Genomic DNA, 57,671 nt, shown 5'->3' on the forward strand with positions numbered 1-57,671 from the left:
ATAGTTTTTTTCAAAAAAATTATCGTTTGCTGCATTACACAGCAAAATGCCTACTTATACCCTTTTATGCACAAATTTATTCACATTTAGATATTTTAGTAAAATTTGTCGAGCATCACGCAAACGTTTTCGTTACAATCTGCGTAGGAAAAATCACCTCATGATTTTTTCAGATTGTTTTGAAATGTTATTGCATAAGCCATTTTTTTCTCTCAATCAGTGGTTTTTCCTCAATAGCACATTCTTGTTTTATGAAATCCAAGGGATCACACCAATGCAACAGCTTCGTCCAATCCGTCATGCCCTGCTGAGTGTTTCTGACAAAGCGGGGGTTGTTGAATTTGCCAAGGCCTTATCCAGTCGTGGTGTCGAACTGCTTTCGACAGGAGGCACCGCTCGCCTGCTGTCCGAAGCTGGGCTAAATGTCACCGAAGTTTCGGACCATACAGGATTCCCTGAAATGATGGATGGACGAGTCAAAACGCTGCATCCCAAAATTCATGGCGGTATTTTGGGTCGTCGTGGACTGGATGATGAAGTGATGGCGCAACATCAAATTACGCCAATAGATATGGTTGTCGTTAATCTTTATCCTTTTGCACAAACCGTCGCAAAACCAGACTGCTCTCTGGAAGATGCCGTCGAGAATATTGATATCGGTGGTCCGACGATGGTTCGCTCAGCCGCCAAAAACCATAAAGATGTCACGATTGTTGTCAACAGTCAGGATTACGACAAGATTATTGAGGAGATGGATAGCCACCAAAACTCGCTGACACACTCCACTCGCTTTGATTTAGCCATCAAGGCATTTGAACATACCGCCGCTTACGACAGCATGATTGCCAATTACTTTGGCAAACTGGTTGCCCCCTATTATGGTGAGACTGACCAACCATCAGGACGCTTTCCTCGCACACTGAATTTGAACTTTATTAAAAAACAGAACATGCGTTATGGTGAGAACAGCCATCAAGATGCTGCTTTCTATATAGAAGAACATATAGAAGAACAAATAGAAGAACAAATTGCTGAGGCTTCGATTGCTACAGCAACGCAGTTACAAGGCAAGGCGCTGTCTTATAACAATATCGCAGATACTGATGCTGCACTGGAATGTGTAAAAGCCTTTTCCGAGCCGGCCTGCGTGATTGTCAAACACGCCAACCCTTGCGGTGTTGCAGTCAGCGCTGATATTCATACCGCTTATGATCAGGCGTTCAAAACCGATCCTACTTCCGCATTCGGTGGCATTATTGCGTTTAACCGTGCTCTGGATGCAGATACCGCCAAGGCCATCATTGAGCGCCAGTTTGTTGAAGTGATAATTGCTCCTTCTATTAATGAAACCGCCCTGCCAATTCTGGCAACCAAGCAAAATGTCCGTGTTCTGGCATGTGGCGAATGGCATTCACCAGTCGCAGGGTTAGATTTCAAACGTGTCAACGGTGGTTTGCTGGTACAGGAACGCGATTTAGGTATGGTGGGCGAAGATGATCTGTGTGTTGTATCCAAACGTCAGCCAACGAAACAAGAGATGCAGGATGCGCTGTTCTGCTGGAAAGTCGCGAAATTTGTCAAATCCAACGCTATTGTTTATGCCAAGGATAATATGACAGTTGGCATTGGTGCAGGGCAAATGAGCCGAGTTTACTCAGCCAAGATAGCAGGCATTAAGGCAGAAGATGAAGGATTAGAGGTTCAGGGTTGTGCCATGGCTTCCGATGCCTTTTTCCCATTCCGTGATGGTATTGATGCCGCTGCCGCAGTGGGTGTGAGCTGCGTAATCCAACCGGGTGGCTCTATTCGTGATGATGAAGTCATTGCTGCTGCCGATGAACATGGCATTGCCATGATTTTCACAGGCATGCGACATTTCCGCCATTAACAACTTCTACCATAAATTTCTGCCTTAATAATAGGAGAGCCAGATGAACATATTGATTATTGGTAGTGGCGGAAGAGAACATGCATTGGCATGGAAAGCGGCACAATCGCCTCTGGTAAGTAAAGTTTATGTCGCACCAGGCAATGCAGGTACTGCATTGGAAACGAATCTGGAAAATGTGGATATTGCCGCGACAGATATTGAAGGGCTGCTTGCGTTTGCCCAACGTCATGATATCGGACTAACCATCGTGGGGCCTGAGGTTCCGCTGGTTATCGGTGTAGTTGATGCTTTTCAGCAGGCAGGATTGACCATTTTTGGTCCGACAAAAGCGGCGGCTCAATTGGAAGGTTCCAAAGCCTTCACCAAAGATTTCCTTGCTCGCCACTATATTCCTACAGCAGACTATCAAAATTTCACCGAGATTGATCCCGCATTAGCCTATTTGGAAAAAATGGGCGTACCAATTGTCATTAAAGCTGATGGTCTGGCTGCGGGTAAAGGTGTCGTCGTCGCGATGACTATAGAAGAAGCACAAAGCGCCATCAAAGATATGCTGGCTGGCAATGCATTTGGTGACGCCGGGCATCGCATTGTCATAGAAGAATTTCTGGATGGAGAAGAAGCCAGCTTTATTGTCATGGTGGATGGTAAAAACGTGATCCCTATGGCGACCAGTCAGGATCATAAACGTGTAGGTGACGGTGATACCGGACCAAATACCGGGGGCATGGGTGCTTATTCACCTGCTCCCGTGGTAACGGATGCAATCCACCAACGCGTCATGGAAAAAATCATTTATCCCACGGTCGAAGGAATGGCTGCCGAAGGTCATACTTACGTTGGTTTTCTCTATGCAGGTTTAATGATCGATAAGCAAGGCGAGCCGAAAGTAATTGAATTTAACTGCCGCTTTGGTGATCCAGAAACTCAACCTATTATGATGCGCCTGCGCTCTGATTTAGTTGAACTCTGTCTTGCTGGGGCAAAAGGTCAGTTAAACGGAAAAACTTCCTTATGGGATCCCCGCCCTGCATTAGGTCTTGTACTGGCAGCAGGAGGCTATCCGGCTAATTATGCTAAAGGGGATGTTATCAGGGGATTAACTCGGGAAACCAATGCCGATGAAAAAGTCTTTCATGCCGGAACAGCTTTTAAAGACAAAGAAGTTGTTACTTCGGGTGGACGTGTTTTATGTGTGACTGCTTTAGGCAACGATATTGCTGACGCACAGAAAAAGGCTTATCTGGGAGCTGAACAAATTAACTGGGAAGGATGTTTTTATCGTAACGACATTGGCTACCGAGCCATTGCCCGTTTGAAATAAATAAATCAATCTATTCCTGTCGTCTTTCAAGTCGCAGCTTGAAATTCATTGGGTATACCGGCGGAAGTAACAAGATTACAGCTTATCTTTCGTCGGTTCCCAACGACAAAAATCATCGTTAGCGACTAACAATAACTGTTTTCCTTCAGGCGAATCCAGCCACGCAATAGTCAATGGCGCAAGGCTGTTATTTTGCCTTTCTTTAAGCCATGTCTGGGCATGAACATCAAAATCGATAATTAATGTTTTCCCTGAACAAGTGGTAACCTGACCATTCCACCAATGCCCCTGAAATAACTTAACCTTTTCTGCAATTAAGGTGTCACTGGTTTCTTCTATAGACTTAGCATCAGACCGCAGACGATCCACCTCATCGTCGGAAAGCAATTCATTATGTTCTTTTAATTTCCGCAGCTTAAAGATGACCGCATTATCTTGATCAATCCGCAATGTTTCCGCGATTGATTCTTTTGCGATTGACGTTTTTTCTGCTGGTAAGCTATCAAGCACATTACGGTGAATCTGCCACAAACTGCCATGACGATACTCGTAGAAAGTAACAGTGGTATTTTTATTAAGATAGGGACTGTAAACACTCATAATAACCTGAGGTTCACCATTTGGGTCATTCAAGCGCCATAAACGGATAACGCCGCCATCGGTTACAAAACCACTGGCGCTGAAAAGTGGCGTTTTAGGCTGAATCGAGCAGGCGCTGAGCAAAGAGATAAACCCTAATGCCAGCAGCCCCTGTAGAATCAACAAAAGGGGCTTTAAACTCCCCTCTTTTGTTTTTTTTCGCAATGCGATTATTTAACTGCGTCTTTCAGTGCTTTACCAGCAGAGAACGCAGGTACATTTGCTGCTGCAATTTTGATTTCTTTACCAGTCTGTGGGTTACGACCAGTGCGCTCTGCACGGTGGTTAACTTTGAAAGTACCAAAGCCTACCAGCTGCACTGCATCACCATTTTTCAGGGATTCAGTGATTGCATTTAAAGTTGACTCCAGAGCAGCTTTAGCCTGGGTTTTGGTCAGGTCTGCGCCTGCTGCAATTGCATCAACTAATTCGGTCTTATTCATAGATTATCCTTACAGTGTGTTTATCGTTTGCAAAGCATCGAGTGCGACGGATATGCCGATTTGACAGCACCCCTGCATACACGCACCGATAGCCACTTCTTTTCGCCCTCCAATGTAGAACAGAGTGAGGGCAAATGTGAAGCCTTTAAATGCGGCAAATCAAGCACTAAGTCACGTTTTATGAGTTATTGCTCCAAATTTATGCCGATATTGCTGACCCTCGCCTCTCGGAGATCAGCCTTTAATCCTTTAATTAACTCGATATCCCGTTCTTCGCAATTTGCCAACAAACGGAAAATCTCCCATTGAATATCCCACTCTTCTTCAATGGCAGGTAATACTTTTAACTCATCCTCGGACATTTCTTTACCAGCTTGTGTCATTTCAAGCATAGCAACAGTACGGATGGATATTTCGCTAACAGCTATTGCATGTTCTAACGTCGAGCCACTCAGACGAGAATGAATGACTTCACCCAATGCAATGCACGCATCAATCGCTGGATACACACCATAGATATCATAATCCTCTGAGGATGGGATAATGTCTTCCAGTTTTTCCAGCTGACTATCAAAATTCACTTTTGCATCTTTGACGACCAATATTTCCCACACAAGATCCAGCATACTGCGATACTGTGCAGGGTCTGCAAACTCGCTCTGGTGACAAAACACCTGATAATTTGGATACATTCGCTCACATAGACTAGCCATAAAAGTTAAATGTTGCCAACTTTCGAGTTTCTCCAACCTCAGGTGAATCGGGTTTCTTAACATTGGTCGTTACTCATGATGCCTAATTTGCGTCGAAGTTTACCTGAAAATCAAGAATATCCACACATTTCCACCTCAATTAAAGATTTTTCTGCATTGTTTGCTTAAAAAACGCTCTATTTGAGGCTATACCATCCGCCCAACGGGTCGGTTCAGGCAGTCTATACCCTTTCATACACTGTTCAACCCAGAATACCGCGCTACTAATATTGACCTTATGACCAATGGAAATATAGAGCGGATTACATCTTTTTTTGCTTCTCAATACGACGCCGATTTGTTCACCGTGATCTATCAATGGCTGACGGCTTCCGGGGATCTCTCCCAGAGAAGCATGTTCACCACACAAACGGCTTTTTGCCACACCAATTGTCGGAACATCTACCAACAGCCCAAAATGGCTGGCAACCCCAAAACGCCGGGGATGGGCAATGCCCTGACCATCCACCATAACCAAATCAGGCCGCAGGCTTAATTTTTGCCAAGCCGCTATCAGTGCAGGGTATTCACGAAATGAGAGTAAACCAGGGATATAAGGAAGTACCGTATCAATTCTGGCGATTTGATATTCCACCAATTCAAGGGTGGGATAACGCAAAATAGCAATAGCGGCACGAGTCACCGTCCCGCTGTTTTCAAATCCAACATCAGCACCCGCAATAAACTCTGGCGTAAAAGACGTAGAAAAAGCATCATGGCGGATAACCTGCCCTGCTTTCTCTATCTGTTCCTGACGTAGTGCTTTTGTATCAATCATAAAATCATTGATGGTATTTCGCTGAAAGTCTATGGACTGCTTCGACAAATGCGCCGGCATGTTCTGGCGGAACATCTTGATGGATACCATGCCCAAGATTGAAGACATGCCCACTACCCGCCCCAAAATCCTGCAAAATCGTCGAAACTTCTTGTTCAATTCGCGCAGGCTGTGCATATAACATGGAAGGGTCCATATTGCCCTGCAAAGCAACCCTATCGCCAACACGGCGACGAGCATCAGCAATATTGGTTGTCCAATCCAAACCCAGCGCATCACATCCTGTTGCCGCCATCGCTTCAAGCCATTGCCCGCCGCCTTTGGTAAACAAGGTGACAGGAACGCGACGGCCTTCGTGTTCACGGATCAATCCATCCACAATTTTATGCATATATTGCAAAGAGAATTCCAGATAATCACGATGGGACAACACACCACCCCAAGTATCGAAAATCATGACAGATTGAGCGCCCGCTTTTATTTGCGCGTTCAAATACAGAATAACGCTGTTTGCCAATTTATCCAGCAATAGATGCAATGTGGCAGGCTCTGCATACATCATGGCCTTAATTTTGGTGAAAGCTTTGCTGCTTCCCCCTTCAACCATATACGTTGCCAGTGTCCACGGACTGCCAGAAAAACCTATCAAAGGAACCTGACCTGCCAGCGCCTTGCGGATGGCACGCACTGCATCCATGACATATCCCAGCTCCTGTTCTGGATCAGGCACAGGCAATTTTTCCACATCGGCATGATTCATAATCGGCGAGTGGAAACGTGGCCCCTCACCCGCTTCAAAATAAAGCCCCAATCCCATTGCATCGGGAACAGTCAGAATATCGGAAAACAGGATGGCGGCATCCAAGGGGAAACGGCGCAAAGGCTGGAGCGTGACTTCACAGGCCAGCTCAGTGTTTTTGCACAACGAGATGAAATCTCCCGCCTCCTGACGTGTAGCTTTATATTCAGGTAAATATCGACCGGCCTGGCGCATCATCCATACAGGAGTGATATCAACAGGCTGGCGTAATAAGGCACGCAGATAGCGATCGTTTTTCAACTCATTCATGGCAAGCTCCCTTGATTATCGACAAAAAACGCGCGCATGATAACACGTCGAAAGCCGAACTTCCGTCTTGACCTCCAATAAATAAACGTTCAAGCACCAATCCCCATAACGAACAACGCCAGATGAAAAAATTTATGGGCATAGTCACAAAACCCGGAACAAGGACTATGCACATTGGCGCATCGCTTTCATTATGTTGCATAAATGTTATTCAAGTGTTGCGTTAAGGCGATGCGTTTCTCACGACGATATGAAAACGCTTATGACGTTATTTTCATTGATAAATAACCTATTAGACCCTACATGGAGGAGTTTCGACTGATGCGTTTATCCACCTTAGTACTGGCTATTGGCTTGGCATTAGGCACTCAGGCGCAGGCCGAAGAAAATAAACCGAGATCTGATCACATGAACGTATCAAGTGATCAGGTAAAGGAGCTGAATGTGACCAATGAAGTTAATCAACAGCAATATAAGAACAAAAACCCTTTCTTCTATCCGAATGAACTGCCGTTTCAGGCTCCTCCGTTCGATAAGATAAAAGAAGCAGACTATGCGCCCGCAATTGCTGCCGGTATTAAACAAAAACTGGAGGAGGTAGAGAAGATCGCCAACAATCCCGCCACTCCTGATTTTGAAAATACATTTATTGCGCTGGAGAAATCGGGCGCAATGTTAACACGGGTGATGAACGTATTTGGGGCGATGACATCGGCTAACACCACTGACAAGCTGCAAAAACTGGATGAGGAAATTTCACCGAAGCTGGCGGCGATGAAGGATGAGATTATGTTGAATAGTCAACTGTTCAACCGCATCAAAACCATTTATCAGCAGCGCGAGACGTTGAAGCTGGACCCGGAATCACGTCGATTGGTGGAAGTGACTTATCAACGCTTCGAGTTAGCGGGAGCCAACTTGCCTGATCCGGATAAAGCAAAGTTAAAGGCTTTGAATCAGGAAGCAGCAACACTTAATACTCAGTTTACCAACAAACTACTGGCAGCAACCAAAAATGGCGCACTGGCGATTCAAGATAAGGTCAGACTGGACGGATTGTCCGATGGTGAAATAGCTGCGGCAGCACAGGCTGCTAGTGAGCGCAAACTAGACACACAATGGCTGCTGGTATTACAAAACACCACCCAGCAGCCGAGCCTGCAAGACCTGAAAGATCGCGATACGCGTAAGGCGTTATTTGAAGCATCGTGGACCCGGGCCGAAAAAGGTGATGATAATGACACGCGTCAAACCTTGGCCCGATTAGCGAAAATCCGTGCTGAGCAAGCTAAGCTAATGGGTTTCCCGGATTATGCATCGTGGAAACTGCAAAATCAGATGGCAAAAACGCCTGAAGCCGCGTTGAAATTTTTGCGTAATATTGTACCCGCAGCAACGGCACGCGCTGAGCGCGAGGCCAAAGACATTCAGGCGGTGATTGATCAACAAAAAGGGGGTTTTAAGCTGGAGGCCTGGGATTGGCCGTTTTATGCCGAGCAGGTACGCAAAGCAAAATATGATTTGGATGAATCACAGATTAAGCCATATTTCGAGCTGGATAACGTCCTGAACAATGGCGTGTTCTATGCCGCCAATCTGCTGTATGGCATTACCTTTAAAGAGCGCAAAGACATCCCGGTTTATCAACCCGACGTCCGCGTGTATGAAGTTTTCGATAAAGACGGGAAGCCGTTGGCGTTGTTTTATACCGATTACTTTACGCGCGACAACAAAAGTGGTGGTGCCTGGATGAGTAATTTTGTCGGACAATCAAAACTCTTCGGAACCAGACCGGTAATTTACAACGTCACCAACTTCACCAAGCCTGCATCGGGCCAACCGGCACTCTTGTCATATGATGACGTGATCACGCTGTTCCATGAATTTGGGCATGCCTTGCACGGCATGTTTGCCGAACAAGAATATCCGAGCCTGTCCGGTACCAATACTGCCCGTGATTTTGTGGAATTTCCTTCACAATTTAATGAGTATTTGGCGCGAGATCCAAAGGTGTTTGCCCATTACGCCAAACATTATCAAAGTGGTGAAGCAATGCCACAAGCGTTGGTGGATAAGATCAATAAAGCTGACAAATTCAACAAAGGCTATCTCATGACCGAGCTGCTGTCAGCCGCATTATTGGATATGCACTGGCATATGCTGACCGCGGATCAACCACAGCAGGACGTAGATAAGTTTGAGGCCAACTCTCTGAAACAAGACAACATCGACCTCAGTTACGTGCCGCCACGCTATCGTTCCAGCTACTTCAAACACATTTGGGGCGGCGGTTATGCTTCCGGTTATTATGCTTATCTGTGGACGGAAATGCTGGCAGACGATGCTTTTGCCTGGTTTACCGAACACGGAGGCCTGACGGCAGAGAATGGCCAACGTTTCCGCGATAAGGTGTTATCACGTGGTAATAGTGAAGAATTGGAAAAGCTGTACATTAACTGGCGCGGTAAACCGCCGAGTATTGAATCTATGCTGAAAAACCGGGGCCTGAAGGAACAAAAACAATAAGGTCATAAGCCCTCGCCCAATCCGGGCGGGGGAACATGTTTTTAAAAGCATTCAACAACTCATTGATCAATTAACATGATTGCTGACGACATAACGCAACCGTATCTTCAATTAAACGGCGAGCAATTGTATCAGAGGAAGGGATCAGAGGAAGGTTGTTATAGTGATACCAATCTGCACTGACAAGTTCAACCGGATCAACGATGATTTCACCACTGTCATAATCGGCCAGAAAACCCACCATCATTGAATTCGGGAAAGGCCACGGTTGAGAAGCGACATAACGCAGGTTACGGATCTTAATTCCGCTCTCTTCCATCACTTCACGATGTACCGCTTCCTCGAGTGTTTCACCCACTTCAACAAATCCGGCAAGGACTGTATGGATACGACTACGGTGGCGTTGGTGCTGTGCCAGCAAAATATGGTCATCTCGGCGGATGCCAACAATAATGCTGGGCGCGATTTGTGGATAGTAACGTTCCTTACAGTGGTTGCACAGACAAGCCCATTCGTGCTGACTATGCTGCATCTCATGACCGCAATAGCCACAATAGTGGTGCGAACGATAAAATTCAGCCAACTGGACACCGCGTCCTACTAATTGAAACAATTTGGTATCCCGATCAGCAATTAAGCGGGGAGAAGACATATCTGACGTCATTTTCTGGCGAACCAACCAAACTGTTTCACCCTGCCATTCACCGATAGGCTGCGCCATATGGCCTTGCAATGACCACTGATGAGCAGTACCTGACGGTAACTCTTCCTGTGGCAGCCAAACCCGACTTTCAAGACTGACAATCCACCAGCCTCGTTCTATACCGGTCAGTTGTTTTTGCATCATCATCTGTTCCATCATGAGTTATACCATCGTCTTAATGACGCCTTGTTCAAATTCAGCATACTCTTTTCATTATCTCCCGTCAGCGATCTGTTACATTAGCCAATCTCATGCATATTCATTGAAAGAACAGCCACTATTCCACAACAAATTGCCGTATTTGATTTAGATGCTACTTAGCGCTTAATGGAGGAACTCAAAAAAAAGGGATATCTGGGATAACGCCTGAGGATGAGAACTGCTTTAGGTCTGTCTTTCAAACCGAAGTATTTATTAACGCATGGGTTAGAATATTAAGCAAGTTATAAGGCGTCTGTTGTTGCTGCAAGACCTGATAAAGCAGAGTTCCTGATATTATCCACTTATTTTTTTGGTGAATACCAAAAGGATTTTCAGTGATTCACTCCTATGTGTAAATAAGCATTCAGAATGTTAGATCACTGCCTTACTCCTAGCGCTGCGAGGAGTAAGGCGTCTTCATGAACTGAGTGTACTATTATTATGAAATTTTACTTAGGGCGAAATTTCGCATGAAAAATCATTTCTAATGGCTGACATAAGATCTGCATGTATTTTATTTATCCAAGTCTTACCTTGAGCATTCATGGTAAAAAGTACCGGAGAACTGTTTTCAACAAGCATTTGCATTTTGTTATAAATTGGGTATTCACTTCCTAATTTAGCGAAAATTGATTTTCGAACGGGCATGAGATATTGGGGATTTGATTCGGGGCCTTGCAACGAATCTGAAACAGGCCGTGAGGCTGAAACCATATAATCTTTTGATGCCATCACATTCGCGAGTTCTTTAATCCTTGAGAGTTCTTTATCAGTTCTATTTTGTTTCGGGTAAACCCCAATAATATCAGCGTAAAAGAGAGTGTTTCTTTCGGTATTATCTGAGAATGGCATGACTTTGAAAGCAATATTATCCAGAGTTGCATGACTCAATACGGCCAGTGATTCGGTGAAACCGACAAATGCCCGACCATGACCTTTTTCAAACCATTTGCCATGCTGGTAACTAGCCGTTTTCTTAGTCGAATTCTCATAGCTAGACATTTCCATAATGGATCTTAAATTTGTAATTGCTTCAGAATGTAACTCAACAGGGCTGAATGGCAAGTTCATCGGCATCTGATTATAGAGACTATAAACTGCCTGTAAGTACAAACCCGCATTTGTCGTTGAACTCCTCATACTTATCATTAACCCTGTTCTATCGGATGGAATTTGGCCTGTATATTGGCAGGACTTTAAAGCTGTTTTTAGTTGGGTTAATGTTTGAGCCATATGAACTTCAGTATCATTAGCGTTATAGAATAATATATGAGCACATCCTAATTGAGGAATTCCCCAATAAGATTCCGCATCTGCTACTTTGATTCCATTTACGGCATAGTCAAAAAAATCATCAAAATCATCAATATCCGATTTTCCGAGAGGCAACAGCCAACCATTGCTGGCGAAATAATTGGTGTAAATTGCATCAAAGATATAAATGTCTAATTGATTTGATGGGGTTGTGCTGTAACCTCCATCCCAAACTTTATCAGAGACAAAAATGAGATTGTCATCTGGGTATTTTTGTTTCCAAATTTTAGTCAGTTCAGTCTGAAACTGCTCTACACGTGGCACCCAAGGGTATAAGCCAACATGAATATCTTGAGCAAATACTGATCCAATCATCAAAAGAGAAGCAAACCAAGATACAATGAGATACTTAATTTTTCTGGATTTTAAAATATTCATATTTGTTTCCTTACAATTGAAGGTCATTAATCTTTTATGTAATTCAATTTTGTTTTTATAAGATTCACTAAAAATGGCCAGCTTGCTGATAGAACGACTAAAACCATTCCCCAAAAATGATAGTTACTGAATGGCTCTGACAGAATGATAACTGCCATTACAGCAGTTGCTACCGGACCAAATGCACCCATTACGGCAACCTGATTAGTTCCAATATAGTCAATGGCTTTACCCAGGATAAAAGAAGGGGCGACAGTACAAGCTAAGGCGAGCGTCAAGGAAAGCAATAATACCTGTGGAGTTAATTTTATGTTTTTCCATTCTCCTTCTGCTAAAAAATGGATAAATACACAAATACTTGCAGCTCCCATTGCAATGCTAGTGAACATAGTACTTGGCATATGGGACATAAGCTGTTTACTGAAGATCATATAACAAGCAAAAGCCAATGCACTTCCTATGGCGTAAACTGATCCGAATAAGACACTGGAAGTCTCTCCTAAATTGAGTTCATACGATAAAAGTAAAATTATCCCGCTATAGCTTAAAGAAAGTGTTAACCACATGTCTTTTTTGAACGTTTCCTTAAACAAAAGCCAGTTTATAAAACAAATAAATATCGGATAAGTGAACGAAACTAAACCGGAAAGTTGTGCACTGATATAATTCAGACTTTTCAGATCGAAAAAGCTCGATAAATAGTAACCAATGACACCAATCAAACAGCATAAATACCAGTTAGATTTAATAGAATGTGTCTGTTCGGAAGTGAGTTTTGTATAAATCCTTATTCCAATAAAGGCGTAAATTGGCAATATAAAGAATATCCTGAGAGCCATAACACTGATACTATCAATACCATTCTGGTACATGATTTTTACAATAATGCCTTTAAGAGCATATAGGCACGTTGCCATCACTGCTAGCAATAGCCCGAAGACATATCGGTTGGCTTTCAATTTACTTAAACTCACTAATGCCATTTTAAAATTACCTTCGAAACTAGTTATGTGGAATTCCTTATCCGTATTTTAATCACAAGCCAGGAATTCCATTAGTCAGATATTAGTATCTAGCCTTTAGTTGCTTTGAACATTACGAAAGGCGGGTAATTTTGTGGATCATCAGTCTCCTTAGAAATATCAGTATGGTAGTATTCAAAAAGCTCAATACTTTTGAATCCTGCTTCATTCAATATCGTGTAATAGGTATCTTTATGCCAATACGTATCTGAAATCTCAAAAATACTTCCATCTGGCATGTCTAAATAAACAGACTTGGTTTCTCCATCACTATATTTCTTATTTGAATCCCCGCTCATAAAAGAACTAAATTTAACGCCTGATGAATCTGGATTGGTATCTAATATATAAAAAACACCATTATTTTTTAGTGTCCTATAAATTTCTTTGGCAATTTTTAAAAGTTCAGATTTTTCACTGTTATTGATGAACACATAACAGCATATAGCTGCATCGAAAATACTATCATTGAAATTAAGAGTCCCACTTCTAATTTGATGATAAGAACTATTACCACGATTGACGTTACTGGAAGCCTTATCCACCATGGTTTGTGATATATCAACGCCCGTGACTGTTTTTATACCGTTAGCAACTAATCGGCGTGATACTTTCCCACCACCACAACCATAATCAAGAACTGATATATCTTGTCCTAAGCTCTCTTTAATGTTTTCAATTAATGGTGTGTATCCAAGTTGTTCCTCTAAGTAATCATCATATTGATCAAATAAATTTGAAACTTCGTCTTTCATCCAGTCAGTATTCATTTATCATTTCTCATTCATATTTATGTGTAGTAATAACTAAAAAGGATCAAGCGTACCTATTTTAGTTTGTTCAATAAAAAGGATCTGTGAAATGGGTGAATGCGTTGAATTAGCATATCAGGCACGCTTTCTCCATTTTGGAAATAAGCATTCACTTTAAAGAGACGGAGAATTTCTATCCAGTACTCATCTAATGGAAGCTGATTTATATCATCCAAAGACAATTCAGAGTGACAAATTTTATTCTCATACTCTAATACTTTGGATATCACTGAAAAATTTGATTTAGGCATAACAGGGGGAGAATGTGTTGTCTCAAATGTTTCAAATGGGTTATCCAATATGGATTGGACTTTCTCTTGATTGTGCTGATATATGTGAATTGAGCCTACATTATGGGTATATTGACCTACTTCACAATCTAGCATTGATGCAATGAACTCTTGAATGAACGTGAATGAAAAGATATCTCCTAACATTCCTACATATGCATCGTTGGCCCTCATATAGGCAACCATGTGTAATTTTCCTGCACGGAAGAGCAATTGCAGTCCTAAGGTGCATGAGACATCTATATTGGTTTTATAAATATCTTCGTCCGCGCTGAATATTTGGAGGAAGACTCTTTTGCTATCAGCATCATCATTTTTGATAATATCAACAGCTCTGGAAATTTGATTCAGGTCACTGGATCCAAAATGCAATAATTTATTACCATAGCCGGTACCGGGCAGAGTTTTCCCATCAGCAGAATATTTAGCCATAGAGGGGGCATAACGGGATATAAAATCAAGATCATTCTTTCCTGAGAGATACCATAACGCTTCTGCATAGTTGAAAATAATGTTTTGCTTTCTCATAGGGTGAAAGCAATATCTTGATAATGGATTAGTCAATTTACAACTGAAACCAATAACTTCACGTTCAGAATACCCACGTGGGCTATTTTCAAATTCATAGTTATTACTGACCAGATCCAGTGTCGCGATATACAATTCATCAAAGGTATCAAATAGGTTCATAAATACCCTCGAATTCATCAATTAACGCTTCTATTTGAGGGATATCGACACCAGCTTCCTTATTGTAGCGTAATGTTTTAACTGAAGTAATCTCACCCAATCCTTGAACTAAAAAGGCGTATTCTTCGTTTTCTTCAAGCAAAAGTACCACGGGTTTTTTCATGGCTGATGCCCAACCCATTTCAATATGTGTGCCTGGTGAAGCAGGGATGCCAGGAAAGGCCACGAAATAGTCACACTGACTGATTTCTTCATAATCAATCAGTGTACATTGGACAGGTGTCATAAACTCACGCCCCCATTTTTCGCGTTTATGGGCACAGTGCACAGACCATCCTCTTTCTTCAAAATATTCAATAATGCTTTGTAATTGCTTGATATTTTTGTGTGACATTATATGAGTGTCAGGATCTACTAATGATTTAAATGGCCCTGCCAGAAACATCTTTTTCATTATATAAAACCCCTTATTCAAAAGTTAATTGCTCTGTGTTTTTATTAAGGCTTCAGCTTGCCGAGCTACAGTTGCAACATGATCAATCAGAGTTTCTGATTGGTTATAAATATCTGTGAAGCTCATCCATCGGCATTCCAGCGCATCGTCTCCGGCAACAGGTATTCCCGACAAATAACGGCAGAGAAGTGGTACTAAGATGAAATGATGGTGGACACCGTCACTGTCAAATTCATTGACTTCGACGACAGGAAGAGTTGTTTCTATCGTAGCGGCTAATTGTGTTTCTTCTTTGAGCTCCCGTAAAACACCATCGTTTAGGCTTTCACCGGGTAGTACAGAGCCACCGGGAAAACCCCAGCCAAACCTCTGAGGCTGTTTTTTCCTTTTAACTAATAAAAGCCGATCGTCATGATACACAATGGCTAACGTAGCAACTTTGGGCTCAGATAGCATTTTTTGGCCTTCATTTGCTTTCATAATTAAACCCACCTTTATCACTGATATGATTAAACTTAAGCTTTTATCCTTAATTTGCTATCGACACTTGCCATCGCGATGAGTGCGATATCTCCATCCCAATAATTGCGAAGATTTTTTGCTGCATTCCATGCACGTAAACCGGATCTACATGCAAAAACAGTTCTTTTCCCTGAGGTTGGAATGAAGCTCCCATCACAGAACATATCAACTGACATCCTTAGCGCATCAGGGTGAACAGGGTTGAGCGCTTCATCTTTACCCCGAAGATCTATTACCAAATCTTTGGAATTGATTGATGATGTGGATATAAAACGAAATGGGATAGATTTTGGTTCTTCCGCATTATCAAAGCGAAAACTTGAAAATGAGTACTTATCTAAATCGATGGATACCATTTGCCCTAAAGGTGACGGAAATAAATTCAGCAAAACCCCGATGGTCATTTGAGCCTGCAAAACGCCTATCATTGCGACTACAGGGCCCAAGATACCTGCAGTCGCACAAGTCGCCATATTATTGGGAATATCAGGAAAAACAGCTCTGAGAGAAGGCGCAGAAGCACAAAACCCGCCCACATAACCGTTAAGGCCAAGTGCAGATGCAGAGATAAGCGGTTTTCCTAGCTGTAAGCAGGCATCTGACAGCATGTAACTCGCTGCATAGCTATCAGCACAATCTAAAACAATATCGGCATGACTCACTAACAGATGAGCATTGTCTGGATTCAATGTCGTAGCATGTGGAATGACCTGAATATCAGCATTAAGTTCTGCTAGTCCTTTTTTTGCAGCGTCAACTTTTGCCAGGCCTACCAAACTCTCGTTGTACAGAGGTTGTCGATGTAAGTTGGTCAGTTCCACAATATCGGGATCAACGATAACTAAGGTACCAACGCCAGCACCGCACAAATATTGAAGTACCGGCGAGCCAAGACCACCGGCACCAACAACTAAGACCTTAGCGTTAGAAAGCTTTGCTTGCCCGCTTTTTCCCACTTGTGGCAGTACTTGTTGCCTCTCATAACGATTCAATACATTGCCCTCTTGTTATCGTGAGCCACTCTTTCACCCGGTTGACTGGATCAGTATTCAATGTGATATCAGTCTGATGCCCGCACTATCAACAATAGGGTAAAATGGATCTATCTTCATGCTAAATAGGCCTTACCGAATACCGGTGTAGAAGGTTCCGCCATATATCTCTTTTCAATAGGCTTAGCCAAATAACAAAGTCGGCCAGCATCAACTGCATTAGCAAAAGCCTGAGCCATCATGACAGGGTTACCAGCACGCGCTACAGCTGTATTCAGCAACACCATGTCATAACCCAGCTCTATGGCCGCCGCCGCATGAGAAGGCAAGCCTATTCCCGCATCAATCACTAGAGGAATATCAGGGAAATGCGCGCGGAGAGTTCTCAGGCCGTAGATATTATTTAACCCTCGGCCAGAACCGATAGGTGCACCCCAAGGCATCAGGATTTTACAGCCCACTTGTAACAATTTTTCTGCAACAGAGAGATCTTCTGTGCAATAGGGAAAGACTTTAAAACCATCAGCACACAAGATCTTTGCTGCTTCAGCAAGAGCGTAGACATCAGGTTGCAACGTATCGTCGTTAGCAATAACTTCTAATTTGATCCAATCTGTACCAAAAATTTCTCTTGCCATGTGTGCAGTCGTTACTGCTTCCTTTACAGTATGGCAGCCGGCTGTGTTGGGAAGCACCAGGACATTTAATTCTTTAATTAATGACCAAAAGCTTTGCCCAGCCTTATTTTTGCCAGACTCTCTACGAAGGGATGCAGTGACAATTTCTACTTTAGAGGCTTTAACCGATTCTGATAAAATTTCCAATGATGGATATTGAGATGTTCCGAGCATCAGACGGCTATGAAGTTTTGTATCGTATATTTTTAGCACATTAGCCTCCTTGCATTGGCGCTAAAACTTCAATCTTATCTGAATTTTTTATTTTAAATTCATCGCGCTTTTCCGTACTTACAAAATTGCCGTTTACAGCGGTTACCAAAACCATATTGTCATACCCAAGTTCTGTAAGAATTTGCCCTAACCTGGAACCCGAAACAGAGAATTCTAAGCCATTAACCAGAATATTCATCAATTGACTCCGGAATATTAGATCCTTCAAAAACAACTTTTGCAGCCATTTGCGCCATTGAAGGAGACAATAAAAATCCATGACGATAGAGACCATTCACGCAAAGAATTTGATCTTTCCAAGAAACACGGGGGAGACTATCTGGGAATGTGGGTCTCGCATCGACGCCTATTTCTACAATTTCGGCTTCACTAAAACCGGGATGAAGGGCAAATGTTGATCCAAGTAGTTCGAACATAGAACGCGCTGAAATTCGTTCACGTTCCTCATTTTCAATCATGGTGGCCCCAACCATGTAAAGGCCATTACCGCGCGGAACCAAGTACAATGGTATTCTTGGATGTAGTAATCGAATGGATCTATTGATTTTTATGTCATTACTGTGAATCAAGAGCATCTCACCTTTGACTCCACGTAATGTTTTTAATGTATCGCGCGCTTCCAAACCCCGACAATCAACAACTAAATCAGTGCATTTCACATTATTGATGTTGACTTCACTGTTGAATACAAATTCGACGCCGAGCGCCTCTAACTTTTTAGATAATTGTGTGATTGCTTTACGAGGGTTCAGGAATGCTTCATTTTTAAAAAAGAGTCCCTTATGAAAATGGTCAGCAAGATCTGGCTCAAGTGCTGCAATTTGTTCTGAATTAACGTGTTCGTAATTTTCAGTTTTATTGGCAAAAGTCTTCAGCTCGGCAACATCACGCCCCAAAGCAAGCACAAGAGTACCTGATAAGATAAGTGTATCAGTATGATTTGCCCACCAATCGATAGCATGTTGTCCTAATTTAACGACTGAAGGCGCAGCACTTTCACCTTCACACCATGGAGCCAACATACCGCCAGCCCACCAAGAACATGCTTTATCGCCTATCGTTGATCCGCGTTCAAGAATTCGAACATTTGCGCCTCTTGCCATGAACTCTGCCGCACAAGTCAGACCTGCAACACCAGCCCCTATGATTGTAATATGCATAGTTTCCCATTCCATTTATTAAAGAAAATGATGAACTGGGCCATGACCGAAGCCTATGTTCAAGTTGTCAGATTCTAAGATGGCCTGATGTAAGTAATCTTTTACCTTAGTTACCGCTTCAACTAGGTTGCTTCTAATTGTGTTGCCACGGAAATAATAAAGCTACCGAAACTCCAATTAAGAATGTATTTTCGGGGTACATCGTAATATCCTTAAAGTTCCAATTTCGGCAAGCAACTATCCTTTCAATTTTAATTCTGAGAGACATTTTAAAAAACACAACTGAAGTAAATAAAAAATATAACTGAAATAAATAAAAACAAATAGAAACAAACATAATTAACCGGATGTTTTCAATAACTATAGAATACTTGCCAATGTGACTTTTTACTTAAATAGAATTAGACTCTATAAATAGCTTTTCATAATAGTAATGAATTCAGGTAAATAAATATTCCATACACCACGGTGCACCATGCATACAATTTTTACATGTTATTTGGCGCTGTTATTTTTAGCGCCTTAGCGTACAGTAAATAGACATGACAATGACATAAATAAAACCATATGTATATGGAAATTACCTATATATTGAGTTAAGTCACAGTATTTATTTCTCTGGTCATAACTCCAAAGAAAAGAATAGTAATGAGTTCCTCATGAATGATCTGTCTTTGAAATTATCCCCCCCAATTACATCACTATTTTATATTCCACCGGAGCCAGATAACCTGGTGTTGAATGCTTATGATGGTGGTTGTAAAACACGTCGATATAATCTAATATCACATTCACCACCTGTTTTCTGCTACCAAAAATCTGGCTCCACATTAAAAACAAGGTGGACACTACATCAAAGACAGATCAGACAAAAGTCCCAAAAAATCCTTCGATTTTTATTGAGAGATTTATGTAGGAAAAATAGTTATACTCTGAGATGTTTTTTTCTTGTCGGAGTGCCTAGCGTTCAGCGTATATCACGATGGACACAGGCTGAGACCGTTTATTCGGGATCCGCAGAACCTGATCGGGCTAATACCCGCGAAGGGAACAAGAGTAATCAACTCGCTGCCAGTATCATCATATATCCGTTATGTTAATGTGATGTACAGATACCAACCAGCATCAACCATTACTCCCTGCGAGCTCCAGACAAGCAATTTTCTCAACGTAAGCCTGATCAACAATGACACAGGCGATAACACAGTCAGGAATTTGCTATGTCTAAGTCCAACAATATCGTTAGTTCCAATACCGTTATTACCGATACATCTATTTCAAACGCCATCATCCCAACGGCTGATATTTCGCCCAAGTCTCATCCGGCAAGGCCACGTAAGGCTCAGCGGGATGCAGCACAAGAATTTATCAACGCCGTTCAAGGCGTGACTTTTCCCAACTCAAAGCGCATTTACCTTGAAGGTTCACGTCAGGATATTCAAGTGCCGATGCGTGAGATCCAACTCTCTCCGACACTGGTTGGTGGCACAAAAGAGAATCCTCAATTTGAAGAAAATGAGCCGGTTCCCGTTTATGACACCTCCGGCCCTTATGGCGATCCGGCTTCCGTACTGGATGTACAAACGGGATTACATAATATTCGCCAACCTTGGATTGATGAACGCAATGATACCGAACCTGTTTCAGCCCTGAGTTCTGATTTCACTCAACAACGTCTGGCAGATGCAGGGCTGGATCACCTGCGCTTTCACCATCGCCCGCATCCACTGAAAGCCAGACAAGGTAAGCGTGTCACCCAATTACATTACGCGCGCCAAGGTATCATCACACCTGAAATGGAGTTTATCGCGCTGCGCGAAAATATGGGACGCGAACGTATCCGCAGTGAAGTGCTCCGCCAACAACATCCGGGACAAAATTTCGGGGCCAATTTACCGGAAAACATCACACCCGAATTTGTCCGTCAGGAAGTTGCGGCCGGTCGGGCGATTATTCCCGCTAACATTAACCATCCAGAATCCGAACCGATGATTATCGGCCGCAATTTCTTGGTAAAAGTGAATGCCAACATTGGTAACTCTTCCGTGACTTCGTCCATTGAAGAAGAGGTGGAAAAACTGATTTGGTCTACCCGTTGGGGCGCGGATACCGTCATGGATCTCTCTACCGGGCGCTACATCCACGAAACCCGCGAATGGATACTGCGCAATAGCCCGGTTCCTATCGGCACCGTCCCGATTTATCAGTCACTGGAAAAAGTCAACGGCATCGCAGAAAACCTGACATGGGAAATGTTCCGCGATACGTTACTGGAACAAGCCGAACAAGGTGTAGATTATTTCACCATCCATGCCGGTGTACTGCTGCGTTATGTCCCGATGACCGCCAAGCGTCTGACAGGCATTGTTTCCCGTGGTGGCTCAATTATGGCGAAGTGGTGCCTCTCCCATCATCAGGAAAATTTCCTCTACACTCACTTCCGCGAAATCTGTGAAATCTGTGCCGCCTATGACGTTTCCCTCTCTTTGGGTGATGGGCTACGTCCGGGGTCAATCCAAGATGCCAATGACGAAGCGCAGTTTTCTGAACTGTATACCCTCGGTGAGCTGACCAAAATCGCGTGGGAATACGATGTTCAGGTCATGATCGAAGGGCCGGGGCATATCCCGATGCAATTAATCCGCCGCAATATGACGGAAGAGCTGGAGCACTGCCACGAAGCCCCATTTTATACATTAGGGCCACTGACAACGGATATTGCTCCCGGTTATGACCATTTTACCTCCGGTATCGGAGCCGCCATGATTGGCTGGTTTGGTTGTGCCATGCTGTGTTATGTCACGCCCAAAGAACATCTTGGCCTGCCCAACAAGGAAGATGTAAAACAGGGTCTGATTACTTACAAAATCGCGGCACATGCGGCAGACCTTGCCAAAGGCCATCCCGGAGCTCAAATCCGCGACAATGCCATGTCGAAAGCGCGTTTTGAATTCCGTTGGGAAGACCAATTCAATCTGGCGCTCGATCCTGAAACTGCCCGCTCTTATCACGATGAAAGCCTGCCGCAGGAATCAGGTAAAGTTGCCCACTTCTGCTCCATGTGCGGACCAAAATTCTGTTCAATGAAGATTACGCAAGACGTGCGCGACTATGCGGCAAAACTGGAACTGGAATCCGGTATGGAACAGATGTCGGAAGAGTTTCGTTCCCGTGGCAGTGAACTTTACCACAGTGCAGAGGAGATGAATCATGCAACGCCAGCTCATGAAAAATCAGCCTGACGCCTCAACGCCCCGACTGGCTCCTTTTGCCCCGACCGCGCACCGCTTGGGGCTTTATCCCGTCGTAGATTCCCTGACGTGGATTGAACGATTATTGGAAGTTGGCGTCAGAACCCTGCAATTGCGCATCAAAGATCAGCCGGAAGAACAGGTAGAGAAAGATATTCAATCTGCCATTGCACTCGGTCGTCAATACAATGCCCGTTTGTTCATTAACGACTATTGGCGTCTGGCGATCAAACACCATGCCTATGGCGTTCATTTGGGACAGGAAGATCTGGATATCGCCGATCTCAATGCCATCCAGCAAGCAGGGCTTCGTCTGGGCATTTCCACTCATGACCAGAATGAACTGGCGCGGGCGAAATTCCTGCGCCCCTCTTATATCGCACTGGGACATATTTTCCCCACGGCCACGAAAGAGATGCCTTCATCACCACAAGGTCTTGAAGCACTAAAACATCAAGTGGAAATAACACCGGAATATCCTACCGTCGCGATTGGCGGTATTTCACTGGGGCGAGTGCCGGATGTTGTTGCAACAGGTGTCGGTGGCGTGGCACTGGTCACTGCTATTACAAAAGCGCAAGACTGGCGACAGGTAACAGCCAGATTACTTCATTTGGTTGAAGGTCAAGATCGGGGGCTTCTATGTTAAACGATCAAGAATTTATGCGTTACAGTCGCCAATTACTGCTGGAGGACATCGGCCCTGAAGGTCAGGAAAAATTGAAGGCCAGCAAAGTGCTGATTGTCGGCCTCGGCGGATTAGGTTCACCCGCAGCACTCTATCTCGCGGCGGCGGGAGTCGGGCATCTTTATCTTGCGGATGATGACCAACTGCATATCTCCAATCTGCAACGTCAAATTCTCTATCGCACAGATGATATTCCTGCCAACAAAGCAAAATTGGCAGCAAAACAACTGGCAGATCTGAATCCACTGATCACGATAACAGAACTGACGGAAAGGCAGGACAGTGAATCTTTGATGAACGCGGTCAGGCAAGCCGATTTAGTGCTGGATTGCTGCGATAACATGGCAACTCGCCATGCCATCAACGCCGCTTGTGTTACAGAAAACAAACCGCTCATCAGCGGCAGTGCAGTCGGCTTGAGTGGACAACTGATGGTTTTCACCCCTCCTTACCAATACGGTTGTTATGCCTGCCTCTATCCTGATCAGGAAGAACCTTACCGCAACTGCCGGACAGCCGGTGTCTTAGGTCCCATCGTTGGCGTGATAGGAACATTGCAATCGTTGGAAGCAATCAAGATGCTGGCTGGAATTCCTCCCTCCTTGAACGGAAAACTTCGTCTGTTTGATGGTAAACAACAGAGCTGGAATACATTGCAGCTTACGCGATCTTTACAGTGCCCGATTTGTTCCCCCACAATCAAAAAAGCGGATACCAATACTGATAAAGGACGGGCAGGGGAAGAAGTCGCATGAACATTATCGTTAACGAAGAACCTATTACCCTGAGTGCGCCAATGACAGTGCAACAGTTACTTGAGCATATACAACGCACTCAAGCGGGCACAGCTTTGGCCATCAATCAAATCATTATTCCGCGTTCAGAGTGGCACTCTCATCAGGTTAATGACGGTGACAATATCCTGCTGTTTCAGGCCATTGCCGGTGGCTAATCTTGTTGGAGCTAGTTATGTTAAAGATTGCTGATACTACTTTTCATTCCCGCTTATTTACCGGAACAGGTAAATTCGCCAATGCGGGATTAATGCTCGACGCGCTCCGGGCCTCTGGCAGTCAATTGGTGACAATGGCAATGAAACGCATCGACCTGCACGGCAATGACGATGGGATACTTGCGCCACTGCAACAATTGGGCGTCAAACTTCTGCCGAATACCTCCGGGGCAAAAACCGCAGAAGAAGCCGTATTCGCTGCCCGTCTTGCAAAGGAAGCATTGGGAACGCACTGGGTTAAACTGGAGATCCACCCCGACGTAAAATATCTGTTGCCCGATCCAATTGAAACGCTAAAAGCAGCGGAACAATTAGTGAAAGAAGGATTTATCGTCCTGCCCTATTGTGGTGCGGATCCCGTTCTGTGCCGCCGGCTGGAAGAGGTTGGCTGTGCGGCTGTCATGCCATTGGGTGCGCCTATCGGCTCAAACAAAGGATTGCTGACGCGCGATTTTCTGCAAATCATCATCGAACAGGCTAACGTACCCGTCGTTGTTGATGCCGGAATTGGCGCACCGAGCCATGCGCTGGCCGCCATTGAAATGGGTGCAGATGCCGTGCTGGTCAATACCGCCATCGCTGTTGCCCGTAATCCGGTCAAAATGGCATTGGCATTCAAAACCGCCATCGAAGCCGGCGAACTGTCACATCAAGCGGGCGTAGCGAGCCAGAAATCCCATGCAGAAGCATCCAGCCCACTGACCGATTTTCTGGGGGCGTTATGACAAGCAACACATTTCGCCAACACTGGCAACAACTGGATTGGGATGACATCACTCTACGCATCAATAGCAAAACATCGCAGGACATTGAACATGCGCTAAACAGCGATCGCTTAACGCTGGATGACTTTATGGCGTTACTCTCCCCTGCTGCACTGCCTTATCTTGAGCCGCTCGCCCAACGCGCACAGCAACTGACCCGCCAGCGTTTTGGTAATACTGTGGGATTTTTTATCCCACTTTACCTTTCCAATCTGTGTGCCAACGACTGTACCTATTGCGGTTTTTCCATGAGTAACCACATTAAGCGCAAAACCCTCAATGAACAGGAAATCGAAGCGGAGTGCCTCGCACTGAAAAAACTGGGATTTGAGCATATTTTGCTGGTCACGGGGGAACATCAAAACAAAGTTGGCATGGATTACTTTCGCCGCTACCTACCCTTAATCCATCGTCATTTCAGTTCTGTTTCAATGGAAGTCCAGCCATTGGCACAAGAAGAGTATGCTGAACTGAAAACATTGGGATTGGATGGCGTAATGGTCTATCAGGAAACCTATCACCAACCGAGTTATCAATTGCACCATTTGAAAGGAAAAAAACAAGACTTCCATTGGCGATTGGAAACACCGGAACGGCTTGGACGGGCAGGAATAGACAAAATTGGGTTGGGTGCTCTGATCGGCCTCTCCCACAATTGGCGAACCGACTGTTATATGGTGGCGGATCACCTGTTTTTCCTGCAAAAACAGTTCTGGAAAAGTCGTTACTCCATCTCTTTTCCACGACTACGCCCCTGTGCTGGTGGCATTGAGCCTGCTTCCATCATGGGTGAAGCCGAACTGGTACAACTGATCTGCGCGTTTCGCCTGCTGGCACCGGATATAGAACTTTCACTTTCTACCCGTGAGTCACCCTTCTTCCGTGATCACGTTGTGCCACTCGCGATCAATAACATCAGTGCGGGTTCCAAAACCCAACCGGGCGGTTACGCCGATGATCACCATGAGTTGGAACAATTTGCGCCTCATGATAACCGCTCCGTTTTTCAGGTCGCTAAGGCTTTGGCCAAATCAGGCTTACAGCCTGTCTGGAAAGATTGGGATAGTTACTTGGGACGGTAAATCACTACTATTATTTCCGCCCAAAAAAATGGGCGGAAATATAAAAAAAGAATATTTATCAACAAATTATCTCCGTTAAACAAGTGGAAAGAAGTTAAGTTGAAGACGACTAGGGAATAATGGCACTTAAAAAAGCTATCGTCAGTAAACTGTCATGACATAGCTTTAATTTTCTTAAAAATGGGTATTTGTCAGTACGGGCGTTAAAACGAGCAGAATCACGTGGCATGCTTAAATTGAGAGCACAATAGGTCTCAGGTACGATGATTTCACGTGGTATCTGAGATATCGGTGTATAAGGGGTGGGATTGGCTGCTGTGTCAATATCCACATAATATCGGTTAAGAGCATACTCACCTTCAACGTAATCGCCGCTATCCGGATCATAGTGAAACTCCCGGGCGCCATAAATCTGTGTAACAGGAATACCTCCGCGCGCCGAATATTCTTCCTGGGCGCTATAAGTGTCAATCAGGTTAAAATACCGCGGATCACCTGTCCGGGCATAAAGTGCCTGAAATGATGAAATCGCACTATAAAAATTGAAAGTTGGTCGTATGTCATAAATGTAGAATTCCTCTCTACCCTGAAACAGAACGCCCCATTGAATTGTCCAATCTCGATTGGCACTCGTTGAAACAAATATCGAAGCCTCAGCGTTTTCTCCTTGAAGAGTGGCATCTTGAACATGCTCGACAATATTGTCATTCGTTCCCCAGGGAGCAAATCCGCCTTGCGCCGGGAGGAAGATTGTATCCGGATGGCGGGTATCCATTCGGTAGACGTGAGTGACTGGATCTGTTTGTTGTGCATGGGATTGTGCTGTGTATAAACATAAAACAGATAATAGAGAAAGGAGTTTTAAAATTTTCATTAAATGCTTCTCCTTTAAAATGTTACAAATTTTCAGAGAACACAGAAAAATGATTCACGATTATGGATACCAGGCTATTGCCGAATTGAATCGCGGACCATCCATCTTGGAATCTTCCCATTGGTGAACCATCTCACATTGATTATCGTCTGTCGTAACATCCCGAACAGCCACCGTCTGTCCATTGGCTTGAGCGGCCAGAATAGTTGCGTAAAGGCTTTTCCCAACATTATTGTCAGTGCCTGATTTATCGTAAGCCCAATAGATTTTGACATCCTTATTACTCCAACTCCGTCCTGTTTCTGATAACCAAACTGCCCACCCATGCTGCAAAGTATCCGCACTTGTCCATACTCCAACTACATACCCGGTTCCACATCTCCTACTCACTACCTTGTTATTCGCATTGAACACCATATTGCTATGAATACTCTTATCATTATGACGATTAGCCATCATTAAAGTACGACTATGATCAGGTTTTAGAGAAGCTGTTGCCTCTGTTGCCTCTGTTGCTTCCGTATCACTTGAGCAGGCGGAAATATTCAGAGCCATAACTATTGATATGAGTAATTGATATTTTTTCATCATCTTCATTTCTCCAAAATAAAGTTACCAATTTGCAAGGCAAAACCTCACCGTTCGAATCAAGCATGAACCCTCGCTTTGTCATTAACCCTACTCACGCATCCTATCGCGTAGCTCTGCCATCCGAACGGGATTAAGTCACTTGTTGATGTTTCATTTAAAAAATACAGCTCGATAATCCGTACGAGAGAGATATCCAATGGATTTCAAGATGCAGCGCGACGGCAAGAGAATGAATTTGCCCAACCAAAGACTGGATTCCGGTGAGAGGCAGGTGCCTCTCATTTATCCCCGGAAGCGTAGATAGCGCTATGTTTATAAAAACGGTGACGGGAGTGAGTGAAGCCAATAAAACAGCAACTTAAAAGATGACAGGTATAGGCTCATGAATAATGGCTCTATCGTTCATCTGGTGCATAACGCGGGTCTTTAAATAGCTTGATGGCTAACTCAAGTCATGCAAATGTTTTTTCATCGGTGATGTCAGCCTGAAATCGGAAAATTTTACCTGCAATCCTTCACGTTCCGGTGAACAGCACATAGCCCCGATAAAAATACGCTGCTGATCGCTAACTACAAAGGGAGACAATCTCAGTAACGGCCATGTCACACCATCAATGGAATATTGCAACCGGATAGCCCCATCGCCATAAGTCAGCCGCAACCAGAACTTATCGGGATTGCCCGGAAAAAGCCCCATCGCCCAATCAGATCCCCCATTGGTCAATACACTGCCAATGGTCGCTTGCCCGTCAGAATGTTCAACGCCTGCTTTTAGCCAGTGTTGCTCATCCACCAGCACCATAATGCCCGCCTGATCGTATAACTGCTCGAACTGGCCTTCGATGCAGAACTGAACGGTAAAACCGCCTTCAAGCTGAAAATCATCAACATAGCCACCAAAGACATGACCGCTATGACGCTGAAAGCCATACCACGTATCACGCCAGAAATCGGTTTTATTGTCCGTCGTGACATGAAGCTCACCTTCTTGGCTCTGCCATGAATTAGGTTCATTCAGCCACTGACATTGCTGCAAGTTCATCAATATTTACCCTGTTATTTTTTAGTGGGATTAACCAGACCATATCCCGCTAACAATGAAAGAGAAAGTAAAGCAATACAGGCAAAAGCACCATGTAACGTTACCTGATGAGCCAAACCTCCGATAATTGCCGGACCAAGTAGAATGCCCGAATATCCCATTGTCGAAACGGCAGAGACAGCTAACGCATCAGGCATGACTTTTTGCTGTCCTGAAGCAGTAAAAAACATCGGAGCCAGATTAGATAGCCCTGCCCCAATCATCAGGAAAGAAATAGCCAACTGTACCGTACCAGATGCCAGATAGATCAGTACAAAACCCGATGTCGCCAGAATTGCGCTTCCCAAAAACACACGCTTATATCCGCATGCCGCGATGATTTTATCACCCAAAAATCGACCGCATGTCATGGTAATGGCGAAAAGCGTGTAGCCGAAACCGGCTTGATGGCTATCCATGTTATGGACACTGCTTAACAAGATCCCGCTCCAATCGAGCATCGAACCTTCCATCAGGTACACGACAAAACAGAGAGAACCAATCAGAATAACAATGCCACGGGGTAAGGCGAAAAACGGCGTATCCTCCGTTTCAGTATTATCCAATAATCCGCTCCATGCAGGCAGCAATAGCAGGATAACGAACAGCGCCACAGCAAGTGTGACCTGAAATGGCGGGATTCCCATAAACAACAACAGACTGACCGACCCCGCTCCCGCAATTCCACCTAAACTGAATAACGCATGAAATCCCGACATAATCGGCTGGTGTACCCTTTTCTCAATATTAACCGCATGGATATTGATGACGACATCTGACGCCCCAATTCCGGCACCAAATAAGAACAAAGCACAAGCCAGTGTCAGCGGGGTCGAGAGCACACTTAATCCCGGCAATATCAAAATAGCCAGCAAAGCAAAAAGGGTAAAAATCTTTCGGCAACCGAAACGCGTCGCCAACATTCCCGCTATCGGCATCATGATGAAAGAGCCAATACCAAACACCAGTATCAACAGCCCCATTGAAGCATCATTCAATCCCAATCTTTCCTTCACCAACGGAATCAGCGGGGCCCAACTCGCAATACTGAATCCGGCAATAAAAAATGCAATTCGGGTTGCCATAATGGGTTGTTTTATCGAAGAGACTGCACATTCCTGAGACAACTCAATTCCTCCAAACAATATCTTCACACAAAAATCACAGATGATGTCCTTAAAATATGCCCTCCACTACAGTCAGTGGAGGGTATTTACGTTATTCATAAAAACATCACATCAACTTCGCATTTATTCCGGAAAACTGCGGAATATCCGCCAGACTTTCGATAACACAGGAAGCTTGCTTATACTGCTCAGCTACCGATAAGGCATGAGGCCAAGCATATATCCACGGAATACCAGCCTGTTTTGCCGCCGCGATACCTAAATCAGTATCTTCAATCACCAGTGTTTGTTGAACATCCATCCCTTTCAGTCTCAACATCGCCAGATAAGGATCAGGAAAAGGTTTAGTTCTTTCAACATCATCACCAGAAATCAAGGCGGGCTTATCCTTTAAATTCAATAAGCTCAAATTTGCCAGACACACTTCACGCGGTGCCGTCGAAACAAAACCAAAAACAATACCATTTTGCTGTAATGCCGCGATCAGCGGGATAATTCCCGGACGTAGATAATGCTCAGACAGTTTTTCCTTATAGACTGAAATGATCCTATCAGTGATGCTGGTTTGTGCCTGTAGCGGAACACCTATTTCATTCAGAGTTTCCGATAGGCTCAGGCCAATCAATTGCTGTGGTTGAATATGGCAAGTTTGGTCGGGAGCCAGTTCGCGCAGCACATCAAAATGCAGCTGTTCACTATCGACAATAACGCCGTCAATATCAAAAATGACATTCAATTTATCCATCAGAAATACGCCATCACTTGAGATCAGCAAGGCGGATTAGCACCTTACAATTTGGAGTACTGAGAGGTACTTGCGTTTTTGCCGTAATATCACAGCCAACGGTCAAAAAAGCCTGCCGGTAATCTTCAAAATCAAAAATATGACTAATCAAACGATTAGCAGGGATCACACCATCGCGGATCATGGCATAAGCACGCTCAAAGCTGTTGTTCAGGGAATCAATGGAACCGATGACTGAAAGACTTTTATCCGCAATTTTCAGGATATCGAGGCTGGCATGTTTATCTTTCAGGGCAACATTAAGCAACTTTCCACCCGGAGCCAAGTGATCGAAAACATATTCAGTCAGTTGCCCCGTCGTATCTACACACAGATCAATCCGGGCTGATTTGTCACCATATTCCTGTGTCAGTGCTTCATCAAAATCAGTATATAACCGACATTCTGCGGGTAAGTTCTTGCTAGCGAATTGTACACGACTAGGATTTTTTTCGACCATAAAGGCCTTAACACCCCGCTCATGCAAAGCCCAAATATAAAGCATCCCCATTGGGCCTGCGCCTGCCACTGCTGCGCGAATATTGGTATGGGTAATTCCCAGTTTATCCACTCCCGTCAAAGTGCAACTCAATGGCTCAGTTAACGAAGCTTCTTCCATACCAACATGATCATCCAACTTGATCAGTGAGCTTTCTTTTCCCCGATATTGCTCAGCAAACGCACCATCATAGGAAACTCCGGCTTCCGTGCCCAATTTTCTTTCACAGTGATTGGGATTACCTGTCTGACACATCCGGCAATGCCCACAAGAATATGTCGGGTTGATCACCACGCGGTCGCCAATCTGAAATCGGGTCACTCCACTTCCCACTTGCGCCACAATTCCCGTCGTTTCATGACCCAATGTGGTTCCTGACACAGCAACAGGGTAAGAACCCGTAATAATGCCCACATCCGTGCCACAAACACCACACACAGCAATATCAACAACAACATCATCTGGTTCAATGCAGGACAAGGGATCGATATCCTGTATCTGAACATCCCATACTTGATGAAATTTGAGGGCTTTCATTATGCTGCAACCTCCCTGTGCTCAGGCTTGATAGCCGTTAATTCAGCAAAAGTCAGGTCCAGTTTATGCAGAATTTCGTTCAAATGTTCCCTTGTACACATTAATGGAGGACGTACTTTGAGAGATCGCCCCTTACCATAACGGGAGCCACGCAGAATCAGACGATGGCGGTTAGCAGTTGCAATTACCTGTGCAGCAAAATCTGGGGTCGGAGTATCAAAGCCATACATATATCCGACCCCCCTGACTCCTGTAATGTCTGGATATTTATACTGCAATTCCAACAATCCATCACGTAAGTAAGCTTCATTTTGTTGCACATTTGCCAAAATGTGATCATCTTCAATAATATCGATGATCTCGTTGAGGGCGACTAAGGAAAGCGGATTAGCCCCAGAAGTACTCGAATGTTCAAATGATTCCAGCACATCCAATGAATCTCGCATCAGCACACCGCCGGTCGGAATGCCGATACCTCCGGCACCTTTGGCGAAGACAATGATATCCGGCTCCAACTCCTTGGCATAACCTGTTGAAGCAAAGAAAGTTCCGGTGCGACCAAAACCTGTCTGTACTTCATCCGCAATAATAATAATGCCATGTTGATGGCAGATTTCCCTGATCTTACGGTAGAACTCCACGGGGAAAACAATATTGCCGCCATTCCCCTGAATCGGTTCAATAATCAGACATGCGATATTATCGTTGGAACCTAATTGAATGAACTGTTCTAAATCGACAAATTGTCCTGTTTCAGGCTGTGTTTGCTCTCCCGACAAAACACTGGCTGGCGCAGGAATTTTTATCGAACCGTCAATATTGATATGGAAATCTTTTATTCTGAATGCATTACCAGAAATCTGGGCAGTTGCGAGAGATTGACCGTGATGAGCAAGAAAAAAAGAGATAATACCTGAACGTCCCGTGGCTTTTTGCGCTATACGAATAGCACATTCAACGGCACCCGAGCCAGAAACATCCCGTAGCCAGATACGGTTTATTCCTGCGGGGGTATGTTTCACCAATTTACTCAAAATATACTGTGACATCTCATGTGTATAAGCTGAACTCAAATGTGTGCATCGATCAATCTGCTGTTTAAGTTTTTCAGCAATCCTTTGATTTGTGTAGCCAAGCGGTAAATTAAACGTTCCGGATGCAGCATCAATATATCTTTCTCCATCGATTTCTAAATACGGACCGTAACCGACAAAATGGGAAAGCATATCGTCAAGATGATTTTTATTTTCCATAATCACTAACCACCATTAATAATTTTTAACAAGGGAACCTACTCTCTGTACCGAAATGAGCTTAGACCCATTAAAACGTTATGGCGATCACATAAAGACCATAAAAAATGTAAAATGATTTTAAAAATTAATTTATATTTTAATTTTATATAATCCATCATTTATCTTATTAAAGAAAATATTACCTCCATTAAGCATATCCTTACTCAACCCCTAGCCCCATCATTTGCATCAAGCTCTGAGCCTGTTGAATAGCTTCTTGCCGATGCGTAATTCCCATTTTCTGGTACAGATTTCGTATATGGGTTTTGATAGTGGTCGCTGCTACATCCAACTCTGCGGCAATTTGATCATTACTGTAACCAGAATAAATCAACCCCAATACCTGCCATTCACGCTGGGTAAGCGGACTATTACGGATAAGTTCGGGCACATCTGGATGTGTGAGTAATTGCTCAACAAATGTTTCATCAAAATGAGCAAATTTATGTCGGTGCTGGCGGTTTATTTCCCGCAGGATACGCTGTGCCCGTTGCTGTTCCATCTCAGGCAAGATATTGAGTTGGATGAGCTGGCGCAATTGCAGAGCCATCAACTCCCCTTCAATAACAAAATGGCTGATGAACCCCGTGCGATTGGCCAGACTTAAGGCTTCCATCAAAACATCCTGCGCTTCTGCCTTACGTTCCAACTGCCAGTAAAGCAGGTTGCACAATAGAAGATTACGATTCAAATCACTGACTAGCGCCAATTTTCTCGCATATTCATTTAACATCTTCAGGATAGATTCGGCTTCATCATATTGACCCAGCAGGATTTGGGCACGGGCAATATTACGCCATTGGTTTTGATTGAAGTGGTTACAAAAACTTTCTGGCCGTTCGGCCTGTATCAACCATTGGGTCACAGAACTACTGTCCTCCAGACTCTGCCAGATGATGACACGTAGTTTGTCAGTATTCGTCCGCCAATCACGATGATAATGCCCATTATTCAGCAGGTTTTCACAGCGGGACAAATAACGGCGGGCATTATCAAGATCTCCACGGATCAAAGAGCATTTCGCCAGTTGAGTCAGACATTGCAATTGCTGCTGTGGCTGGAAATTGGACAGCACCTCCAATCCCCGACGAGCTACCTCTTCAGACTCATCAATACGCGCCCAGCACCACAGAAGCTGCGAACGGATCCTCAGCAAAAATTCATGCATCGGTAGCTGTTCCAAATGCTGTTCACGAATTAAATCAAATGCCTGACTCTGTGTATCATAAGCCGCCTGCAAATAACCTTGTGCCAGTAGAATCTCACTTTGTTGCAACAACGCCCATAAAGCATAGTGATAGACATGGCAAAGACGGGCAAGCTGCTCCGTTTGCTTCATCAGGGCCAACGCACTGACCAGTTGCCCATTACAGTGCAATACTTCCCCTTTCACCGACATCGCCACAATGCGGCCATATTGATTATCCGGCAACAGACTTTCCAGCGCCTTTTCAGCCAAAGCATCAGCATCAACAGGCCGTCCGTCATTAATTGCGACCTGTGCTCGCAGGGCATCAAACTCCGCCAATAACTCCGGCTCAATGGCTATCTGTTTCTGCTTTATTGATTGTTCTGCCTGATTCAATAATGCATTCACCTCATAATGGCGATGCTGGCTCTGGGCCAACCATGCTTGCAACAGAACCAAACGCGGACTTTCCAACAATTGTTCAAACGGCAGTGCATTCATGCACTCTTCCAGTAAAGACAATTTACTGTGATTAAACAGTTCCCAGGCATGTTGCAGTAAAATATCCCGCAACAATACGGTATCCCCAGCCGCAAGAGCATGATGAATTGCTTCCCCCGGATACCCTTGCATTAGCCATCCTTTCACTGCCGCCCGATGTAATTCTGGCAATTTTGTTGCCATTTCCCATTGGCAACGTTGGCGCAGAAATGAAGCAAACAAAGGATGAAAACAAAACCACTCACCGGAATCATCCATCCGCTGGATAAACAACCCTTGACGCTCAATATCCTCAAGTCGTTGCTGGCCGTTTTCTTCTCCTGTCAGGCAAACAATCAGGCCATCATTCATGGAACGCAGAATAGAACTATGCAGCAAAAAATCCCGGGTCGCTTGATCCACCCGGTTTAACACCTCGTCCACGAGGTAGTCCGCAAGATGAGCGGCGTTCATTCCAGAAAAGCGCTTTGCTGATATTTCAGCCTTATTACCCGATTGTCGGGCAGAAAGAGCAATAAGCTGCAATGCCGTTGCCCATCCTGCAACGTCTTCACACAACTGTCTGCAATTATCAGCATCTAATGGAACCGCCAATCGTCTGGCAAAAAATTGCTGAGTTTCCTGATGATCAAAAGCCAGCTGCTGACTATCAATTTCCAATAACTGTTCACGTACACGTAGATTAGCCACACCCAATGATGGCAAGTGGCGCGATAGGATCATCAGCGTCAAATTCTCTGGCTGATGACGGAGAAAAAAACGCATCGCTTCATGAATAAGGCCATTCACGATCAGATGATAATCATCAATCACCAGAAAAATCGGCTGTTGCCATTCATTGAGTTCAATAAAAAGCTGGGCAAATAATGCAGATAAACTGGCGTACTGATGCTTCTGAGCGAGTATTTCACTTTTCACACAATGCCCTTGTGTTGCCTGTTGTATAGCCGTAATCAAATAACTGGCAAAACGCTCTGGTTGATTGTCGCTGTCATCAAGGGAATACCAACCCAGATTATCCCGCCCAGCAGCCCATTGTGACATGAGGGTGGTTTTACCATACCCCGCAGGACTGGTTACCAACACCAGCCGATAATCCTGTGTCTCATTGAACTTTTCTAGCAAACGATCCCGCATGACCATATTATTCAGGCGAACGGGACGACTGAGTTTCGATGGGATAAGCATTAATTTCCTTCCCTCATAAGCAATGAATAAAACTGATACCAAAATTTTGTCCGATGCTATTGGCTCACTTACACCATTATCATTCATCAACGCTAACCAAATTTAGAGAAACGTCTATCTTTTGCAAACAACTTGATTAATTTCATTGTGTTAAATTGCACCCTGTCACATTCTTTGCTTGCAACCCTTCCATTTCTCTATGAAATTGCGAAAAGGTTCGAAAGAAATAGCTACGCCCTTGTACTCCTCCCTGCGAATATTTTCATAGGATGATGTTCCTCACCTTTCTAGCCGTCAGCATATCCCCTAAATACCTCCCAAATTTCCTTATTTAGTGACAGGGTAATAACGCCATGCAACTATCAATATTAGATAAAAAATCCACATCAGATAAAAAGTCCGAATTAGATAGGTCTCTCTTTAAAGCCGCTATTACACGCCAATGGCAACATTTCGGTCTTGGCTCCGCTCAAGAAATGACACCACATCAGTGGTGGCAAGCCGTTAGTACCGCTATTTCTGAATTACTTCCTCTTTCTATTGAGCAAAACCGTACTGCCCCGGCATCTGACAGCCTGCGCCATGTGAACTATATCTCAATGGAATTTCTGATAGGGCGTCTGACAGCCAACAATTTGTTGAATCTTGGCTGGTATGACGATGTGCAGGCTTATCTGGCAGAAGATGGCATTATTTTGAGTGACCTATTGGAGGAAGAAACCGACCCGGCATTGGGAAATGGAGGACTTGGACGGCTGGCAGCCTGTTTTCTCGATTCAATGGCGACGATCAATCAACCTGCCACAGGATATGGCCTGAATTATCAATACGGCCTGTTCCGCCAATCTTTTGAAAAAAATCAGCAAATTGAAACGCCCGATGATTGGGAGCGTGAGTCCTATCCATGGTTTCGCCATAATGCACAGTTAAAAGTTAACGTTAATCTTGGTGGTGAAATAGTTATAAATGCTGATGGCCATGAAACCTGGGTTCCCGCATTTACTCTGATTGGCGAGGCGTGGGATTTGCCAGTCATTGGATATAGGAATGGAGTCACTCAACCACTGCGACTTTGGCAAGCGACATACGATAATCCCTTTGATTTATCGCTTTTCAATGATGGGCAGTTCCTGCATGCCGAGCAGCAAGGTATTGACGCTGCCAGTCTGACTAAGGTGCTCTATCCGAATGATAACCATCAGGCCGGTAAACGGCTGCGCCTGATGCAACAATATTTTCAGTGTGCCTGTGCTGTGGCAGATATTTTGCGCCGCCACCAGCAAACAGGACGTAAAATAGAAGAACTGCCACGATACGAAGTTATCCAACTTAACGATACCCACCCGACTATCGCTATTCCTGAAATGATGCGCCTTTTGCTTGATGAATATCAGTTGGATTGGGAAACTGCATGGGAAATTACGGGGAAAACGTTCGCTTATACCAATCATACGCTGCTGCCAGAAGGCTTGGAACGTTGGGATGAGCATCTGATCAATGAACTTCTGCCACGTCATCACCGCATCATTAAGGAAATCAACCGCCGCTTTAAACAAACAGTAGAGCAAACCTGGCCCGGTAACCAACAAGTCTGGGAAAAATTGGCAGTTATCCATGATAATCAAGTCAGAATGGCTAACCTCTGTGTCGTAGCTTGTTTTGCTGTCAACGGTGTCGCGGCTCTGCATTCATCCTTGATCGTGACAGATCTATTCCCTGAATATCATCAATTGTGGCCGACAAAATTCCAGAACGTGACCAATGGGGTAACCCCTCGTCGATGGTTAAAACAGTGCAATCCGGCGCTTTCCTCATTGATTGACCAGACATTAAATCGCGAATGGATTAACGATCTGGATGCCCTCAAACAACTCGAACCTTATGCCGATGACACCTCATTTTGTGCTGCCTATCGCACCATAAAACAAGAGAACAAAATCCATCTGTCCAATTATGTGAATAGAATCATGGGGCTTCAACTTGATCCCCATGCCATTTTCGATGTACAGATAAAGCGTCTGCATGAATACAAACGTCAACATCTGAACCTGCTCCATATTTTGTCACTTTATCGACAGATTCAGGACAATCCGGAACTGGATATCCATCCCCGCGTTTTCCTATTTGGTGCCAAAGCTGCCCCCGGTTACTATCTGGCAAAAAACATCATTTCTGCCATCAGCCATGCAGCAGAAAAGATAAACCATGATCCGATCGTACGTGATCGCATAAAAATCGCGTTTATCCCCGATTATAACGTTTCCGCAGCGGAACTGATGATCCCCGCAGCAGATGTGTCGGAACAAATCTCCACAGCCGGAAAAGAAGCCTCTGGGACAGGTAACATGAAGCTAGCTTTAAACGGCGCACTCACCATCGGAACATTGGATGGAGCAAATGTTGAAATTGCTGAGCAGGTAGGAAACGACCATATCTTTATCTTTGGCAAGACGGTGGAAGAAGCAAAAGCCTTACTGAATAACGGCTATAATCCTCAAGACATACTACAGCATGATCCTCATCTAAAAGGCATACTGGATGCCCTTGCCAATGGCGAATTCAGCCACGGAGATACGCAGGCATTTGATCTCATGTTACATAGCCTGACTAACGGCGGTGATCCCTATTTAGTACTGGCCGATTTTGCCTCCTACTGCCAGGCTCATAGGCAAATTGATACTCTGTATCGTGACACTCAAAGTTGGACACGCAGTACGGTACTTAATACCGCCAGAATGGGTAAATTCAGTTCTGATCGCGCAATTCAGGATTATCAACAACGCATCTGGCTAACAAATAGGGATTGAGTATGGAAAACAAATGCCTCGATGATTTGGCAACTGAGGCTGGCATTACCAGCGAATATATTAATGCCTATGGAAAACTGCAAGCGATCCCCGCTGAAATCAGGCATCGGATATTGGAAGCCATGAATACTGATATACCGGTCAATAGACCGGTTTCTCACATACTGACATCCTCTATACCTAACGTTAAAGTCATTACTCAGGGACAGACAGTCACACTGCCTCTGAATGACGCAAACAGTTACCAATGGCAGATATATACTGAACAAGAGGAAACATTTCGTGGTCATTGCCAATATCAACTGACTCTGCCAACTAATCTCCCCTTGGGATATCACACGCTGACGCTGAGCACCAGAACAGAACAAGATTCCAACTCCCAACAACAATCTATGCAGCTCATTGTTGCGCCGGAACGTTGTTATGAGCCAGAAATTCTGATAAATGGCGAAAAACTTTGGGGCGCTTGCGTTCAGCTTTATACCCTGCGATCAGAAAATAATTGGGGAATCGGTGATTTTGGCGATCTGAGATATATGCTGCAAGAACTGGCACAACGTGGTGGCGCCTTTATCGGCTTAAATCCCCTGCATGCCATTTACCCGGCAATGCCCGAAAATGCCAGCCCTTACAGCCCATCTTCCCGCCACTGGCTCAATATTGTTTATATTGCAGTAAATCAGGTGGAAGATTTTAAGCATAGTGCTGAAGCTCAAATATGGTGGCAATTACCAGAAACACAGCTAAAACTCCAGCAAGCCCGTCAAGCAGAGTGGGTCGATTACACTACCGTAATGACACTAAAAATGTCCGCACTACGTCTGGCTTACCCGCAATTTAAGAGCCGACCTGATGATGATCCCCAATATATTGCTTTCCAGCAATTTGTGAACAAGGGAGGTAAAAATCTTTATTCTCAGGCGGCCTATGATGCGCTTCACCATAAACTACATGGAGAAAATAACACTTACTGGGGCTGGCCAGTATGGCCGGAAAAATACCGTGAATTTGATAGTGATGCAGTTAAGGAATTCTGCCACTCATATCCACAAGAAATAGATTTTTTCCTTTGGTTACAATGGCTGGCTGATTCTCAACTTGCCGAATGTTTCACAGCAAGCCAAACCAATCAGATGCCGATAGGCATTTACCGTGATCTCGCCGTAGGTGTGGCACAAGGCGGTTCAGAAACATGGTGTAACCGAAATATCTATTGCACTAAAGCATCCGTGGGAGCACCACCTGATATTCTGGGGCCTTTGGGGCAAGATTGGGGACTTCCGCCAATGAACCCCCACGTATTAAAAATTCAGGCCTATCAACCTTTCATTGAATTGCTGCGGAGTAATATGCGTCATTGTGGTGCATTGCGCATTGATCATGTGATGGCTCTACTCCGGCTTTGGTGGATACCACAGGGTGAAACTGCCGATAAAGGTGTCTATGTCCACTATCCGGTTGATGATTTACTGGCAATACTGGCACTGGAAAGCCAGCGCAATCATTGTTTGGTCATTGGCGAAGATTTAGGAATTGTACCGGAAGAAATTATCGATAAGTTACGGGACAGAGGCGTTTATTCCTATAAGGTATTTTATTTTGAACGCAATGAACGAGGAAAATATCGTTCTCCCGATGAATATCCCATACAAGCTATGGCAACCATTACTACCCATGACTTACCCACTTTACGTGGATTCTGGCAAAACAGGGATCTGACATTAGGTGAATCCATCGGCTTATATCCTGATAAAGCGCTGCTTGCTGAATTATATGCTGAGCGAAGACACTGTAAACAAGCGTTATTAGACGGTTTAATCCGCCACGGTTATCTATCTGAATCAGATAAATCACCTCAAGAGCCTAAAGAGAGTACTCTATCCGCATTGCAGCAAACCACATTACCAGAGCAAACAGAGCCGCCCATGTCGGTCGCTATCAATCAAGGTGTACATTGCTATACAGCCCATAGCAACTGCGCTTTATTAGGATTACAACCTGAAGACTGGCTGGATATGACACAACCCGTCAACATTCCGGGCACAACTGAGGAATATCCCAACTGGCGACGCAAACTCACCGTCACATTGGAAGCCATGTTTGCGGATGCACATATCAACCAATTGCTGCAAACAGTAAGCGAGCACCGAAAACAAGTCTTATAATCCATAGAACCACCAGCCATAGAACCACCAGCTATAGAACAATATCGATGGTGGTTCATCTTTAGCGCAACCAGCAAGCCGGCATTGAAAACACCATCTCCTTCTGGAAGGATTCTCAGGAGAAATAGGCTATGAAATATCGTGATCATGATGCAACAGTGAGCAAAATGATACGTAATGAACTCGCATTTGCAGATGCCTATCTCAGAACAGTATTTGATGTGTTGAATAAATGATGTGTTGAATAAAGAGGGAAGCAAAGCCGCTTTAATATGATGACCATTATTGTAAACTTTATGTCAGCTTACTATGCCAGAACCTTACTATTCCAGTAAGGTTCTGGCACTGATAGGCATTAACCAGCCATCAACCTTTCACACCTCCCGATGTCAATCCACCAACCAACCAGCGTTGTGCAAGTAAGAAAACTGCAGTAATGGGAATGGCAGAAAGCACCGCAGCGGCTGCAAAATCACCCCAGAGATAGTTTTGCGGATGAAGGTATTGCTGCATTCCGACTGCCAGCGTGTAATTATCTACGTCCCGTAACAACAGAGATGCAACCGGTACTTCGGTAATAACGCCGATAAAAGATAGGATAAACACGACAGCCAGTATTGGTACAGAAAGCGGCAACAGTATTAGACGGAAAACTTGCCACGATGTTGCTCCATCCAGCATGGCTGATTCTTCCAGTGAGCGATCTATCGTTTCAAAATAGCCTTTGATCGTCCATACATGCAGGGCTATTCCTCCCAGATAGGCAAAAATCACACCACCATGAGTATTGAGACCAAGAAAGGGAATATATTCTCCCAGTCGATCAAATAAAGCATACAGCGCCACCAACGAGAGCACAGCAGGGAACATCTGAAAAATCAGCATACTTTTAAGCAAGACACTTTTTCCACGAAAACGCATACGGGCAAAAGCATACGCACAGGTTGTTGATAGCGCGACAATCCCCGTGGCTGTTATAAACGCGATTTTTATGGAATTCCATAGCCACAACAACACAGGGAATGGTGGTGAGGTAATCCGTCCATCCGGGGATTCCACGCTGTAACCCAATGCCAATTTCCAATGTTCCCACGAAATAGTATCTGGAATCAGACTACCAGTAGCAAAGTTTCCCGGCCGTAAAGAAATGGCAACGACCATTAGCATCGGGAACAAAATCAAGGCAATAAAACTCAGAATCAAAGCATGTGTTGCCCATACTCGCCACCGCTGCGATTTGGATTGCACCATCGCCATATCCTTTTCTCCTCAATCAAATTTAATACGGGTAGTTTTCAGATTAATGATGGCTAATGCCCCCACCAGCAAGAAAATCAACGTAGCGATTGCCGCTGCCAGACCAAAATCCTGTCCGCCTCCTCCTTCAAAAGCGATACGGTAAGTATAACTGACTAGCAGATCGGTATAACCCGCAGGGGTTGTCGTACCAATATGGTCAGGTCTTCCATTGGTTAGTAACTGAATCAAAACGAAGTTATTGAAGTTAAAAGCGAAGCTGGCAATCATCAACGGAGTCAATGGCTTAATCAGCAAGGGAAAGGTAATTTTGATGAAGTTCTGCAATGGCCCTGCACCATCAATTGCCGATGCCTCATAAAGATCATCAGGAATTGCTTTTAACAACCCCATGCAAAGGATCATCATGTAAGGGTAGCCTAGCCACGTATTCACGATAATCAGCATGGTGCGTGCCAATGTCGGGTCTGTAAACCAACCCGGCTTCAGTCCAAACAATCCATTAAGCACCAAGTTAATTTCACCGAAACTCTGGTTAAACAATCCCTTAAAAATCAGAATGGAGATAAACGAAGGAACAGCGTAAGGCAAAATCAACAGCACCCGGTAAATTGCTCTTCCTTTAATGGATTCCCACTGCACAATACAAGCGAGCACCATACCCAGCGCAACAGTCAATATCACTGTCAGCAGCGAAAAGACCACAGTCCAGACAAAAATCGACAGAAAGGGCTTTTGGATACCCTCATCTTGTATCACCCGCAAGAAGTTTTTCCAGCCAATGGAAACCGTAAAGCCCGGACTTAACGTTTCCTTAGTCCATTCCCCTTCAGCATTAATGGATTGATAGAACCCTATATCCATATTCGGTCGGTAGTGTATACCCGTTTGTTTATTCGTTAGCGTAACTCCGTCTTCCCCGAGAGAATAAAGAGGGTGTATAGCGGAAAACTGTCGCAGAGAACTCATTCTCAACTTACTGCCATCGGGAAGGACTGCTACCAATTGGCCTAATGATTGTCGATGTTGGGTGATAATACGTAATGTCGCAGCATCACTTGCAATATTTTCTTCCTGAGCAGATAGAGGCAGGATAATTTCTTCTTTTTCAGTCAGTTCAGGAAAAGAAAAAGGTGCGGAGACCAATAATTGCCCACTATCAGGAGTATTAAGCGCCAAAATCCATTGTTCGGATGCAGGATAAAGCTTGAAATTAACGGGCTGTCCTGCCTGATATTGTCGGCTCATTAACACCGTCTGAGCACGTTCAAACGTTAATTGGTTGGTATTGCTATAGTTCGTAAAAGCGATGGCAATCGTACAAATCAGTGGAAACAGTATAAATAATCCTATGCCAGCAATTCCTGGGTAGGTATAGCGCCAAACGTAAGCTTTACGGTTGGCAAAAACATAAATACCGCTTCCCAGTAATACCAGCGTTAACATAGCAAACAGGTATTCTCCCTGCACATACATCAACACAACCAGATAACCGGTAAAAAGCAGGCATAAACCTACAGCAGACCATTTCAGGGCAGGATGCTGCCACCATACTGTTTTTTCTAATGTCGCTGACATCTTGCACTTCCTGTTACGATTTCTCGTGATTAAATTCCCGTGATTCAATTCCCGTACTACTGAGGCTCCTTTGGATTCAGGAGCCTGTCATTCAGTTATTTCGTCATCCTCGCTTCAGCATCATTAAGAGCTGCATCAACCGTCTGACGACCGCTGATCGTATTAAGGACTGCGCTGCGCATGGCGTACCAGAAACTACTCATTTGAGATATATTCGGCATAATTTCTCCTTTCTGGGCGTTTTCCATCGTGGCAGCAATACGTGGATCTTTCGCAAGAATCTCCTGATAGGATTTCAGAGCCACCGCTCCCAGCGGTTTATCTTGATCCATCATTGTCAGTCCATCATTAGTCAGTAAATAATTCTCCAGAAATTCTTTCGCCAATTCTTTATTGGGACTAGCCGCATTAATACCCGCAGTTAAAATGCCAACAAACGGCTTGGAAGGTTTTCCTTTGAAAGTAGGTAAGAGCGTAACGGCATAGTTAATATTGCTTTTATCAATATTCGACCACGACCACGGGCCATTGATTGTCATCGCCGCTTTACCTTTATTAAATGCGGCTTCGGCAATGGAGTAATCAACATCTGCACTAATGTGTTTATTTTTGACTAAATCTACTAAAAATTGCATTCCCGCTTTGGAACCTGCGTTATTCACCCCGCTATCTTTAACGCTATAAGTGCCGTTTTCTGCCTTGAAAGCATACCCACCATCCGCCGCAATCAACGGCCAAGTGAAATAAGGTTCTTGCAGATTGAACATGATTGCGCTTTTATTTTGCTTTTTCAGCTCATTATCCAACGCCGGAATTTCTTCCCATGTTTTTGGAGGAGATTTGATTAAATCTTTATTGTAGATAAGAGAGAGTGCTTCAACTGCGACAGGGTATCCCATTAACTTTCCGTCATAACTCACGGCATCCCATGTAAAGGGGAATAATTTATCAATGAAAGCCTTATCTGGCGTGATTTCAGCTACCAATCCTGATTGGGCATAACCACCAAAGCGATCGTGTGCCCAGAAAATAATATCCGGCCCATCCCCGGTAGCAGCAATTTGGGTATATTTTTCTTCCAGTTTATCAGGATGTTCAACAACAACAGGTATGCCCGTTTCTTTTGCGAATTTTTCACCGACCTGAGCCAACCCGTTGTAGCCTTTATCACCATTAATCCAAATCACCAGTTTACCTTCCTCCAGCTTTGCAAAAGCTGGCGCAGACAATATCCATGTCGTTAAAACGGAAAGCATCAAAGTACGGCTACCCACTTTCAAAATTTTTTTAGTCATCATTCCGCCCTTTTTATCATTTATCAGTTCAGGATGAATTTCTTCATTGCCTATTTATTCACTGTATGGCTAAAAATGGTTCCCAGTGTGCAATCAACATGAAAAAGACTCATCCTCCCCTGTTCTACGCCTCATCCCAAATGAGTGTGAGCCAGCTTACAAAAATAATTAAAATCATAACGTTAACACCAAGATGACATCGTTTTTTGTGACTTAATTCACATCTTATCTGGTAGTTTATCCTTCCCTTCCCTAACCACATTAATCTCGTCATCCTAATTCCTCCCCCATAAAAAACTCTGGGATGGAGGATTCTTATACTTGTTATTTTGTACACAATTCTGCCATCAGTTTTTCACGCAGTTTCTCACTACGGTAAATAGGTAGCGAACAGAAAACTGAGGTGGCACATCCGAGGGAGAGAATAAATGTCCAGCGTCACATTCCGCAATGTATCTAAATCGTACGGTGAAACAATCATCTCCAAAGATCTCAATCTTGATATTCAAGAAGGAGAATTCGTCGTATTTGTTGGCCCGTCCGGGTGTGGGAAATCAACGCTATTAAGGATGATCGCAGGATTGGAAGACATCACATCCGGTGATTTATTCATGGCAGGGAAACGCATGAATGATGTTCCACCAGCAAAACGCAGTGTCGGAATGGTTTTTCAATCCTATGCGTTGTATCCCCACCTTTCTGTTGCAGACAACATGTCATTCGGCATGAAACTGGCCGGAGTCAAAAAAAACGATATTAAAAAACGAGTGCAACAGGTTGCGGAAACACTCCAACTTGCCCATCTGCTGGATCGACGTCCCAAGGCGCTATCCGGTGGCCAACGCCAGCGTGTCGCTATTGGTCGAACGCTGGTTGCTGAACCTAATATTTTTCTGTTGGATGAACCTCTTTCCAATCTGGATGCAGCACTTCGGGTACAGATGCGAATCGAAATTTCACGTCTGCACAAGCGACTACAACGTACGATGATCTATGTGACTCATGATCAAACCGAAGCCATGACGCTGGCAGATAAAATTGTGGTGCTCGATGGTGGCAATATTGCCCAGGTTGGTAAGCCACTGGATATTTATCACTATCCCGCCAACCGCTTTGTTGCAGGCTTCATTGGATCACCGAAAATGAATTTCTTGCCGGTCAAAGTATCCGCCATAGCTGTCGACCAAGTACAAATTATCTTACCCAATGGTCAACTTGTTTGGTTACCTGTTGAAAGTAAGGGAGTCTCTGTTGGTAGTAATGTCTCTTTAGGGATCCGTCCTGAGCATCTTTTGCCTAATGACGTAGCGGATGTTACGTTAGAGGGGACAGTACAGATCGTGGAACAACTGGGGAATGAAACCCAGATACACATCCGCATACCTGCCATTCATCAAAACTTGGTTTACCGCCAACCTGATATTGTTCTCGTGGAAGAAGGCGCTAATTTCACTATCGGATTAGCTCCCCATCGTTGTCACCTTTTCCGCGAAGACGGAACCTCATGTCAGCGTCTACATAAAGAGCCCGGAGTCTAAATCTGCGGCTATCGAAAATAACAGGAGAATCATTATGCGTATATTGTCTCTCTCATTGGCCATGATAACTGGTCTGCTATCTATGCAGGCTGCCGCTGTCGACTTTCACGGCTATGCCCGTTCAGGCATTGGCTGGACTGGAAGTGGTGGCGAACAAAAATGTGCCCAAGCTACAGGAGCTCAGAGTAAGTATCGCCTGGGTAACGAATGTGAAACCTATGCGGAACTTAAACTAGGGCAAGAATTATGGAAAGATGGCGACAAACGTTTCTACTTTGATACAAACTTAGCCTACTCCGTTTCCCAGCAAAAAGACTGGGAAGATACTAAGCCCGGTTTCCGTGAAGTAAACGTCAAAGCAGACAATATTATTGATTGGCTGCCCGGTTCAACACTGTGGGCTGGTAAACGTTTCTATCAGCGACACGATGTCCATATGATCGATTTCTATTACTGGGATATTTCCGGACCTGGTGCCGGTTTGGAGAATATCGACCTTGGTTTTGGTAAATTTTCTCTCGCTGTAACCCGTAATACAGAAGAAGGAGGCTCATTCGGTTGGGAACGTAAGGCAATCCCAACCTCAAATGATGTTTTCGATATACGACTAGCTAATCTGCCTGTCAATGCTGGCGGAACACTGGAACTTGGCATTGATTATGGACGTGCTAATGCACGAAAAGGATATCAGCTTGATAAACGAGCATCCAAAGATGGTGTGATGCTGACTGCCGAACATACCCAAAGTATGTTAGGTGGCTTCAACAAGTTTGTCTTACAGTATGCAACTGACGCAATGGCTTCCAACAATAATGGGCGTTCCGAAGGTGCCAGTATTAATAATGACGGACACATGCTTCGCATTCTGAATCACGGTGCCATCAGTCTCACAAATAAATGGGATCTCATGTATGTCGCCATGTATCAGGATATAGACCATGACAATAACAACGGCAGTACATGGTATACCGTGGGTATCCGTCCAATGTATAAGTGGACACCGATAATGAGCACATTGATGGAAGTTGGCTATGACAATGTGAAATCTCAACGTACCAAAGAAAGCAATAATCAGTACAAAATTACCCTAGCCCAACAATGGCAAGCCGGAGACAGTATTTGGTCACGTCCTGCAATTCGTTTATTTGCTACCTACGCAAAATGGGATGAAAAGTGGGGCTATGACAACGGCGTGGCTTACCGTGATACATCAGCACGCCAATTCAGTCGTGGTAATAGCGATGACGTTATATTTGGTGCCCAATTTGAGGCTTGGTGGTAATGAAAACAAAATTGCTTTCACTCTGTCTCAGTGCTCTGATCTGCAATATGCTTCCTGCTGTGAGTTATGCCACATCAGAGAGTGCGGTGCTTGATACAGCCTCATCTGTAGCACCCAATATTATCGCGCCTAATTTATCTCAGTCGGCTTTGCAAGCATTACAGTGGCAACCCGTTAACACTCATGCTACTCAGACTATTGACCTTAATGGTACGTCACAAAAGCTTAATAGCGGAGATATTCGTGGAGCGATAGCTGCATTTGCCTTGCCAGCTAATCAAGGATCATTGGAAATTACGCTGAACAGTTTGATAAAAGATAAACAGGTATATGCACCGAATGTTTTGGTGCTGGATGAGCAACTCCGTCCTGCCGCCTTTTATCCGAGCCACTACTTTCGCTATCAGCAGCCGGGTATTATGTCCATAGACAGGCTCGAAGGCGTGTTAAAGCTGACACCGGCATTAGGACAGCAAAAGATTTATTTGCTGATTTATACCACTCACACCGATTTGCAAACCTCGACAGAAATGGTTGATCCAGCAAAAGCTTATGCTCAAGGGATAGGCAATGCTGTTCCGAATATTCCTGACCCAATTGCTCGCCATACTGAGGCAGGTACATTAACGCTAAAAGTGAAATCAGAACGCGATGCGGGCAATATTTTGATTGGTCAGGTATTTTCTACACCATCACAACAACCAGTCACCGTTGGTTCTACACAAGCAACATCTACATCACCGATAAAAACAGCTCCAGTGGCTATACCGCAATCTACGCTATCCACTGAGAAACCAGTATTAAACGATACCGAAAAGTATTTCAATGACGCCATTAAGAAAGCAATCAACAATGGTGATATTGATAAGGCTTTGAAACTTTTGAATGAAGCTGAACGTCTCGGTTCTCCGACAGCAAGAAAAACTTTTATCAAGATGATAAAAAACAAAGAGTAATACTCATTCACACAGAATTATTCGTAAGATTTCATATTTAATTTAAGAGCCTAAAGGAATAGGCTCTTATTAGGCGAATCCAAGTGAGAAAACTTCATCCCCGTCTCTGTAAGCTTTTATTACATTGAGTTACCGGCATCATTTTCACTTAAAATCATCCAGAGTGCTTTTTTTATTCAAATAGCTTTTGATTTTTCCGTAGGATCTGTAAACAGAATAAACAATCACTGCCAAGAACAATATACCGAATATAAACCTTGGTATTATCATTGAAAATATAATGCAGAATAAAATACTTATAGAAAGCAATGAAACAATGATATCCTTTATGGCAATCTTAAATATCCAAGCTAAAATCTTGATAGTATATTTTATGACTTTATAAAAAATTTCCAATATAAGAAATAAAAAATCCATAATTATCACCCACTATAATGTTTCACTAATCCAAAAGAGCATCCGATTGCTATTACTAATATTTATTTGAAGTAACCCATAACCTCTTTTTATTCAGATAATCTTTTATCTTCAATCTGAATCTAAATTTATAAATCAAATCAAATCAAATAAACTAACACTGCTAACAATAACATATTGAACATATATCTCGGCATTGCTTCATAGCATATGAGTGAAAAATAAAGAAGCATAGCGTTATATAATTTTACATCTTACATACGATTATCAATCGGTTGTAAGGGCATTGAATCTGGCTTATTAGCAATCATTTTTGCCATTTTTTCAATCGGATCTGTCCGCAATATATATAACCGTTTCAAAGAAAAGGGGTTATCTCCCAATTTTATTTTCCCTTGTATCGTGGTGACAGCCAAGTGAAAACCTGATTGTTCAGCCGCTTTCATTGCTTTTGGATTATATCCGCCAAAAGGATAAGAGAGATAAAGCACATGAGGATTAAATTGCGTCAGAGAACGCCTGGAGCGTTCGAAATCATACAAAATGGTATGGTATGTTCGATTGAATAATATGGGCTGTTTATTTTTTCCCAGTCGATGAAGAAAATGCGTATGAGATTGAAAATCAAATATATTCTGCATGGAAGATAATTCAGAGAGACTCAGAAATTGCAGGCTATTAGGATCCCATTTTTGCGGATGACGTTTAATTCGGGAGGAAATAACAAATAGTGTTGCTTTCTGGCCATTCTCTTTCAAAATGGGATAGGCATAACGATAAACGGATTTAAGCCCATCATCAAAAGTCAAACCAATCACTCTTGCTGGTAAATTAAGGCTGCCATTTAAATAACCTTCCAATTCATACAATGAAATTGTGGTGTAACCCATTTGTTTCAAGTAAGCCATCTGGCTGCGAAAGGCTGTCAGAGAGGTTGTTGTCGAGGTATGGAGAAAACGCTTATTCTCTTTATCCTGAAGAATATGGTGGTAGGTTAATAAAGGAATGCCACTATCCAATTCGGCATCTTGATCACTAATGTAACCTAACCGATCACCTAAATTAATTTCATACCAAGTATGGTGTGAGGGATCTTGTAGTTTGTCTAAAATCGGATAACGGAGATTTTCCATCAAAATGGCAACAGGTCTGCTATCAATGTCAGGTGTGCTATAGACTTTAGTTGCCTTAAATATCATCAAATTTTGGGAAGCTTTTTTGTGAAGAGTATTGAAGGGATCTTCGGGAAATGCGGATTGCTTCATTTCCTTTAAACTTTCTTTTGCTATATAACCCGTTCCATTACCAAAGTGAAATTCGTAATAATCACTCTTTTCATCTTCTTCTTTAGCAATCTTTAGTCCCTGTCCTTTCTTTATGATCCCGGCCTCGATGACATGCTCGCCAACCCAAGCATAGATTTCACTATCTCTGGTCGCCTCCATGTAATGATAGTTCGGAAAGTTGTGATGCTGCGCTAACGCCGGATAAGAAAAACACGTCAAAAGTGGTAATAAAACCATAGCAATAACATTAACTATTCGTCTCATTTCAATTTTCCATCCAATAAAAAATGCCCTCTACCAAGAGAGGGCATTTCACGATTAGCTATACCTGCTATACCTGTAAAGTATGCTGCGCATCACGATATTACTTGTTATCGCTGCTGCTACCGAAACCTGCATTCAACAATTCAGCAAGGTTTGCAGTGGCTTCGTCAACGCTGACTTGTGGCGCTTCAACCACTTCGTTTTCTTGACGACGGCGGATGCGATCCTGATGGTAAGCATAACCTGTACCCGCAGGGATCAAACGACCAACGATGACGTTCTCTTTCAGGCCACGCAGTTCATCACGTTTACCTGCAACAGCTGCTTCAGTCAGTACGCGGGTTGTTTCCTGGAACGACGCCGCAGAGATGAAGGATTCTGTTGCCAGTGATGCCTTGGTGATACCCAACAGGTCACGGTGGAAGGTCGCCGCTACTTTGCCATCCATCTCCAGCTTACGGTTCGCAACTTTAACACGCGCGTATTCAACCTGCTCGCCTTCGAGGAATTCAGAGCTACCCGCATTCGCAATGGTAACTTTACGCAGCATCTGACGAACGATAACTTCAATGTGTTTATCGTTAATCTTAACGCCTTGCAGACGGTAAACTTCCTGTACTTCGTTGGTGATGTAACGAGCAACCGCATGAACACCACGCAGACGCAGGATATCATGTGGAGATTCTGCGCCATCGGAGATCACGTCACCACGTTCAGCAACCTCACCTTCGAACACGTTGAGCTGACGCCATTTAGGGATCATCTCTTCGTAAGCATCGCTGCCATCCAGTGGGCTGATGACCAGACGACGTTTACCTTTGGTTTCTTTACCGAAGGAAACGATACCGCTGATTTCTGCCAGGATCGCAGGCTCTTTCGGACGACGTGCTTCGAACAGATCCGCAACGCGTGGCAGACCACCGGTAATATCTTTAGTACCGCCGGATTCCTGAGGAATACGCGCCAACGTATCACCCGCAGAAATAGAGATGCCATCTTCCAGCTGAACAATCGCTTTACCCGGCAGGAAGTACTGAGCAGGCATATCTGTACCTGAGATCAGAACATCGTTACCCTGAGCATCTACGATTTTCAGTGCCGGACGCAGGTCTTTACCGCTACCGGTACGCTCTGCACTGTCCAGAACGACCAGTGAAGACAGGCCGGTCAGTTCGTCCGTCTGACGGGTAATGGTCTGGCCATCTACCATGTCGTAGAACTGGATGATACCGGAGACTTCACTCACGACTGGCATGATATGTGGATCCCAGTTCGCAACGGTTTCACCGCCGGTTACTTTCTCCCCATCACCTTTTGCCAATACCGAGCCGTAAGGCACTTTATAGCTTTCTTTAGTACGACCGAAATCGTCGATCAGGCGCAATTCGGTATTACGGGAAGTAATAACCAGTTTGCCCGCTGAGTTTGTAACGAATTTAGCGTTGGTCAGTTTCAATTGACCTTTGTTACGTACCTGAATACTGGATTCTGCTGCCGCACGAGATGCCGCACCACCGATGTGGAATGTACGCATCGTCAGCTGTGTACCCGGCTCACCGATTGACTGTGCCGCGATAACACCAACCGCTTCACCTTTGTTGATGCGGTGACCACGAGCAAGGTCGCGACCATAACAGTTTGCACAAACACCAAAGTCAGTTTCACAGCTTACTACGGAACGTACTTTCACGCTGTCAACGGAGTTTTCTTCTAACAGATCACACCATTTTTCGTCCAGCAGAGTGTTACGTGCCACCAGAATGTCTGCGGTACCTGGTTTCAGAACATCTTCAGCCGTCACACGACCCAATACGCGCTCACGCAGTGGTTCTTTAACGTCACCACCTTCGATAACCGGAGTCATCAGGATGCCGTTGTGAGTACCACAGTCATCTTCAGTCACAACCAAGTCTTGAGCAACGTCAACCAGACGACGAGTCAGGTAACCGGAGTTCGCAGTTTTCAATGCGGTATCCGCAAGACCTTTACGAGCACCGTGGGTTGAGATGAAGTACTGAAGTACGTTCAGGCCTTCACGGAAGTTCGCGGTGATTGGGGTTTCGATGATGGAGCCATCTGGTGTTGCCATCAGGCCACGCATACCCGCCAACTGACGGATCTGAGCAGCAGAACCACGCGCACCGGAGTCGGCCATCATAAAGATGTTGTTGAAAGAAACCTGCTGTTCTTCTTCACCGTTACGGTTAATAACAGTTTCAGTAGACAGGTTTTCCATCATCGCTTTAGCAACACGTTCGTTCGCCGCAGCCCAGATATCGATAACTTTGTTATAGCGTTCGCCAGCAGTTACCAGACCTGACTGGAACTGTTCCTGAATTTCGGCCACTTCCGCTTCTGCTTCCGCGATGATGCCTTCTTTCTTTTCAGGAATAACCATGTCATCAATACCTACGGATACCCCTGAACGGGCAGCGTAAGCAAAACCGGTATACATGGTCTGGTCAGCTAAGATAACGGTTGGTTTCAGGCCCAGTATACGGTAACAGGTGTTCAGCATTCTGGAGATTGCTTTTTTACCCAGCGCCTGGTTAATCAATGAGTATGGCAGACCTCTAGGTACGATCATCCACAGGATGGCACGACCCACAGTAGTATCTACCAGACCTGTATTAACGGTGACATTACCTTCGCCATCTCTCACTTCTTCAGTGATACGAACTTTAACGCGAGCGTGCAAAGAAGCCAGACCTGCGCGATAAACACGCTCTGCTTCTTTAGGACCGCTCAGAACCATGCCTTCGCCTTTCGCGTTAACACAGTCACGGGTCATGTAGTACAGACCCAATACAACGTCCTGAGATGGAACGATGATTGGTTCACCGCTCGCTGGGGACAGGATGTTGTTGGTAGACATCATCAGCGCACGCGCTTCCAACTGGGCTTCCAGAGTCAGCGGTACGTGAACAGCCATCTGGTCACCATCGAAGTCGGCGTTATAAGCCGCACACACCAATGGGTGCAACTGAATAGCTTTACCTTCGATCAGAACGGGTTCGAATGCCTGAATACCCAAACGGTGAAGGGTCGGTGCACGGTTCAGCAGAACCGGGTGCTCACGGATCACTTCATCCAGAATATCCCATACGACAGCTTCTTCACGCTCAACCATTTTCTTGGCTGCTTTGATGGTAGTCGCCAGACCACGCAGTTCCAGCTTGCCGTAAATGAATGGCTTGAACAGCTCCAATGCCATCTTCTTAGGAAGACCACACTGGTGCAGACGCAGGTATGGACCTACGGTGATTACAGAACGGCCAGAGTAGTCAACACGTTTACCCAGCAAGTTCTGACGGAAACGACCCTGTTTACCCTTGATCATGTCAGCCAGGGATTTCAGTGGACGCTTGTTGGAACCGGTAATCGCACGACCGCGACGACCGTTATCCAGCAACGCATCAACCGCTTCCTGCAACATACGTTTTTCGTTACGTACGATGATGTCTGGCGCAGCCAGATCCAGCAGGCGTTTCAGACGGTTGTTACGGTTAATAACCCGGCGGTACAGATCGTTCAGGTCTGAAGTCGCGAAACGACCACCATCCAGTGGAACCAGTGGACGCAGATCCGGTGGCAGAACTGGCAGAACGGTCAGAACCATCCACTCTGGCTTGTTACCAGACTGAATGAAAGCTTCCAGCAGTTTAATACGCTTGGTCAGCTTCTTGCGTTTAGTTTCAGAGTTGGTTTCGTTCAACTCTTCACGCAAGGTTTTACATTCGTTTTCCAGATCCATGTTTTTCAGCAAAGCCTGGATCGCTTCTGCGCCCATTTTTGCGTCAAATTCATCACCGAACTCTTCCAGTGCATCCAGATACTGTTCTTCAGTCAGGATTTGGCTACGCTCAAGGCTGGTCATGCCGCCTTCGATAACCACATAGGATTCGAAGTACAGTACGCGTTCAATGTCGCGCAGAGGCATGTCCAGCAACAAACCGATGCGGGATGGCAGGGATTTCAGGAACCAGATGTGAGCGGTAGGAGATGCCAGCTCGATGTGACCCATGCGTTCACGACGAACTTTGGTCTGGGTTACTTCAACGCCACACTTCTCACAAATCACACCACGGTGTTTCAAACGCTTGTATTTACCACACAAGCATTCGTAGTCTTTTACTGGCCCGAAAATACGTGCACAGAAAAGGCCGTCACGCTCAGGTTTGAACGTACGGTAGTTAATAGTTTCCGGCTTTTTTACTTCCCCGAATGACCACGAACGGATCATATCTGGAGAGGCCAGAGCAATTTTGATCGCATCAAACTCTTCGGTCTTAGTTTGCGCTTTCAGAAACTTTAATAAGTCTTTCACGAAATGGCTCCTGTCGGAGTTAGACCTGCTAGGTGAGTGGCCCATGCCACTCCCCTCTGTAACCAGTATAACCACTGGGACCAGTGTAACCACTGGCTGGTAAACCGTCCGGCACATTCATACATGCCGGACGATACCAGCGGAAAAACGATTTATTCGTCTTCCAGCTCGATGTTGATACCCAACGAACGGATTTCTTTCAGCAATACGTTGAAAGATTCCGGCATGCCCGGTTCCATCTGGTGGTTACCATCCACGATGTTTTTATACATCTTGGTACGGCCGTTAACATCGTCGGATTTAACGGTGAGCATTTCTTGTAGGGTGTACGCAGCACCGTATGCTTCCAATGCCCACACTTCCATCTCACCGAAGCGCTGACCACCGAACTGTGCCTTACCACCCAGCGGCTGCTGAGTAACCAGGCTGTAAGAACCGGTAGAACGGGCGTGCATCTTGTCATCAACCAAGTGGTTCAATTTCAGCATGTACATGTAACCAACAGTTACCTGACGCTCAAATTGTTCACCAGTACGGCCGTCGAACAGTGTGATCTGACCGGAAGTCGGCAAGCCACCCAATTTCAGCAGCTCTTTGATTTCAGTCTCTTTTGCACCATCAAAGACTGGTGTTGCGATTGGCATACCTTTTCTCAGGTTTTCAGCCAGACGCATCACTTCTTCGTCGGAGAAGGTGTTCAGGTCAACTTTCTGACGAGTGTCGTCACCCAGATCATAAGCTTTCTGGATAAATTCACGCAGTTTGGCAACTTCTTGCTGCTGTTTCAGCATCGCATTGATCTTGTCACCAATGCCTTTCGCCGCCATACCTAAGTGAGTTTCCAGAATCTGACCGATGTTCATACGCGATGGTACGCCCAGCGGGTTCAGTACGATGTCAACAGGAGTACCGTTTTCATCGTATGGCATATCTTCGATTGGGTTGATCTTGGAGATAACACCCTTGTTACCGTGACGACCAGCCATCTTGTCACCAGGCTGGATCTGACGTTTCACTGCCAGATACACTTTAACAATTTTCAGTACGCCCGGAGCCAGATCATCGCCTTGTGTGATTTTACGGCGTTTAGCATCCAGTTTTTTCTCGAACTCTACTTTCAGTTCGTCATACTGTTCTGCCAACTGTTCCAGCTGATTTTGTTTCTCTTCATCAGCCAGGCCCAGCTCCAACCAACGTTGACGAGGCAGTTTGCTGAGTTTTTCCGCTTCAATACCACCGGCAACCAGCACGGTATGAATACGGGCAAACAGGCCAGCTTCGAAAATTTGCAGTTCTTCTGTAAGGTCTTTTTTCGCCTCACGCAACTGCATCTCTTCGATTTCCAACGCACGTTTATCTTTCTCTACGCCATCACGGGTAAAGACTTGTACGTCGATAATAGTACCAGATACACCGTTTGGTACGCGCAGTGAAGAGTCTTTAACATCAGACGCTTTCTCACCGAAGATCGCACGCAGCAGTTTTTCTTCTGGCGTCAGCTGAGTTTCACCTTTTGGTGTCACTTTACCAACCAGAATGTCGCCACCTTTCACTTCCGCACCGATATAAACGATACCGGATTCGTCCAGTTTAGACAGCGCAGCTTCACCCACGTTAGGGATGTCAGCGGTAATCTCTTCAGATCCCAGTTTGGTGTCACGAGACACACACGCCAGTTCTTGAATATGAATGGTAGTGAAACGGTCTTCCTGAACAACACGTTCAGATACGAGGATGGAGTCCTCGAAGTTATAACCATTCCATGGCATGAACGCCACGCGCATGTTCTGACCCAGAGCCAGTTCACCCAAGTCGGTGGACGGACCATCAGCCAGTACGTCACCACGCTCAACCATTTCGCCCAAAGAAACACATGGCATCTGGTTGATACAGGTGTTCTGGTTAGAACGGGTATATTTGGTCAGGTTATAGATATCAATGCCCGCTTCACCCGCGTACATTTCTTCATCGTTGACCTTGATAACGATACGAGATGCGTCAACGTACTGAACCAAACCACCGCGTTTAGCAACAGAAGTTACACCGGAGTCAACCGCTACCGCACGTTCCATGCCTGTTCCGACCAACGGCTTATCAGCACGCAGAGTTGGAACCGCCTGACGTTGCATGTTCGCACCCATCAATGCACGGTTGGCGTCATCGTGTTCAAGGAATGGGATCAAGGAAGCACCGACGGACACGATCTGTTGTGTCGAAACGTCCATGTACTGAACCTGATCACGGTTGAACAAGCTGGATTCATCGTAATGACGGCAAGTAACCAATTCTTCAACGAAGTGGCCTTCTTCATCCAATACGGTGTTAGCCTGTGCAATGACGTAGTTACCTTCTTCGATCGCAGACAGGTAGTGGATTTCATCGGTCACTACGCCATCACGAACTAAGCGGTAAGGGGTTTCAAGGAAACCATACTCATTGGTACGCGCATAAACGGACAATGAGTTAATCAGACCGATGTTTGGACCTTCAGGCGTTTCGATTGGACATACGCGACCATAGTGAGTCGGGTGTACGTCTCGCACTTCGAAGCCTGCGCGTTCACGAGTCAGACCGCCCGGACCCAACGCAGAAATACGGCGTTTATGGGTAATTTCAGACAGAGGGTTGTTCTGATCCATGAACTGAGACAGCTGGCTGGAACCAAAGAACTCTTTCACCGCCGCCGAAATTGGCTTGGCGTTGATCATGTCCTGTGGCATCAGAGTATCCAGATCGCCCAGAGACAGACGCTCTTTCACTGCACGTTCTACACGAACCAGACCTACGCGGAACTGGTTTTCAGCCATTTCACCAACGGAACGGATACGGCGGTTGCCCAAGTGGTCGATATCATCGACTTCACCTTTACCGTTACGGATATCGATGAGCTTCTTCATCACGTCAATGATGTCTTCTTTGCTCAGGATACCGGAACCTTCAATCTCGTTACGATCCAGTGAACGGTTGAACTTCATGCGACCAACCGCAGAAAGATCATAACGATCTTCAGAGAAGAACAGGTTCTCAAACAGGTTCTCTGCGGCTTCACGGGTTGGTGGTTCGCCCGGACGCATCATGCGGTAGATTTCAACCAGTGCGCTCAGGCGATCATTGGTTGGGTCAACACGCAATGTTTCGGAGATGTATGCACCGTGATCCAGATCA

General features: G+C 44.6%; 45 protein-coding genes and 1 riboswitch (1 of these 46 running past the window's edge). Of the genes, 14 read left to right on the forward strand and 31 right to left on the reverse strand.

Annotated features, from left to right (window positions below; all coding sequences use genetic code 11):
* Positions 1–274: 274 nt before the first annotated feature.
* Positions 275–1,888 (forward strand): bifunctional phosphoribosylaminoimidazolecarboxamide formyltransferase/IMP cyclohydrolase, encoded by a 1,614-nt coding sequence (purH, locus tag FE394_RS08470; protein WP_319926003.1) that lies wholly within the window; start codon positions 275–277, stop codon positions 1,886–1,888.
* A gap of 43 nt (positions 1,889–1,931) precedes the next feature.
* Entirely contained in the window at positions 1,932–3,215 is a 1,284-nt protein-coding gene (gene purD, locus FE394_RS08475) for a phosphoribosylamine--glycine ligase (RefSeq protein ID WP_319925960.1), read from the forward strand.
* 75 nt (positions 3,216–3,290) lie between these two features.
* Here the strand turns inward: purD and FE394_RS08480 are convergent, their stop codons facing one another.
* The 5 genes from FE394_RS08480 to hemE form a co-directional block, all read right to left on the reverse strand.
* Entirely contained in the window at positions 3,291–3,974 is a 684-nt protein-coding gene (locus tag FE394_RS08480) for a DUF1481 domain-containing protein (RefSeq protein WP_319926004.1), read from the reverse strand.
* A 50-nt stretch (positions 3,975–4,024) separates the two neighbouring features.
* Complete coding sequence (gene hupA / locus FE394_RS08485; RefSeq protein WP_010848914.1) at positions 4,025–4,297, reverse strand: nucleoid-associated protein HU-alpha; 273 nt, start codon at positions 4,295–4,297, stop codon at positions 4,025–4,027.
* A 185-nt stretch (positions 4,298–4,482) separates the two neighbouring features.
* Positions 4,483–5,073 carry a YjaG family protein gene (locus FE394_RS08490; protein WP_319925961.1) on the reverse strand — a complete coding sequence of 197 codons (591 nt, stop codon included), beginning with the start codon at positions 5,071–5,073 and terminating at the stop codon, positions 4,483–4,485.
* A 76-nt stretch (positions 5,074–5,149) separates the two neighbouring features.
* Positions 5,150–5,827 (reverse strand): deoxyribonuclease V, encoded by a 678-nt coding sequence (nfi, locus tag FE394_RS08495; RefSeq protein WP_319925962.1) that lies wholly within the window; start codon positions 5,825–5,827, stop codon positions 5,150–5,152.
* Between the two features lie 4 nt (positions 5,828–5,831).
* Positions 5,832–6,896 carry a uroporphyrinogen decarboxylase gene (hemE, locus tag FE394_RS08500; RefSeq protein ID WP_319925963.1) on the reverse strand — a complete coding sequence of 355 codons (1,065 nt, stop codon included), beginning with the start codon at positions 6,894–6,896 and terminating at the stop codon, positions 5,832–5,834.
* A gap of 321 nt (positions 6,897–7,217) precedes the next feature.
* Here hemE and dcp point away from each other — a divergent pair, with 321 nt between their 5' ends.
* The gene (dcp, locus tag FE394_RS08505; RefSeq protein WP_319925964.1) at positions 7,218–9,422 is read left to right on the forward strand and encodes a peptidyl-dipeptidase Dcp; all 2,205 of its coding nucleotides are present in this window, start codon (positions 7,218–7,220) and stop codon (positions 9,420–9,422) included.
* A 70-nt stretch (positions 9,423–9,492) separates the two neighbouring features.
* Here the strand turns inward: dcp and nudC are convergent, their stop codons facing one another.
* From nudC to FE394_RS19900, 12 genes are all read right to left on the reverse strand, one after another.
* Positions 9,493–10,269 (reverse strand): NAD(+) diphosphatase, encoded by a 777-nt coding sequence (gene nudC, locus FE394_RS08510; protein WP_319926005.1) that lies wholly within the window; start codon positions 10,267–10,269, stop codon positions 9,493–9,495.
* Positions 10,270–10,779: 510 nt separating this feature from the next.
* The gene (bcmE, locus tag FE394_RS08515) at positions 10,780–12,018 is read right to left on the reverse strand and encodes a thiamine pyridinylase (protein ID WP_319925965.1); all 1,239 of its coding nucleotides are present in this window, start codon (positions 12,016–12,018) and stop codon (positions 10,780–10,782) included.
* A 26-nt stretch (positions 12,019–12,044) separates the two neighbouring features.
* Positions 12,045–13,001, reverse strand: coding sequence for a DMT family transporter (locus tag FE394_RS08520; RefSeq protein ID WP_319925966.1), 957 nt, complete (start codon positions 12,999–13,001; stop codon positions 12,045–12,047).
* A gap of 89 nt (positions 13,002–13,090) precedes the next feature.
* Positions 13,091–13,810 carry a class I SAM-dependent methyltransferase gene (locus tag FE394_RS08525; protein WP_319925967.1) on the reverse strand — a complete coding sequence of 240 codons (720 nt, stop codon included), beginning with the start codon at positions 13,808–13,810 and terminating at the stop codon, positions 13,091–13,093.
* Positions 13,811–13,866: 56 nt separating this feature from the next.
* Positions 13,867–14,832, reverse strand: coding sequence for a thymidylate synthase (locus FE394_RS08530; protein ID WP_319925968.1), 966 nt, complete (start codon positions 14,830–14,832; stop codon positions 13,867–13,869).
* A complete protein-coding gene (locus tag FE394_RS08535; protein WP_319925969.1) occupies positions 14,819–15,286 on the reverse strand; it encodes a nucleoside 2-deoxyribosyltransferase in 468 nt (155 codons plus the stop codon). The genes FE394_RS08530 and FE394_RS08535 overlap by 14 nt, the downstream gene beginning before the upstream one ends.
* A 24-nt stretch (positions 15,287–15,310) precedes the next feature.
* Positions 15,311–15,742, reverse strand: coding sequence for an NUDIX hydrolase (locus FE394_RS08540; RefSeq protein ID WP_319925970.1), 432 nt, complete (start codon positions 15,740–15,742; stop codon positions 15,311–15,313).
* Between the two features lie 59 nt (positions 15,743–15,801).
* A complete protein-coding gene (locus FE394_RS08545; protein WP_319925971.1) occupies positions 15,802–16,800 on the reverse strand; it encodes a HesA/MoeB/ThiF family protein in 999 nt (332 codons plus the stop codon).
* Between the two features lie 116 nt (positions 16,801–16,916).
* On the reverse strand, positions 16,917–17,690 hold the full coding sequence (locus FE394_RS08550) for a thiazole synthase (protein ID WP_419836319.1): 774 nt from the start codon (positions 17,688–17,690) through the stop codon (positions 16,917–16,919).
* A gap of 1 nt (position 17,691) precedes the next feature.
* Entirely contained in the window at positions 17,692–17,889 is a 198-nt protein-coding gene (gene thiS / locus FE394_RS08555; RefSeq protein ID WP_319925972.1) for a sulfur carrier protein ThiS, read from the reverse strand.
* A complete protein-coding gene (locus FE394_RS08560) occupies positions 17,873–18,871 on the reverse strand; it encodes an FAD-dependent oxidoreductase (protein WP_319925973.1) in 999 nt (332 codons plus the stop codon). The genes thiS (FE394_RS08555) and FE394_RS08560 overlap by 17 nt, the downstream gene beginning before the upstream one ends.
* Positions 18,872–19,564: 693 nt before the next feature.
* Positions 19,565–19,702 (reverse strand): IS3 family transposase, encoded by a 138-nt coding sequence (locus FE394_RS19900; protein ID WP_419836320.1) that lies wholly within the window; start codon positions 19,700–19,702, stop codon positions 19,565–19,567.
* 111 nt (positions 19,703–19,813) lie between these two features.
* A riboswitch (TPP riboswitch) is annotated at positions 19,814–19,938 on the forward strand.
* Between the two features lie 153 nt (positions 19,939–20,091).
* Between FE394_RS19900 and thiC the strand changes: the two genes are divergently transcribed.
* Genes thiC through thiH form a run of 6 tightly spaced genes read left to right on the forward strand, consistent with a single transcriptional unit; the run spans position 20,092 to position 25,668 of the window.
* Complete coding sequence (gene thiC, locus FE394_RS08565; RefSeq protein WP_319925974.1) at positions 20,092–22,113, forward strand: phosphomethylpyrimidine synthase ThiC; 2,022 nt, start codon at positions 20,092–20,094, stop codon at positions 22,111–22,113.
* Complete coding sequence (gene thiE, locus FE394_RS08570) at positions 22,097–22,771, forward strand: thiamine phosphate synthase (RefSeq protein ID WP_319926007.1); 675 nt, start codon at positions 22,097–22,099, stop codon at positions 22,769–22,771. The genes thiC and thiE overlap by 17 nt, the downstream gene beginning before the upstream one ends.
* Positions 22,765–23,565 carry a HesA/MoeB/ThiF family protein gene (locus FE394_RS08575; protein WP_319925975.1) on the forward strand — a complete coding sequence of 267 codons (801 nt, stop codon included), beginning with the start codon at positions 22,765–22,767 and terminating at the stop codon, positions 23,563–23,565. Before thiE ends, FE394_RS08575 begins: the two co-directional genes overlap by 7 nt.
* Positions 23,562–23,762, forward strand: a complete 201-nt coding sequence (gene thiS / locus FE394_RS08580; protein WP_319925976.1) for a sulfur carrier protein ThiS — start codon at positions 23,562–23,564, stop codon at positions 23,760–23,762. The genes FE394_RS08575 and thiS (FE394_RS08580) overlap by 4 nt, the downstream gene beginning before the upstream one ends.
* A 17-nt stretch (positions 23,763–23,779) precedes the next feature.
* On the forward strand, positions 23,780–24,547 hold the full coding sequence (locus FE394_RS08585) for a thiazole synthase (protein ID WP_319925977.1): 768 nt from the start codon (positions 23,780–23,782) through the stop codon (positions 24,545–24,547).
* Positions 24,544–25,668 carry a 2-iminoacetate synthase ThiH gene (gene thiH, locus FE394_RS08590; RefSeq protein ID WP_319925978.1) on the forward strand — a complete coding sequence of 375 codons (1,125 nt, stop codon included), beginning with the start codon at positions 24,544–24,546 and terminating at the stop codon, positions 25,666–25,668. Before FE394_RS08585 ends, thiH begins: the two co-directional genes overlap by 4 nt.
* 109 nt (positions 25,669–25,777) lie before the next feature.
* Here the strand turns inward: thiH and FE394_RS08595 are convergent, their stop codons facing one another.
* The 8 genes from FE394_RS08595 to malT form a co-directional block, all read right to left on the reverse strand.
* Positions 25,778–26,542 carry a scabin-related ADP-ribosyltransferase gene (locus FE394_RS08595; protein ID WP_319925979.1) on the reverse strand — a complete coding sequence of 255 codons (765 nt, stop codon included), beginning with the start codon at positions 26,540–26,542 and terminating at the stop codon, positions 25,778–25,780.
* A 60-nt stretch (positions 26,543–26,602) separates the two neighbouring features.
* A complete protein-coding gene (locus FE394_RS08600; RefSeq protein WP_319925980.1) occupies positions 26,603–27,133 on the reverse strand; it encodes a hypothetical protein in 531 nt (176 codons plus the stop codon).
* A gap of 442 nt (positions 27,134–27,575) precedes the next feature.
* Complete coding sequence (locus FE394_RS08605; protein WP_319925981.1) at positions 27,576–28,175, reverse strand: DUF1349 domain-containing protein; 600 nt, start codon at positions 28,173–28,175, stop codon at positions 27,576–27,578.
* 14 nt (positions 28,176–28,189) lie between these two features.
* On the reverse strand, positions 28,190–29,341 hold the full coding sequence (locus tag FE394_RS08610) for an MFS transporter (protein WP_319925982.1): 1,152 nt from the start codon (positions 29,339–29,341) through the stop codon (positions 28,190–28,192).
* 106 nt (positions 29,342–29,447) lie between these two features.
* The gene (locus FE394_RS08615) at positions 29,448–30,086 is read right to left on the reverse strand and encodes an HAD family hydrolase (RefSeq protein WP_319925983.1); all 639 of its coding nucleotides are present in this window, start codon (positions 30,084–30,086) and stop codon (positions 29,448–29,450) included.
* Between the two features lie 13 nt (positions 30,087–30,099).
* The gene (locus FE394_RS08620; RefSeq protein ID WP_319925984.1) at positions 30,100–31,161 is read right to left on the reverse strand and encodes a zinc-dependent alcohol dehydrogenase; all 1,062 of its coding nucleotides are present in this window, start codon (positions 31,159–31,161) and stop codon (positions 30,100–30,102) included.
* Entirely contained in the window at positions 31,161–32,414 is a 1,254-nt protein-coding gene (locus FE394_RS08625; RefSeq protein WP_319925985.1) for a class-III pyridoxal-phosphate-dependent aminotransferase, read from the reverse strand. Before FE394_RS08625 ends, FE394_RS08620 begins: the two co-directional genes overlap by 1 nt.
* A 202-nt stretch (positions 32,415–32,616) precedes the next feature.
* A complete protein-coding gene (gene malT, locus FE394_RS08630; RefSeq protein WP_319925986.1) occupies positions 32,617–35,334 on the reverse strand; it encodes an HTH-type transcriptional regulator MalT in 2,718 nt (905 codons plus the stop codon).
* Positions 35,335–35,687: 353 nt separating this feature from the next.
* Here malT and malP point away from each other — a divergent pair, with 353 nt between their 5' ends.
* Together malP and malQ are read left to right on the forward strand one after the other, a co-directional pair.
* Entirely contained in the window at positions 35,688–38,141 is a 2,454-nt protein-coding gene (malP, locus tag FE394_RS08635; protein WP_319925987.1) for a maltodextrin phosphorylase, read from the forward strand.
* Between the two features lie 2 nt (positions 38,142–38,143).
* Positions 38,144–40,306 (forward strand): 4-alpha-glucanotransferase, encoded by a 2,163-nt coding sequence (gene malQ / locus FE394_RS08640; protein ID WP_319925988.1) that lies wholly within the window; start codon positions 38,144–38,146, stop codon positions 40,304–40,306.
* Between the two features lie 366 nt (positions 40,307–40,672).
* Here malQ and malG read toward each other — a convergent pair whose 3' ends face one another.
* From malG to malE, 3 genes are all read right to left on the reverse strand, one after another.
* Positions 40,673–41,563, reverse strand: coding sequence for a maltose ABC transporter permease MalG (gene malG, locus FE394_RS08645; RefSeq protein ID WP_319925989.1), 891 nt, complete (start codon positions 41,561–41,563; stop codon positions 40,673–40,675).
* Between the two features lie 12 nt (positions 41,564–41,575).
* Complete coding sequence (malF, locus tag FE394_RS08650) at positions 41,576–43,141, reverse strand: maltose ABC transporter permease MalF (protein ID WP_319925990.1); 1,566 nt, start codon at positions 43,139–43,141, stop codon at positions 41,576–41,578.
* Between the two features lie 95 nt (positions 43,142–43,236).
* Complete coding sequence (malE, locus tag FE394_RS08655; protein WP_319926008.1) at positions 43,237–44,436, reverse strand: maltose/maltodextrin ABC transporter substrate-binding protein MalE; 1,200 nt, start codon at positions 44,434–44,436, stop codon at positions 43,237–43,239.
* 428 nt (positions 44,437–44,864) lie between these two features.
* Between malE and malK the strand changes: the two genes are divergently transcribed.
* From malK to malM, 3 genes are read left to right on the forward strand one after another with little or no spacing between them, the layout of a single operon-like run.
* Positions 44,865–45,974 carry a maltose/maltodextrin ABC transporter ATP-binding protein MalK gene (gene malK, locus FE394_RS08660; RefSeq protein WP_319925991.1) on the forward strand — a complete coding sequence of 370 codons (1,110 nt, stop codon included), beginning with the start codon at positions 44,865–44,867 and terminating at the stop codon, positions 45,972–45,974.
* Positions 45,975–46,008: 34 nt separating this feature from the next.
* The gene (locus tag FE394_RS08665; RefSeq protein ID WP_319925992.1) at positions 46,009–47,256 is read left to right on the forward strand and encodes a maltoporin; all 1,248 of its coding nucleotides are present in this window, start codon (positions 46,009–46,011) and stop codon (positions 47,254–47,256) included.
* Positions 47,256–48,212 carry a maltose operon protein MalM gene (gene malM, locus FE394_RS08670; RefSeq protein WP_319925993.1) on the forward strand — a complete coding sequence of 319 codons (957 nt, stop codon included), beginning with the start codon at positions 47,256–47,258 and terminating at the stop codon, positions 48,210–48,212. The genes FE394_RS08665 and malM overlap by 1 nt, the downstream gene beginning before the upstream one ends.
* A 671-nt stretch (positions 48,213–48,883) precedes the next feature.
* Here the strand turns inward: malM and FE394_RS08675 are convergent.
* From FE394_RS08675 to rpoB, 3 genes are all read right to left on the reverse strand, one after another.
* Positions 48,884–50,179: a polysaccharide deacetylase family protein gene (locus tag FE394_RS08675; RefSeq protein WP_319925994.1), complete on the reverse strand. Its 1,296-nt coding sequence runs from the start codon at positions 50,177–50,179 to the stop codon at positions 48,884–48,886.
* 100 nt (positions 50,180–50,279) lie between these two features.
* Positions 50,280–54,506, reverse strand: a complete 4,227-nt coding sequence (gene rpoC, locus FE394_RS08680; protein WP_319925995.1) for a DNA-directed RNA polymerase subunit beta' — start codon at positions 54,504–54,506, stop codon at positions 50,280–50,282.
* Positions 54,507–54,658: 152 nt separating this feature from the next.
* Positions 54,659–57,671, reverse strand: the 3' portion of a protein-coding gene (gene rpoB, locus FE394_RS08685) for a DNA-directed RNA polymerase subunit beta (protein ID WP_319925996.1). It continues 1,016 nt past the right edge of the window; 3,013 of the gene's 4,029 nt are visible here — the last part of the coding sequence; the start codon falls outside the window, past its right edge — the gene reads right to left on this strand; the stop codon is at positions 54,659–54,661.

Origin of the sequence: Xenorhabdus littoralis, assembly GCF_033949345.1 — a bacterium.
GTDB lineage: Bacteria > Pseudomonadota > Gammaproteobacteria > Enterobacterales > Enterobacteriaceae > Xenorhabdus > Xenorhabdus littoralis.

Excerpts from the sequence above, each read along its gene's own strand:
- purH (WP_319926003.1), top strand. The coding sequence starts at position 275 with ATGCAACAGCTTCGTCCAATCCGTCATGCCCTGCTGAGTGTTTCTGAC.
- purD (WP_319925960.1), top strand. The coding sequence starts at position 1,932 with ATGAACATATTGATTATTGGTAGTGGCGGAAGAGAACATGCATTGGCA.
- hupA (WP_010848914.1), bottom strand. The coding sequence starts at position 4,297 with ATGAATAAGACCGAATTAGTTGATGCAATTGCAGCAGGCGCAGACCTG.
- FE394_RS08490 (WP_319925961.1), bottom strand. The coding sequence starts at position 5,073 with ATGTTAAGAAACCCGATTCACCTGAGGTTGGAGAAACTCGAAAGTTGG.
- nfi (WP_319925962.1), bottom strand. The coding sequence starts at position 5,827 with ATGATTGATACAAAAGCACTACGTCAGGAACAGATAGAGAAAGCAGGG.
- hemE (WP_319925963.1), bottom strand. The coding sequence starts at position 6,896 with ATGAATGAGTTGAAAAACGATCGCTATCTGCGTGCCTTATTACGCCAG.
- dcp (WP_319925964.1), top strand. The coding sequence starts at position 7,218 with ATGCGTTTATCCACCTTAGTACTGGCTATTGGCTTGGCATTAGGCACT.
- nudC (WP_319926005.1), bottom strand. The coding sequence starts at position 10,269 with ATGATGCAAAAACAACTGACCGGTATAGAACGAGGCTGGTGGATTGTC.
- bcmE (WP_319925965.1), bottom strand. The coding sequence starts at position 12,018 with ATGAATATTTTAAAATCCAGAAAAATTAAGTATCTCATTGTATCTTGG.
- FE394_RS08520 (WP_319925966.1), bottom strand. The coding sequence starts at position 13,001 with ATGGCATTAGTGAGTTTAAGTAAATTGAAAGCCAACCGATATGTCTTC.
- FE394_RS08525 (WP_319925967.1), bottom strand. The coding sequence starts at position 13,810 with ATGAATACTGACTGGATGAAAGACGAAGTTTCAAATTTATTTGATCAA.
- FE394_RS08530 (WP_319925968.1), bottom strand. The coding sequence starts at position 14,832 with ATGAACCTATTTGATACCTTTGATGAATTGTATATCGCGACACTGGAT.
- FE394_RS08535 (WP_319925969.1), bottom strand. The coding sequence starts at position 15,286 with ATGAAAAAGATGTTTCTGGCAGGGCCATTTAAATCATTAGTAGATCCT.
- FE394_RS08540 (WP_319925970.1), bottom strand. The coding sequence starts at position 15,742 with ATGCTATCTGAGCCCAAAGTTGCTACGTTAGCCATTGTGTATCATGAC.
- thiS (WP_319925972.1), bottom strand. The coding sequence starts at position 17,889 with ATGAATATTCTGGTTAATGGCTTAGAATTCTCTGTTTCGGGTTCCAGG.
- FE394_RS08560 (WP_319925973.1), bottom strand. The coding sequence starts at position 18,871 with ATGCATATTACAATCATAGGGGCTGGTGTTGCAGGTCTGACTTGTGCG.
- FE394_RS19900 (WP_419836320.1), bottom strand. The coding sequence starts at position 19,702 with ATGTGGAGCCAGATTTTTGGTAGCAGAAAACAGGTGGTGAATGTGATA.
- thiC (WP_319925974.1), top strand. The coding sequence starts at position 20,092 with ATGTCTAAGTCCAACAATATCGTTAGTTCCAATACCGTTATTACCGAT.
- thiE (WP_319926007.1), top strand. The coding sequence starts at position 22,097 with ATGAAAAATCAGCCTGACGCCTCAACGCCCCGACTGGCTCCTTTTGCC.
- FE394_RS08575 (WP_319925975.1), top strand. The coding sequence starts at position 22,765 with ATGTTAAACGATCAAGAATTTATGCGTTACAGTCGCCAATTACTGCTG.
- thiS (WP_319925976.1), top strand. The coding sequence starts at position 23,562 with ATGAACATTATCGTTAACGAAGAACCTATTACCCTGAGTGCGCCAATG.
- FE394_RS08585 (WP_319925977.1), top strand. The coding sequence starts at position 23,780 with ATGTTAAAGATTGCTGATACTACTTTTCATTCCCGCTTATTTACCGGA.
- thiH (WP_319925978.1), top strand. The coding sequence starts at position 24,544 with ATGACAAGCAACACATTTCGCCAACACTGGCAACAACTGGATTGGGAT.
- FE394_RS08595 (WP_319925979.1), bottom strand. The coding sequence starts at position 26,542 with ATGAAAATTTTAAAACTCCTTTCTCTATTATCTGTTTTATGTTTATAC.
- FE394_RS08600 (WP_319925980.1), bottom strand. The coding sequence starts at position 27,133 with ATGATGAAAAAATATCAATTACTCATATCAATAGTTATGGCTCTGAAT.
- FE394_RS08605 (WP_319925981.1), bottom strand. The coding sequence starts at position 28,175 with ATGAACTTGCAGCAATGTCAGTGGCTGAATGAACCTAATTCATGGCAG.
- FE394_RS08615 (WP_319925983.1), bottom strand. The coding sequence starts at position 30,086 with ATGGATAAATTGAATGTCATTTTTGATATTGACGGCGTTATTGTCGAT.
- FE394_RS08620 (WP_319925984.1), bottom strand. The coding sequence starts at position 31,161 with ATGAAAGCCCTCAAATTTCATCAAGTATGGGATGTTCAGATACAGGAT.
- FE394_RS08625 (WP_319925985.1), bottom strand. The coding sequence starts at position 32,414 with ATGGAAAATAAAAATCATCTTGACGATATGCTTTCCCATTTTGTCGGT.
- malT (WP_319925986.1), bottom strand. The coding sequence starts at position 35,334 with ATGCTTATCCCATCGAAACTCAGTCGTCCCGTTCGCCTGAATAATATG.
- malP (WP_319925987.1), top strand. The coding sequence starts at position 35,688 with ATGCAACTATCAATATTAGATAAAAAATCCACATCAGATAAAAAGTCC.
- malQ (WP_319925988.1), top strand. The coding sequence starts at position 38,144 with ATGGAAAACAAATGCCTCGATGATTTGGCAACTGAGGCTGGCATTACC.
- malG (WP_319925989.1), bottom strand. The coding sequence starts at position 41,563 with ATGGCGATGGTGCAATCCAAATCGCAGCGGTGGCGAGTATGGGCAACA.
- malF (WP_319925990.1), bottom strand. The coding sequence starts at position 43,141 with ATGTCAGCGACATTAGAAAAAACAGTATGGTGGCAGCATCCTGCCCTG.
- malE (WP_319926008.1), bottom strand. The coding sequence starts at position 44,436 with ATGACTAAAAAAATTTTGAAAGTGGGTAGCCGTACTTTGATGCTTTCC.
- malK (WP_319925991.1), top strand. The coding sequence starts at position 44,865 with ATGTCCAGCGTCACATTCCGCAATGTATCTAAATCGTACGGTGAAACA.
- FE394_RS08665 (WP_319925992.1), top strand. The coding sequence starts at position 46,009 with ATGCGTATATTGTCTCTCTCATTGGCCATGATAACTGGTCTGCTATCT.
- malM (WP_319925993.1), top strand. The coding sequence starts at position 47,256 with ATGAAAACAAAATTGCTTTCACTCTGTCTCAGTGCTCTGATCTGCAAT.
- FE394_RS08675 (WP_319925994.1), bottom strand. The coding sequence starts at position 50,179 with ATGAGACGAATAGTTAATGTTATTGCTATGGTTTTATTACCACTTTTG.